The 57,671-nt window shown below is 66.6% G+C and carries 45 protein-coding genes (2 of these 45 cut by a window edge); 14 read left to right on the top strand and 31 right to left on the bottom strand.

Features of this window, described 5'->3' with window-relative positions:
- The 4 genes from xylG to xylA all read right to left on the bottom strand — a co-directional run.
- Window positions 1–1,356 carry the 5' portion of a D-xylose ABC transporter ATP-binding protein gene (xylG, locus tag DIE06_RS23275; RefSeq protein WP_124663362.1) on the bottom strand. The gene continues 204 nt to the left of window position 1, outside the view, so the window shows 1,356 of its 1,560 coding nt (coding positions 1–1,356); the start codon lies at window positions 1,354–1,356; its stop codon lies beyond the left edge, outside the window.
- 70 nt (window positions 1,357–1,426) lie between these two features.
- Complete coding sequence (gene xylF / locus DIE06_RS23270) at window positions 1,427–2,455, bottom strand: D-xylose ABC transporter substrate-binding protein (RefSeq protein ID WP_124663361.1); 1,029 nt, start codon at window positions 2,453–2,455, stop codon at window positions 1,427–1,429.
- A gap of 109 nt (window positions 2,456–2,564) precedes the next feature.
- Complete coding sequence (xylB, locus tag DIE06_RS23265) at window positions 2,565–4,043, bottom strand: xylulokinase (RefSeq protein ID WP_124663360.1); 1,479 nt, start codon at window positions 4,041–4,043, stop codon at window positions 2,565–2,567.
- Between the two features lie 4 nt (window positions 4,044–4,047).
- A complete protein-coding gene (gene xylA, locus DIE06_RS23260) occupies window positions 4,048–5,370 on the bottom strand; it encodes a xylose isomerase (protein ID WP_124663359.1) in 1,323 nt (440 codons plus the stop codon).
- 264 nt (window positions 5,371–5,634) lie between these two features.
- On the opposite strand from xylA, the gene DIE06_RS23250 reads away from it, so the two are divergent.
- From DIE06_RS23250 to DIE06_RS23240, 3 genes are all read left to right on the top strand, one after another.
- Complete coding sequence (locus DIE06_RS23250; protein ID WP_124663358.1) at window positions 5,635–6,828, top strand: DNA-binding transcriptional regulator; 1,194 nt, start codon at window positions 5,635–5,637, stop codon at window positions 6,826–6,828.
- A 27-nt stretch (window positions 6,829–6,855) separates the two neighbouring features.
- Window positions 6,856–7,944 (top strand): aldose epimerase family protein, encoded by a 1,089-nt coding sequence (locus DIE06_RS23245; protein ID WP_124663357.1) that lies wholly within the window; start codon window positions 6,856–6,858, stop codon window positions 7,942–7,944.
- A gap of 158 nt (window positions 7,945–8,102) precedes the next feature.
- A complete protein-coding gene (locus tag DIE06_RS23240) occupies window positions 8,103–9,263 on the top strand; it encodes an arabinogalactan endo-1,4-beta-galactosidase (RefSeq protein WP_124663356.1) in 1,161 nt (386 codons plus the stop codon).
- Window positions 9,264–9,307: 44 nt separating this feature from the next.
- Here the strand turns inward: DIE06_RS23240 and DIE06_RS23235 are convergent, their stop codons facing one another.
- From DIE06_RS23235 to DIE06_RS23210, 6 genes are all read right to left on the bottom strand, one after another.
- Entirely contained in the window at window positions 9,308–10,603 is a 1,296-nt protein-coding gene (locus DIE06_RS23235) for a sugar efflux transporter (protein ID WP_124663355.1), read from the bottom strand.
- A gap of 4 nt (window positions 10,604–10,607) precedes the next feature.
- Window positions 10,608–12,578 carry a beta-galactosidase gene (locus tag DIE06_RS23230; protein WP_124663383.1) on the bottom strand — a complete coding sequence of 657 codons (1,971 nt, stop codon included), beginning with the start codon at window positions 12,576–12,578 and terminating at the stop codon, window positions 10,608–10,610.
- 36 nt (window positions 12,579–12,614) lie between these two features.
- Window positions 12,615–13,466: a carbohydrate ABC transporter permease gene (locus DIE06_RS23225; protein ID WP_124663354.1), complete on the bottom strand. Its 852-nt coding sequence runs from the start codon at window positions 13,464–13,466 to the stop codon at window positions 12,615–12,617.
- A gap of 10 nt (window positions 13,467–13,476) precedes the next feature.
- A complete protein-coding gene (locus tag DIE06_RS23220; protein WP_124663353.1) occupies window positions 13,477–14,394 on the bottom strand; it encodes a carbohydrate ABC transporter permease in 918 nt (305 codons plus the stop codon).
- Window positions 14,395–14,481: 87 nt separating this feature from the next.
- The gene (locus tag DIE06_RS23215; protein WP_124663352.1) at window positions 14,482–15,720 is read right to left on the bottom strand and encodes an ABC transporter substrate-binding protein; all 1,239 of its coding nucleotides are present in this window, start codon (window positions 15,718–15,720) and stop codon (window positions 14,482–14,484) included.
- Window positions 15,721–15,783: 63 nt separating this feature from the next.
- On the bottom strand, window positions 15,784–16,938 hold the full coding sequence (locus tag DIE06_RS23210; RefSeq protein WP_124663351.1) for an ABC transporter ATP-binding protein: 1,155 nt from the start codon (window positions 16,936–16,938) through the stop codon (window positions 15,784–15,786).
- 234 nt (window positions 16,939–17,172) lie between these two features.
- On the opposite strand from DIE06_RS23210, the gene DIE06_RS23205 reads away from it, so the two are divergent.
- On the top strand, window positions 17,173–18,186 hold the full coding sequence (locus DIE06_RS23205; RefSeq protein ID WP_124663350.1) for a LacI family DNA-binding transcriptional regulator: 1,014 nt from the start codon (window positions 17,173–17,175) through the stop codon (window positions 18,184–18,186).
- Between the two features lie 124 nt (window positions 18,187–18,310).
- Here DIE06_RS23205 and DIE06_RS23200 read toward each other — a convergent pair whose 3' ends face one another.
- The 6 genes from DIE06_RS23200 to DIE06_RS23175 form a co-directional block, all read right to left on the bottom strand.
- Window positions 18,311–20,047 (bottom strand): ShlB/FhaC/HecB family hemolysin secretion/activation protein, encoded by a 1,737-nt coding sequence (locus DIE06_RS23200; RefSeq protein WP_124663349.1) that lies wholly within the window; start codon window positions 20,045–20,047, stop codon window positions 18,311–18,313.
- Between the two features lie 117 nt (window positions 20,048–20,164).
- Window positions 20,165–20,425, bottom strand: coding sequence for a hypothetical protein (locus DIE06_RS23195; RefSeq protein ID WP_124663348.1), 261 nt, complete (start codon window positions 20,423–20,425; stop codon window positions 20,165–20,167).
- Window positions 20,422–29,523, bottom strand: a complete 9,102-nt coding sequence (locus DIE06_RS23190) for a hemagglutinin repeat-containing protein (protein WP_185733455.1) — start codon at window positions 29,521–29,523, stop codon at window positions 20,422–20,424. Before DIE06_RS23190 ends, DIE06_RS23195 begins: the two co-directional genes overlap by 4 nt.
- 328 nt (window positions 29,524–29,851) lie before the next feature.
- Entirely contained in the window at window positions 29,852–31,036 is a 1,185-nt protein-coding gene (locus DIE06_RS23185) for a porin (RefSeq protein ID WP_124663347.1), read from the bottom strand.
- A 55-nt stretch (window positions 31,037–31,091) separates the two neighbouring features.
- Window positions 31,092–31,886, bottom strand: coding sequence for an ABC transporter substrate-binding protein (locus DIE06_RS23180; RefSeq protein ID WP_124663346.1), 795 nt, complete (start codon window positions 31,884–31,886; stop codon window positions 31,092–31,094).
- 53 nt (window positions 31,887–31,939) lie between these two features.
- Window positions 31,940–33,109, bottom strand: a complete 1,170-nt coding sequence (locus DIE06_RS23175) for a M20 aminoacylase family protein (protein ID WP_124663345.1) — start codon at window positions 33,107–33,109, stop codon at window positions 31,940–31,942.
- Between the two features lie 146 nt (window positions 33,110–33,255).
- On the opposite strand from DIE06_RS23175, the gene DIE06_RS23170 reads away from it, so the two are divergent.
- The 3 genes from DIE06_RS23170 (at window position 33,256) to DIE06_RS23160 (ending at window position 35,845) form a co-directional block, all read left to right on the top strand.
- Window positions 33,256–34,218 carry a LysR substrate-binding domain-containing protein gene (locus tag DIE06_RS23170; RefSeq protein WP_124663344.1) on the top strand — a complete coding sequence of 321 codons (963 nt, stop codon included), beginning with the start codon at window positions 33,256–33,258 and terminating at the stop codon, window positions 34,216–34,218.
- Between the two features lie 184 nt (window positions 34,219–34,402).
- Window positions 34,403–34,678: a formaldehyde-responsive transcriptional repressor FrmR gene (gene frmR / locus DIE06_RS23165; RefSeq protein WP_006753040.1), complete on the top strand. Its 276-nt coding sequence runs from the start codon at window positions 34,403–34,405 to the stop codon at window positions 34,676–34,678.
- Window positions 34,679–34,735: 57 nt separating this feature from the next.
- Complete coding sequence (locus DIE06_RS23160; RefSeq protein ID WP_124663343.1) at window positions 34,736–35,845, top strand: S-(hydroxymethyl)glutathione dehydrogenase/class III alcohol dehydrogenase; 1,110 nt, start codon at window positions 34,736–34,738, stop codon at window positions 35,843–35,845.
- Between the two features lie 249 nt (window positions 35,846–36,094).
- Here DIE06_RS23160 and DIE06_RS23155 read toward each other — a convergent pair whose 3' ends face one another.
- Window positions 36,095–37,120, bottom strand: coding sequence for an AraC family transcriptional regulator (locus DIE06_RS23155; RefSeq protein ID WP_124663342.1), 1,026 nt, complete (start codon window positions 37,118–37,120; stop codon window positions 36,095–36,097).
- 354 nt (window positions 37,121–37,474) lie between these two features.
- On the opposite strand from DIE06_RS23155, the gene DIE06_RS23150 reads away from it, so the two are divergent.
- From DIE06_RS23150 to DIE06_RS23130, 5 genes are all read left to right on the top strand, one after another.
- On the top strand, window positions 37,475–38,704 hold the full coding sequence (locus DIE06_RS23150) for a dienelactone hydrolase family protein (RefSeq protein ID WP_124663341.1): 1,230 nt from the start codon (window positions 37,475–37,477) through the stop codon (window positions 38,702–38,704).
- A gap of 70 nt (window positions 38,705–38,774) precedes the next feature.
- Window positions 38,775–39,563 (top strand): SDR family oxidoreductase, encoded by a 789-nt coding sequence (locus DIE06_RS23145; protein ID WP_124663340.1) that lies wholly within the window; start codon window positions 38,775–38,777, stop codon window positions 39,561–39,563.
- Between the two features lie 64 nt (window positions 39,564–39,627).
- Entirely contained in the window at window positions 39,628–40,866 is a 1,239-nt protein-coding gene (locus DIE06_RS23140) for a styrene monooxygenase/indole monooxygenase family protein (RefSeq protein ID WP_124663339.1), read from the top strand.
- Window positions 40,867–40,871: 5 nt separating this feature from the next.
- Window positions 40,872–41,399, top strand: a complete 528-nt coding sequence (locus DIE06_RS23135) for a flavin reductase family protein (RefSeq protein ID WP_124663338.1) — start codon at window positions 40,872–40,874, stop codon at window positions 41,397–41,399.
- A gap of 33 nt (window positions 41,400–41,432) precedes the next feature.
- Complete coding sequence (locus DIE06_RS23130) at window positions 41,433–42,392, top strand: transporter (protein WP_124663337.1); 960 nt, start codon at window positions 41,433–41,435, stop codon at window positions 42,390–42,392.
- A 144-nt stretch (window positions 42,393–42,536) separates the two neighbouring features.
- Here the strand turns inward: DIE06_RS23130 and DIE06_RS23125 are convergent, their stop codons facing one another.
- From DIE06_RS23125 to DIE06_RS38405, 3 genes are all read right to left on the bottom strand, one after another.
- A complete protein-coding gene (locus DIE06_RS23125; protein ID WP_124663382.1) occupies window positions 42,537–44,171 on the bottom strand; it encodes an ATP-binding domain-containing protein in 1,635 nt (544 codons plus the stop codon).
- Window positions 44,172–44,181: 10 nt separating this feature from the next.
- Complete coding sequence (locus DIE06_RS23120) at window positions 44,182–45,201, bottom strand: YafY family protein (RefSeq protein WP_124663336.1); 1,020 nt, start codon at window positions 45,199–45,201, stop codon at window positions 44,182–44,184.
- 209 nt (window positions 45,202–45,410) lie between these two features.
- On the bottom strand, window positions 45,411–45,554 hold the full coding sequence (locus DIE06_RS38405) for a hypothetical protein (protein WP_185733454.1): 144 nt from the start codon (window positions 45,552–45,554) through the stop codon (window positions 45,411–45,413).
- A gap of 253 nt (window positions 45,555–45,807) precedes the next feature.
- Between DIE06_RS38405 and DIE06_RS23115 the strand changes: the two genes are divergently transcribed.
- Window positions 45,808–46,347, top strand: coding sequence for a hypothetical protein (locus tag DIE06_RS23115; RefSeq protein WP_124663335.1), 540 nt, complete (start codon window positions 45,808–45,810; stop codon window positions 46,345–46,347).
- Window positions 46,348–46,401: 54 nt separating this feature from the next.
- Complete coding sequence (locus DIE06_RS39585) at window positions 46,402–47,130, top strand: helix-turn-helix domain-containing protein (RefSeq protein ID WP_124663334.1); 729 nt, start codon at window positions 46,402–46,404, stop codon at window positions 47,128–47,130.
- Here the strand turns inward: DIE06_RS39585 and DIE06_RS23105 are convergent.
- From DIE06_RS23105 to DIE06_RS23055, 11 genes are all read right to left on the bottom strand, one after another.
- Complete coding sequence (locus DIE06_RS23105; RefSeq protein ID WP_124663333.1) at window positions 47,111–48,082, bottom strand: type II secretion system F family protein; 972 nt, start codon at window positions 48,080–48,082, stop codon at window positions 47,111–47,113. The genes DIE06_RS39585 and DIE06_RS23105 overlap by 20 nt on opposite strands.
- Before the next feature lie 38 nt (window positions 48,083–48,120).
- A complete protein-coding gene (locus tag DIE06_RS23100; RefSeq protein WP_124663332.1) occupies window positions 48,121–49,098 on the bottom strand; it encodes a type II secretion system F family protein in 978 nt (325 codons plus the stop codon).
- A 32-nt stretch (window positions 49,099–49,130) separates the two neighbouring features.
- Window positions 49,131–50,498 carry a CpaF family protein gene (locus tag DIE06_RS23095; RefSeq protein ID WP_124663331.1) on the bottom strand — a complete coding sequence of 456 codons (1,368 nt, stop codon included), beginning with the start codon at window positions 50,496–50,498 and terminating at the stop codon, window positions 49,131–49,133.
- Between the two features lie 19 nt (window positions 50,499–50,517).
- A complete protein-coding gene (locus tag DIE06_RS23090; RefSeq protein ID WP_124663330.1) occupies window positions 50,518–51,726 on the bottom strand; it encodes an AAA family ATPase in 1,209 nt (402 codons plus the stop codon).
- 21 nt (window positions 51,727–51,747) lie between these two features.
- Window positions 51,748–52,191: a TadE/TadG family type IV pilus assembly protein gene (locus DIE06_RS23085; protein WP_124663329.1), complete on the bottom strand. Its 444-nt coding sequence runs from the start codon at window positions 52,189–52,191 to the stop codon at window positions 51,748–51,750.
- Window positions 52,188–52,721, bottom strand: coding sequence for a TadE/TadG family type IV pilus assembly protein (locus tag DIE06_RS23080; RefSeq protein ID WP_124663328.1), 534 nt, complete (start codon window positions 52,719–52,721; stop codon window positions 52,188–52,190). The genes DIE06_RS23085 and DIE06_RS23080 overlap by 4 nt, the downstream gene beginning before the upstream one ends.
- Before the next feature lie 13 nt (window positions 52,722–52,734).
- The gene (locus tag DIE06_RS23075; protein WP_124663327.1) at window positions 52,735–54,006 is read right to left on the bottom strand and encodes a pilus assembly protein TadG-related protein; all 1,272 of its coding nucleotides are present in this window, start codon (window positions 54,004–54,006) and stop codon (window positions 52,735–52,737) included.
- A gap of 25 nt (window positions 54,007–54,031) precedes the next feature.
- Window positions 54,032–54,328, bottom strand: coding sequence for a hypothetical protein (locus DIE06_RS23070; protein WP_124663326.1), 297 nt, complete (start codon window positions 54,326–54,328; stop codon window positions 54,032–54,034).
- 20 nt (window positions 54,329–54,348) lie between these two features.
- Window positions 54,349–56,310, bottom strand: coding sequence for a type II and III secretion system protein family protein (locus tag DIE06_RS23065; protein ID WP_124663325.1), 1,962 nt, complete (start codon window positions 56,308–56,310; stop codon window positions 54,349–54,351).
- Between the two features lie 115 nt (window positions 56,311–56,425).
- Window positions 56,426–57,268, bottom strand: a complete 843-nt coding sequence (gene cpaB, locus DIE06_RS23060; RefSeq protein WP_124663324.1) for a Flp pilus assembly protein CpaB — start codon at window positions 57,266–57,268, stop codon at window positions 56,426–56,428.
- A gap of 35 nt (window positions 57,269–57,303) precedes the next feature.
- Window positions 57,304–57,671: the 3' end of an ATP-binding protein gene (locus tag DIE06_RS23055; RefSeq protein WP_124663323.1), read on the bottom strand. The gene runs 1,033 nt beyond the window's last position; only the last 368 of its 1,401 coding nucleotides appear in the window; its start codon lies beyond the right edge, outside the window; it ends in the stop codon at window positions 57,304–57,306.

Genomic DNA, 57,671 nt, shown 5'->3' with positions numbered 1-57,671 from the left:
CGCGAAGATCAGCCGGTAGATTTCCGCCTTCGCGCCGACGTCGACGCCGCGCGTCGGCTCGTCGAGGATCAGCACCTGCGGGTCGGCCAGCAGCATCCGGGCGAGCACCGCCTTCTGCTGGTTGCCGCCGGACAGGCTCGCGATCGGCAGGAACGGATGCGCGGCGCGCACCGACAGCCGCTGCATCTCGGTGCGGATCGCGTCGAGTTCGGCGGCCGCGTCGATCCGCCCGCGCGCGGCGAACCGGCGCAGCACCGACAGCGTGATGTTGTGGCCGACGCCGAGCTGCGGCACGATCCCGTGGCGCTTGCGATCCTCGGGCACCATCGCGATGCCCGCGCGGATCGCATCGGCCGGCGAGCGGATCGCGAGCGGCCGGCCGTTGATCCGCACGGTCGCCGTGCTCGCGCCCGGATACGCGCCGAAGATCGCCTGCATCAGCTCGGTGCGGCCCGCGCCGACGAGCCCGGCGACGCCGAGGATCTCGCCGCGCCGCACGCTGAACGACACGTCGTCGACGCGCTTGCGGCGCGGGTTCGCCACGTCGTGACAGGTCACGTTGCGCGCCTCCAGCACGACGTCGCCGATCTCGTGCGGCTCGCGCGGATACAGGTTGCGGATCTCGCGGCCCACCATCATCGCGATGATCCGGTCGGTGGTCAGCGCGCGCATCGGCTCGGTCGCGACATGGCGGCCGTCGCGGATCACGGTCACGGTGTCGCACACGGCGTCGACTTCGTCGAGCTTGTGCGAGATGTACACGCATGCGACGCCGCGCCGCTTCAGGTCGCGCACGATGTCGAGCAGGATGCGCGTCTCGGCGGCACTCAGCGACGACGACGGCTCGTCGAGAATCAGCAGCTTCGCGCGCTTGTTCAGCGCCTTCGCGATCTCGATCAGCTGCTGATGGCCGCCGCCGTAGTTCATCACCGGCTGCGCGACGTTGATCGCGTCGATCCGCAGCTCGCGCAGCAGCGCCTCGGAGCGCCGCACCATCTCCGCGTAGTGCATGCGGCCGCCGGGCAGCGTGATCTCGTTGCCGAGGAAGATGTTCTCGGCGACCGACAGCTCGGGCACCAGCATCAGTTCCTGGTGGATGATCACGATGCCCGCGCGCTCGGTGTCGCGCACGCCGGACGCGACGAGCGGCGCGCCTTCCCAGCGGATCTCGCCATCCCAGGTGCCGTGCGGGTAGACGCCCGACAGCACCTTCATCAGCGTCGACTTGCCGGCACCGTTCTCGCCGCACAGGCCGACGCACTCGCCGGGGCGCACGGTCAGGTCGATGCCGTCGAGCGCCTTCACGCCGTCGAATGCCTTGACGATGCCGCGCATCGTCAGCAAGGGTTCGGTCATACGTTCATTGCCTCGCAATGCGCACGCGGCCGCCCGTCTGGCCGCCGCGTGCATCTCGCCTGCCGTGCCATTACTGGCTGGCGAGCTGGGCCTGGGTATAGAAGCCGTCCTTCACGACGACGTCGACGTTGCGCTTGGTCAGCAGCGTCGGCTGCAACAGCACCGTGTCGACCTTCTTCTTCCCGTTGTCGTATTGCGCATTGAACGCGGGCTTCGCGCCCTTCGCGAGATCGACCGCGAGCTTCGCGGCTTCGCTCGCGATCAGCTTCAGCGGCTTGTAGACCGTCATCGTCTGCGTGCCGGCGATCACGCGCTTGACCGCCGCGAGGTCCGCATCCTGCCCGGACACCGGCACCTTGCCGGCCAGCTGCTGCGCGGCGAGCGCCTGGATCGCGCCGCCCGCGGTGCCGTCGTTCGATGCGACGATCGCGTCGATCTTGTTGTTGTTCGCGGTCAGCGCATCCTCGACGATCCGCAGCGCGGTCGACGCGCTCCACTCGGGCACCCATTGCTGGCCGACGACCTTGATGTCGCCGCGGTCGATCGCCGGCTTCAGCACCTTCAGCTGGCCCTCGCGCAGCATCTTCGCGTTGTTGTCGGTCGGCGCGCCGCCGAGCAGGAAGTAGTTGCCCTTCGGCTTCGCGTCGAACACGCCCTGCGCCTGCAGCTCGCCGACCTTCTGGTTGTCGAACGAGATGTACGCGTCGACGTCGGCGTCGAGGATCAGACGGTCGTACGACACGACCTTGATGCCGGCCTTCCTCGCCTCGGCGACGACGTTGCCGAGCGTCTTCGAATTGAACGGCACGATCACGATCACGTCGACGCCGCGCGAGATCAGGTTCTCGATCTGGGAAATCTGCCGCTCCTCGCTCGCGTCGGCCGACTGCACCGACACCTTCGCGCCGAGCTTGGTCGCGGCCGCGACGAAATAGTCGCGGTCGCGCGACCAGCGCTCGACGCGCAGGTCGTCGATGCAGAAGCCGATCTCGGGCTTGTCCTTGCTCGCATGCGCGAGCGGTGCGCCGAGCGTGAACAGCGCCAGCGCGGCGGCGCCGGCAAGCGAACTCAATACGGTACGACGCGTCACGGATTTCATGTCTCCACTCCTTGTTATGGAACCACCTCACGAACGCCGGGCGGCCGCCGGAATGGGCCGCCCGCATCGGGTCACTGCAAAGCACGGGATCGCGCCGGCGCACCGCCGGTCATGCGCCCGTCGCAAACACCGGTTCGAGCGCGCGGTAAAGCGCGCGAAACGTCGGCCGCCGCGCATCGCGATACCACGCGTGCCGCGCGAAGTCGGGCTCGCGCACCGCGACGATCGGCGGTTGCGGGCACACGTCGTCGAGCGACGCCCCCGGTTCGAGCGCGAGATGTGCGAGCCGCGCGGCACCGAGCGCCGGACCGACCTCGCCGCCCGCGCGCAGCGTCAGCGCGCGGCCGCTCAGGTCGGCGAGCATCTGCGTCCAGTACGCGCTGCGCGAGCCGCCGCCGATCACCGTGATGCTGTCGGGCGCGAGCCCGGCCGCATGCAGTGCGTCGATCCCGTCGAGCAGCGCGAAGCCGACACCTTCGAGCGTCGCGTTCGCCAGATCCGCGCGCTGCGTGTCGGGCGTGAGCCCGTAGAACACGCCTTTCGCATTCACGTCGTTGTGCGGCGTGCGCTCGCCGCTCAGGTAAGGCAGGAACCACGGCCGGGTCGTGCGCGCGTTCGCCTCCGCATCGGCGAGCAGCGCCGCGACGCCGTCGTAACCGGTCAGTTGCGCGGTGAAGTCGATGCAGCCGGCCGCGTTCAGCATCACCGACATCAGGTGCCACGTATCGGGCAACGCGTGACAGAAGCTGTGCACCGCCGATTCGGGGTTGGCGCGAAACCCGTCCGACACCGCGAAATACACGCCCGACGTGCCGAGCGACAGCAGGGCATCGCCGGGCCGCACGATCCCCACGCCCACCGCGCCGGCCGCGTTGTCGCCGCCGCCGGCCACCACCGGGATCTCGCGCAGCCCGAGCGCGCGCGCGACGGCCGGCAGCAGCGTGCCCGTCACGCGATTGCCCTCGAACACCGCCGGCATCTGTGCGCGCGACAGCCCGCACGCGCCGAGCAGCGTGTCGTCGTAGTCGCGCTTCGCGACGTCGAGCCACAGCGTGCCGGCGGCATCCGACGGATCGGTTGCGAACGCGCCCGTCAGCCGGTAGCGCAGATAGTCCTTCGGCAGCAGCACGTGCGCGATGCGCGCAAACACGTCGGGCTCGTGACGGCGCACCCACAGCAGCTTCGGCGCCGTGAAGCCCGGCATCGCGACGTTGCCGGCCACCGCGCGCAGCGCGGGCGCGAGCTGCTCGAGTTCCGCGCACTCCGCGTCCGCGCGGCCGTCGTTCCACAGGATCGCCGGGCGCAGCACGTCGCCATGCGCGTCGAGCAGCGTCGCACCGTGCATCTGTCCGGTCAGCCCGAGCGCGTCGATGTCGCGCGGATCGATGCCGGCCGCACGGGCTTCGCCGACGACCGCGGCGAGCGCGCCGCATGCGGCGTCCCACCAGTCATGCGGCGCCTGTTCGGACCAGCGCGGCCGCGGCCGGCTCACCGTCAACGGGCAGCTCGCGCTCGCCCGCACCGCGCCGTCGCGGTCGAGCAGCACCGCCTTCACGCCCGACGTGCCGAGATCGAGTCCGAGATACATGATGTCAGCGCAGCCCGTAGATCGCCTGGTTCACGATGTTCTCGAGCCGCTCCTGCGCGCCGCTCGCATGCCGCGGGTCCACGCCGCGCGCGAGCGCATCGTCCGCGAGCGCCTGCAGCGTGTAGCCGCCCGACAGGATCTTGCGGCCGAACGCATCGTCCCATTGCGCGTAGCGCTGCCGGCGCAACGCATCGAGCCGGTCGTTCTCGACCAGCACCGCCGCGCGTTCGAGCGCGAGCGCGAGCACGTCGATCGCGCCGACGTGGCCATAGAACAGGTCTTCCGGATCGACGCTCTGGCGCCGCACCTTCGCGTCGAAGTTCATCCCGCCGGTCGTGAAGCCGCCGTGGCGCAGGATCTCGTAGAACGCGAGCGTCAGCTCCTCGACGCTGTTCGGGAACTGGTCGGTGTCCCAGCCGTTCTGCGGGTCGCCGCGGTTCGCGTCGACGCTGCCGAACACGCCGAGCGCGAATGCGTTCGCGATCTCGTGATGGAACGAATGGCCGGCGAGCGTCGCGTGGTTCGCCTCGATGTTCACGCGGATCTCGTTCTGCAGTCCGTACTGCACGAGAAAGCCGTGCACGGTCGCGACGTCGTAGTCGTACTGGTGCTTGGTCGGCTCCTGCGGCTTCGGCTCGATCAGCAGCGCGCCGTCGAAGCCGATCCGGTGCTTGTGCTCGACGACCATCGACAGGAAGCGCGCGAACTGATCGCGCTCGCGCTTCAGGTCGGTATTGAGCAGCGTCTCGTACCCTTCCCGGCCGCCCCACAGCACGTAGTTCTCGCCACCGAGCCGGTGCGTCGCGTCGAGCGCATGGCACACCTGGGTCGCGGCCCACGCGAATACGTCGGGATTCGGGTTCGTCGCGGCGCCGGCCGCGAAGCGCGGGTGCGAGAACAGGTTCGCGGTGCCCCACAGCAGCCGCACGCCGCTCGCCTGCTGGCGCTCGCCGAGATAGTCGACCATCCGCGCGAAATTGGCCGCGTACTCGCGCAGGCTGTCGCCCTCCGGCGCGACGTCGGTGTCGTGGAACGTATAGAACGGCGTGCCGAGCTTCGTGAAGAATTCGAATGCCGCATCCGCCTTCATCCGCGCCCGCTCGAGCGCGTCGCCCGGCTGCTGCCACGGCCGCCGGAACGCGCCCTGCCCGAAGATGTCGTGGCCCGGCCAGACGAACGTGTGCCAGTAGCAGACCGCGATCCGCAGATGCTCGGCGAGCGTCTTGCCGAGCACGCGTTTCGCGGGGTCGTAGTGGTGGTAAGCCAGCGGGTTGTCCGACAGCGGACCTTCGTAGCGAATCGCGGGAATGTGTTCGAAATACGACATGGTGTCTCCGTGCAGGGTCTTGTTGCAGCGCAACGCGCATCGCGACGATGCACGCGGCCGAATCCGGTTGGCTGGATCGTGCCCGCGCGCCTGCCGGCCGGCAATTGCGAAATTGCGCAGCACGCTTAACGTTTCTTGCCAGCCGCGCTCGCGCGGCCCGCGTTCCGTCCTACAATCGCCGGACACCAGAGAACCGCGCGGCACCGCCCGCGCGCCACGGAGACAACGGCACGGCGCCCGAGCGGCGCCCGCCCCGAGACTGACATGACCCGCGCCCCTTCCGCCCAGACACCGCACCGCATCGCGCTGCTGTTCAACGCGAACAAGGTCTACGACCGCGAGATCATCAGCGGCATCGGCCAGTACCTGCACACGACGCGTGTCGTGTGGGACCTGTTCCTCGAAGACGACTTCCGCTGCCGGCTCGCCGGCATCGAGCGCTTCGACGGCGACGGCATCATCGCGGACTTCGACGATCCGGCCGTCGCCGACGCGCTCGCCGGCTCGCCGCTGCCGATCGTCGCGGTCGGTTCGTCGTACGAGGATCCGGCGCAGTACCCGGACGGCGTCCCATATATTGCGACCGACAACCCCAAGCTCGTGTCGCTCGCGTACACCCATCTGATCGGCGCGGGGCTCGCGCATTTCGCGATGTACAGCCTGCCGGTCGCGCAGGAGAACCGCTGGGCGCAGCAGCGCGAGCTTGCGTTCGACCGGCTCGCGCGCGCGGACGGGCTCGACGCGCCGATCTACCGGGGCTTGTCGACGAGTGCGTCGGGCTGGAATCACGCGATCGAGCAGTTGATCGACTGGCTGCATGCGCTGCCGAAGCCCGTCGGCGTGATCGCCGTCACCGATGCGCGCGCGCGGCACCTGCTGCAGGCGTGCCTGCTCGCCGGCATCGCGGTGCCGGAACAGGTCGCGATCATCGGCATCGACAACGATCCGCTCACGCGCACGCTGACGCGCATTCCGTTGTCGTCGGTGATCCAGGGCACCGAGGAAATGGGCCGCACCGCCGCGCACCTGCTGCACCGGATGCTGCGCGGCGCGCGTTTTCCCGGACAGCGCATCCTCGTGCCGCCGGTCGGCATCAACGTGCTTGAATCGACGCGCCACCAGCCGCTCGCGAGCCCGCACGTGATGCGCGCACGGCATTTCATCCGGCAGTACGCGTGCCAGGGGATCAAGACCGAACAGGTCGCGGACTATGTCGGCGTGTCGCGCTCGCTGCTCGAAGAGCACTTCCGGCGCGAACTGCAGCGCACCGTGCACCAGGAAATCCTGCGTCACAAGCTCGAGGCCGCGCAGGCGCTGCTCGCGAGCCGCAATGCGTCGAGCGCGGAAGTCGCGATCCGTTGCGGCTTCACGTCGTTGCAATACATGTACGCGGTGTTCCGCCGCGAACTCGGCTGCACCCCGCGCGAATACCAGGAACGCGCGGCATCGGCTCACTGAATTCACCGCCCACGAGCGAACTCATTCATGCATATCGATACCGACTCCCCCCGCCCGTCAGCCGATGTCGGCCGCATCCCGTCCGAGCCGTGGGGCACGCTGCCCGGCGGCGATCCGGTGCGGCGCTACACGCTGCGCAACGCGCACGGCATGCGCGTCGTCGTCAGCGATCTCGGCGCGACCGTCGTATCGTGGCTTGCCCCCGACCGCACCGGGCGCTTCGCCGATATCGTGCTGGCCCACGACACGCCGGCCGACTACCTCGAAGCGGGTGCGTACCTCGGCGCGACGGTCGGCCGCTGGGCGAACCGGATCGCGAATGCGCGCTTCACGCTCGACGGCATCGACTACACGCTCGACCGCAACGAGAACGGCAACCTGCTGCACGGCGGCGCGAGCGGCTTTCACCGCGCGCGCTGGGACGTGATCGACGACCGCGGCGGGCTGACGCTGCGGCTCGATTCGCCGGAAGGCGATGCGGGCTTCCCCGGCAACGTGAGCGTGCAGGTGCGCTACATGCTCGACGACGACGGCACGCTGACGATCGACTATGCGGGCGTGACCGATGCGCCGACGCCGCTGAACCTGACGAATCACAGCTACTTCAACCTGAGCGGACGCGCGGGCAGCGACGTGCGCGGCCACCTGCTGCGGATCGACGCCGATGCGTTCGTCGAAGTGGACGATGCGCTGATCCCGACCGGCACCGCCGACGTGACGGGCAGCGCGTTCGATTTCCGGCAGAGCGCGCCGATCGGCGCCCGCCTCGACTGGCCGCATGCGCAGCTCACGCGCGGGCGCGGGTTCGATCACTGCTACGTGCTGCGCGACCATGGGGGCAACGTGCGGCCCGTCGCATCGATCTACGATCCGGAAAGCGGCCGGGAGCTTGCCGTGTCGACGGATCAGCGCGGGTTGCAGCTCTATACGGGCAACTATCTGGATGGTGTGCGTGTGAACGGCGGTGTCGCGTGCCGACGGCACGCGGCGCTGTGCGTCGAAGCCGGGTTCTTTCCGAACCAGGTCAACATGGACGCGCTGGGCGACGAAACCATCCTGCATCCGGGCGACACCTATCGGCAGACGACGCGGTATCGGGTCGGGGTGCGCGCATAGCGCCAGATAGTAGGTAACGCACGCGTTCTTTGCGTAGGCATCGCCGGCTGCGCTACGCTCGATCCGGCCTCACATCGAGGCCAAAATTTAAGCGCTTAAACCGACCAGGCCCGCGATCCTGCGATCGATCGACCGGGCCGAAAAACTGGAGGATGACAATGAACCGACGATCGATGTTGCGCTGGAGTGTCTCGACCGCTGCGCTCGCATGTGTCGACCTGGCCGGCGCGCTGCCGGCCGCCGCGCAAGGCATCGCGCGTGGCGCGGCCACCGCACCGTTCGCGATGGGCGCCGACGTGTCGACGCTGCCGGAGCTCGAGGCGCACGGCGCGCGGTACTTCGACCGCGGCCATCCGCGCGACTGCCTGAAGATCCTGCACGCGCACGGCGTCGATTCGATCCGCATCAAGGTATGGAACGATCCCGGCAACCCGGATTTCTTCCCGGCGAACCAGAGCGATGCGGCCGGCTACAACGATGCGGCCCATGTCGTCGCACTCGCGAAGCGTGCGGCTGCGCTCGGCATGCGCATCCTGATCGATTTCCACTACAGCGACTGGTGGGCCGACCCCGGCAAGCAATACCCGCCGCATGCGTGGGCCGGCAAGAATCTCGCCGAAACGTGCGCGCTGCTGTCAGCCTACACGACCGATGTGCTGCGCCAGCTTCAGCGCGCCGGCGTGCGGCCCGAGTGGGTGCAGATCGGCAACGAGATCACGGGCGGCATGCTGTGGCCGCTCGGCCGCTACGACCAGTGGGACAACCTCGCGCAGCTGCTGAAGACGGGCCGCGATGCGGTAAAGGCCGTCGATCCGCGCATCAAGGTGATGCTGCACATCGACAGCGGCGGCGACAACGCGAAAAGCCGCTGGTGGTTCGACAGCGCGACGCAGCGCGGCGTCATGTTCGACGTGATCGGCCTGTCGTATTACCCGCAGTGGCAAGGCGCGCTCGACGACCTGCGCAACAACGCGAACGACCTCGCGGTGCGATACGACAAGGAACTGATCGTCGTCGAGACCGCGTATCCGTGGACCACCAGCGACGGCGACTCGGAACCGAACGCGATGACGAACACCGGCTCGACCGCGTTCCCGCCGTCGCCGGCCGGCCAGGCGCAGTTCCTCGCGGCGGTCGTCGATATCGTGAAGGGCGTGCCGGGCAATCGCGGCAAGGGCGTGTTCTGGTGGGAGCCGGAATGGATCCCGACGCCGGGGGTCGGCTGGAAGCTCGGCGCGGGTGACCAGTGGGACAACAACACGTTGTTCGACTTCCACGGCAATGCGCTGTCGTCGCGCGACGCGTACCGCCGGCGCTGACGCATTCGCGGCATCACGGCATCACCGCACCGGCGCATCCCGCGTCAGTGCGGTGCGTCGAAGCGGCGTCGGGCAGACGCCGTCGTGCCGCTTGCACCACGCGCACCGCCCCGCTCGCCGCGCGCGTCCCGGGCGAGCAGCGCGAATGCGACGAGCGCGAGTCCGCAGCATCCCGCGAACGTCGCGCGATAGCCGAACAGGTCGACGCACGCGCCCGACAGCACGCCCGACGCGATCGAGCCGACACGCGCGGTACTGAAGAACATCGCGGTCGCGGTGCCGGGGCGCGTGGGCATCAGGTCGCAGACGCGCGTCATCCCGAGGCACGACGTGATCGCGACCACGCAGGCGCTCAGCAGTTGCAGCGGCAGGATCATGCCCACCTGCGTCACCGCCGCGAGCCCGATGAAATACGCGGCATGCACGGCCGCGCACGCCGTCAGCCAGCGCCCCTTGTCGAGCCGCGTCGACCGGATGCCGAGCCACAGCATCATCGGGATCTCGAGCAACGCGGCAAGACCCAGCGCGGCCGAGACATTCGTCGGTGTGCCGCCGAGTCCGCGCACGATGAACAGCGGCAGCACGATCATCGTCGCGTTCGCCGCGAGCCCCATCAGCGTCAGCGCGACGAGGGTTCGCCGCACGCTCGCGCGCGGCGCGACGACGACAGCCGCCGCATCGTCCGGCGGCGCAGCAGCGCGCTCGACCGCACTTACATGAACCGCCGCTGGCCCTCGCGCAGGCTCCGGAATCCGCACGACGATCGCCGCGCACCCGACAAAACCCGCGGAAGCCGCGAGAAAAAGCCCGGTAAACCCCGTCTGCGCGAGGATCAGCGCGCCGAGCGCGGGACCGAACACCCACGCAATCGACAGCATCGTGCGCAGCGCGGCCGACGCGAGCTCGCGCTGCGCGTCGTCGGCGACCGGCAGCACCGCGCGCGCGAACGCGAAGATCTGCGACAGCGACGCGGCGCCCGCGCCGAGCAGGATCGTGCCGGCCGCGATCACGGGCCCGTGCGCGCGTAGCACGCACAGCAGCGCGAAACCGAGCGCAGCGGCCGCGAGCGATACGACGAGCAATGGCCGGTGCCGGTCGCGGCGATCCGACCAGCGTCCGGCCCACGTGCTCGCGACGACACCGCTTGCCGCGATCAGCGTCATGAAGATGCCGGCGAGAAACGGCGACATCCCCGCCGCCTCCACGCCAAACAGCGACAGGTACGGCGCCGTAAACGACATCGCGACGCCGAGCAGCAGCGCCGCGGCAGAGAGCGGCACGAAATGCGCGATCCCGGCGAGGCGCGCGAAATGTGAGCGCAGCGACTGCAACGACTGCATCGCGTCAGTCCGGCTCGACCCATGCGGCGACGTCGACCGCGCCCAGTTCGGGGCCGCCGAGCACGAAGCGCGCACCGTCCGGCGCGGGCAGCGCGCACGGTGCGTCGCCGTAGTTGAACGCGAACACGACGCGCCCGCGCCGGCGCAAGCGCACGCCGTCCGGCAGCGCGCGCACCGGCAATCCGGCGTCGCGCGCGCAGCGACCGACGATCGCACGCAACAGCGTGCGATCGAAGCAGGCGGTCGCCATCGTCACGTGGCCGCGCCGCACGAGTGCCGGCACGCCGTCGTCGCACGCCGCGAGCACGTCGATGCCGGTGACCGATTCCAGATCGACGTGATCGCGCCATTTCAGCGCATGGCCGTCGACGCCGTCGAACGCGACGCGTGGCGCGAGCGACGGCCGCAGCGACTCGACCTGTGCGATCCGCATCGGCAGCACGTCTCGCAGCTTGCCGGGCGCAAGGCCCGGCGCGATGGCGAATTCCGCCGTGCGCGAACCCGTGCGCGGCCCGAACAGCCAGTGCGTGTTCCCGCACGCGACCTGCTCGACGATGCGATCCGTGACGACCGGCAGCGTCGGCGCGACGACGAGCGCGTAGTGCGACACGTCCGCACCGGCCGCGACGATGTCGACGTCGAGCCCCAGTTCGCGCAGCGCGCGATACCAGTCGAACGCCTGCTGCTGATAGTCGAAGTCGGCGCCATGCGGCTGGATCCGGATCATCCAGTCGGCCTCGTAGTCGAACAGCAGCGCGACGCGGGCCGGCTGGCCCGTACTCGTGAAGCGCCCGTGATCCAGCGCGGCCAGTTCGCGCGCGACGCGCGCCACTTCGTGGCCGCCCGGCGACAGCCGGTCATCCGGCGCGTTGAGCCCCGAGTGCAGTTGCTCCTGCGCATGCGGATACTGCCGCCAGCGGAAATACGACACGAGCTCCGCGCCATGCGCGAACGCTTCCCACGTCCACAGCCGCACCGCGCCGGCGTGCGGCACCGGGTTGTACGGCCCCCAGTTGACGGGCCCCGCCTGCTGCTCCATCACCCACATCCGGCCGTTGCCGACGCCGCGATACAGGTCGTGCGAGAACGCCGACACGTCGGGATGCCCCGTGCACGTCCAGCGCCGCTTGTCGGATTCGTCGAGCGGCAGCACTTCGGTGCGCGGCACCGGGTAGCTGTCCCACGCGGCGACATCGAGGCCGCCGCGCGCGAACGCGTAGTGATCGAACTCGGTGAAAAAGCCCATGAAGTTGTGCAGCACGTCGCGGCCCGGCGCGTGCGGGCGAATCGCCTCGACCTGCACCGCATGGAACCGCGCGACCTCGTCCGACTGATAGCGGCGGAAGTCGAGCAGATGGGCGGGATTCGCATCGGTCGGCGTATGGCGCGGCAGCTCGATCTCGTCGAAGCCGCGATATTCCATGCTCCAGAACACGTTGCCCCACGCGCGGTTCAGCGCGCCGATGTCGCCGTAGCGCACCGCGAGCCACGCGCGAAAGCCGTCGAGCGCCGCACGCGTGTAGCTCGGCAGCGTGTTGTGGCAGCCGATCTCGTTGTCGGTCTGCCAGGCGATCACCGCCGGATGCGCGCCGTAGCGCCGCGCCATCGCGTCCGCGATGCGCACGCAGTGCTCGCGATACACGGGGCTCGCGATGTCGTAATGGCGGCGCGAGCCGAATTGCCACACGGCGCCGTCCGCGCCGACCGGCAGGATCTCCGGGTGCCGATCGACGAGCCATTTCGGCGGCGCGGCGGTCGGCGTGCCGAGCACGATCTTCAACTGCCGGCGCGCGAGCGTGTCGATCGCTTCGTCGAGCCACGCCCAGTCGTAACGGCCCGGTTCCGGCTCCATCCGGCTCCATGCGAATTCGGCGATCCGCACGCGGGTGAGGCCCAGTTCGGCCATCCGACGCGCATCGCGGTCCCATTGTTCGCGCGGCCAGTGTTCGGGGTAGTAGCAAACGCCGAGGTGCATCATGGATTCCTTGCAGAAGAAAGAGGATGGGATGGATCAGCCTTTCGTCGCGCCGAACGTGAGCCCGGCGACGAAGTGCTTCTGCATCGCGAAGAACATCAGCACCGACGGCAGCGCGGCGATCACCGAGCCGGCCGACACGATGTTCCAGGCGGTCGTCCACTGCCCCTTGAGCGCGGCGACGCCGACGGTGATCGGCGCCGCGTCGTCGCCTTGCGTGAGGCACAGCGCCCAGAAGTAGTCGTTCCACACGAACGTGAACACGAGGATCGCGAGTGCCGCGAGCGCCGGCCGCACGAGCGGCAGCACGACGCGCCAGTAGATCGCCCACTCCGACGCGCCCTCGACGCGCGCGGCCTCGATCAGCTCGAACGGCAGCTCGCGGATGAAGTTGCGCAGGAACAGCGTGCAGAAGCCGGTCTGGAACGCGGTATGGAACAGCACGAGCGCCCACACGGTGTTGTAGAGGCCGACGCCGAGCATGATCTGCCGCACCGGGATCATCAGGATCTGGATCGGCACGAAGTTGCCGGCGACGAACAGCCCGAGCAGCACGAGATTGCCGCGGAACCGGTAGTTCGCGAGCGCGTGCCCGGCGAGCGACGCGAGCAGGATCGACGCGGCGACCGACGGCACCGTGATCAGGATGCTATTCCCGAAGTAGTGGAGCATCGGCGTCTGCGTGAGCGCGGTGCCGTAGTTGTCGAGCAGCGCGAACTGCTTCGGCCAGTTCCAGTACTGACCTGCCATGATCTCGTCGGTCGAGCGGACCGACGTGACGAGCACCGCGAGCAGCGGCACGAGCCACAGCGCGAGCGCGCACGGGAGCGACAGCCGGTACAGCCAGCGGGCAGGACGTCCCCAGCGGGACACGGGCATCGGGTACATGTTGGTGATCCTAAGATTCGACGCGCACCAGCTTGCGCAGTTGCCACACGATATAGACGAGCATGATCGCGAACAGCACGACCGCGATCGCGGCTGAATACCCTTCGCGGTAGTACTTGATCGCCTGGTCGACCATGAAGTACGCGAGCACGGTCGAGCTGTCGAACGGGCCACCGCCCGTCATCACCGAGATCAGGTCGAAGCTGCGCAGCGCGCCGATCACGGTCAGCACCACCGCCATGAAGGTCGCGGGCCGCAGCTGCGGCAGGATCACGTGCCACAGCAGCGTGAAGCCGCGTGCGCCTTCCATCCGCGCCGCCTCGACGATCTCGCCGTTGATGCCGGTGAGCCCGGTCAGGTACAGGATCATGCAGAACGGAATCTGCGGCCACAGCGCTGCGACGATCACGCCGTAGGTCGCATGACGCGGATCGCCGAGCACCGGAATCCCGTGCCCGACGATCAGCTTCAGCAGCCCGAACGTCGGGTCGTAGAACCACGAGAACACCAGGCCGACGACGACGCCCGGCAATACGAACGGCGCGAAGAACAGCGACTTCACGAGCCGGATCCCGAACACGTTCTGGTTCAGGTACAGCGCAAGCGCAAGGCCGAGCGGCGGCGCGGCGAGGAACAGCGCGAGCCACAGCACGTTGTTCTTCAGCGCGACGTAGAACGTATCGGACTGCAGCAGCTCGCGGTAGTTGTCGAGCCCGGCATACGTCATCGGCGTCATCCCGTCCCAGTGATGGAAGCTCAGCCAGATGCTGCTGACGATCGGATACAGCACGAACACGGTAAAGAGCGCGAAACCCGGCAGCACGAACCACAGGGCCGCGCGGTTGCGCCGGCGCGCGAGCGACGCGCGCGCATGCCGCTGCGGGCCGGCGTCGCGGCGCACGGCGCTTTCGGACAGGCTGGTTGACATGAAGTGACCTTCGACTTGACGGACGAAACGGGCGTGACGGTGACAGCGCGGCACCGGCCGGCATGGCCGGCCCGGCCGCGCGGCGCGTCACTTCCGGTAGATGCGCTTGCGGGTCTGCTCGAGGCGCTGAAGGATCGCATCGAGCTGCGTCGGGTCGGACAGGAACTGCTGCATCGCCTTCATCCCCTCGTCCGCCATTTCCTTCGTCATGTCGCGGTCGTAGAACTGCGCGATGCCGCCGGGCGTCGTCGCGAGCGTGCGGAAGCCGATCTTCGAGATCGGGTCCTGCGGCTCGGGCGCCTTGTTGTTCGACGGCAGCTGCCCCATCCCCTTCGCGAACTCGCCGTTGACCGCCGGTTGCCCCATGAACGCGAGCAGGCGACGCGCATCCGTCTTGTTGTGCGCCTTCGCCGGGACGATCATCACGTTGACCGGGCCGTCTTCGGCAAGCGGCACCGACGCATCGATCACCGGGAAGCGGAAGAAGCTGATCGGATTGCGCGACGCGCTCAGCAGGCCCGCCGAATACCAGGTGCCCATCAGCGTCATCGCGGCCTGGCCGTTGACGATCAGCGGGCTCAGCGAATCGACGTCGTAGGACAGCGCGTTGTCGATGAAAACCTTGTCGTCGATCAGCTTCTTCCAGGCCGCATACACGGCCCGCACACGCGGGTCGGTATACGCGACGTCGCCGGCCATCAGCTTCTGGTGGAACGCGTAGCCGTTGATGCGCAAGTCGAGGTAGTCGAACCACGCGGCCAGCGTCCACGCATCGCGCGCGGCCACCGCGATCGGCGCGATGCCGGCCGCCTTCAGCTTGCGGCACGCATCGAGAAACTGCGTCCAGTCCGCCGGCTCGCCGTGAATGCCGGCCTTCTCGAACAGGTCCTTGCGGTAGAACAACCCATACGCGTCATAACCGAGCGGCAGACTGTAGAGCTTGCCGCCATAGGTCGACGACTGCTTCACCGCCGCGTACGTGTCGTTCCAGCCGTTCTTCTGCCAGTCCGCGCTCAGGTCCTCGATCAGCCCGCGCTTCGCGAAGTAGGCAAGCCGCTCGCCGTTGTTCCAGCTCAGCACGTCGGGCGGATCGGTCGCGAGCCAGCCGGACATCTGCACCTTGTACGCCTCCTCGCCGACGTAGCTGACCTTCAGGTCGACGTCGGGATTCGCCTTGTGGAACTGGTCGAACACCGCTTGCCACGTCGCGCGCTGGTTGCCGCGCGCGGCGACGTTCACCTTCAGCGTGCCCGCGTCGGCCGTCCCCGCGGCGAACGCCGCGGCAGTCGTCAGGGCAAGCAGCAGTCGGCTCGCACGAAGTCTCATCGTTGTCTCCTGGTATTGGTGTGATGGGTGCCGCGTCGCGCGCGGCGGGTCGGCATTGCGCCGCTATGCGAACGCCGCTTCGGCGTGAATGGCCGGCAACGCGATGCCGGCTTCGTCGAACAGGTGACAGCACGAAGGCGGCACGCGGAATGCCTGCCGCTCGCCGCGCCGCAACGCGGCCTGGCCCGGCAGTTTCGCGAGCAGCGGCACGCCGCCGGGCTGGTCGAGATGCACGTAGGCGGCTTCGCCGAGCTGCTCGACGAGCGCGACGTCGCGCACGATCGCGGGCAGGCCGGCATCGCCCGACGCGGCGACCGTCAGATGCTCGGGACGAATCCCGAGCGTCACGCGCGCACCGCTGCCGACGTGGCGCGGCAACGGACGATCGCGCAGCGTCAGCGTTTCGCCGGTCCCGTCCAGACGGAGCCGGCAGCCGTGCGCATCGCCCGCTTCGACGACCGCCGGCAGGAAGTTCATCCGCGGCGAGCCGATGAAGCCCGCGACGAAGCGGTTGGCCGGCCGGTGATACAGCTCGAGCGGCGCGCCGGCCTGCGCGATGCTGCCGAAGCGCGCGACGTCGTCGCCCGCGTGCAGCAATACGATCCGGTCGGCCAGCGTCATCGCCTCGATCTGGTCGTGCGTCACATAGACGGAGCTCGATTGCGTGAAGCGTGCGTGCAGGCGGGCGATCTCGACGCGCGTCTGGCCGCGCAGCGTCGCGTCGAGATTCGACAGCGGCTCGTCGAACAGGAACACGCGCGGCTCGCGCACGATCGCGCGGCCGATCGCGACGCGCTGCCGCTGCCCGCCCGACAACGCCTTCGGCTTGCGATCGAGCAGCGCGTCGAGCTGCAGCACGCGCGCGGCCTCGGTCACGCGGCGCCGGATCTCGTCCTTCGGCGTGCCGGCGATGCGCAGCCCGAAACCGATGTTGTCGAACACGGTCATGTGCGGAAACAGCGCATAGCTCTGGAACACCATCGCGACGCCGCGCTCGGCGGGCGGCGTGTCGTTCATGCGCGCGCCGCCGATCCGCAGTTCGCCTTCGGTCACATCCTCGAGCCCGGCGATCATCCGCAACAGCGTGGACTTGCCGCAGCCCGACGGACCGAGAAACACGCAGAACTCGTGCGACGCGATCTCCAGGTTCACGTCGCGCAGCACCGGCGCATGGTCGCCGTAGCGCTTCGAGACGTCCTTCAATGAAATGGCGGTCATCGCGCTCTCCTCGCCTGGTCAGGCGCTTCGGGTCGAAAAATTTAATCGCTTAAATTTCGATGGCGCAGTTCGCCCGGTTCGCCGTACCATGTCGTCTCCTTGATCTGATGTGTCGAGAAATTAGCGTATCGCCTGTCCCTGCGCAACTTGTGGGACGCACTCCCAGAATATGAGCAGACACTCCCTCAGTTCACTTCCCTCGCGCCTCCTCGCCCGACCGGCCGGAGGCCGCGCATGGTGACGCTCGCGCAAGTCGCGCGGCGCGCGAACGTCACCGCGGCGACCGTCTCGAACGTGCTGCGCAATCCGCAGAAGGTGAAGCCCGCGACCGTCGAACGCGTGATGGCCGCGATCCGCGAACTCGGCTATCGGCCGAACCTGACCGCGCGGGCGCTGGCCGAGGGCCGCACGTCGACGCTCGCGCTGATGCTGTCGAACATCACCAACCCGTTCTATCCGGAGTTCGTGCTCGCCGCCGAGCGCGAAGCGCGCAAGCGCGGCCACTACCTGCTCGTGTCCAATACCGACGACGATCCGGCGATCACGCGCAACTACCTCGAGCGGATCGCGGGGACGCTCGCGGCCGGCGCGATCGTGATGAACACCGACCTCGCCGAAGCCGAACTCGCCGACATCGCGCGTCATGGCGCATCGATCGTGCTGTGCATGTGGGAACACGTGCATGCGTCGCGCACGCTGCCGTGCGTGACGGTCGACTTCGCGGCGGCGGGCGCGCTGGCGGCCGCGCACCTGTCCGGGTTGCGGCATCGCGCGTTTGGCGCGCTCGTCGGCAAGGGCTCGGGCGGCCCGCAGTCGGTGCGGCTGCGCGGCTTCGCCGACGAACTCGCGGCGCGCGGCCATCCGGCGAAGGCGCTGACGACCGTGTCGGCGCACGATTCGATCGAAGGCGGCTACGAAGCGGCTACCGCGCTGCTGCGCGCGAAGCCGGGCCTCACTGCGCTGTTCGCGACCAACGACCTGATGGCGATCGGCGCGATGCAGGCGGCCGCCGATCTCGGGCTACGCGTGCCGGCCGATCTGTCGGTGGTCGGCATGACCGATATCCAGCTCGCCCACCAGTTCCGCCCCGCGCTGACGACGGTGCGGTTTCCGACGTCGCAGATCGCCGCGCGCGCGATCGCGCTGACGCTCGACATGATCGACGGGATCGAGCCGGCTGCCGCCGTGCATACGATCGGGGCGCCGGAGTTGGTCGTGCGGGAGTCGACGGGGGTGGCAAGGGACTAACGGGTCGACGCTGAGACAACGAGCAAATTCTTGCGCCGGTCGATCGAAACACGCCGCCGTTCTGGTCGTTGGGTATCAGATGCTCCGACGACGCCAGACCGAGTACCGGATTACGCTTGATTCCTCAGAACTGTGCGGTGATCTGAAATCCAACCGTCACGCGTGCCGTAGGAAACCCGGACGGCTTGTAGATCGGCGTGCCGGCGAACAAGTCGTAGCCATAGCCGCCGAAGCGCGTCGCGACGCTGCCCTTGACGCCGATCACCGCGCCCGCGAGCTGCGTGCCGACCAGCGCAACCGGCTGCGGGCCCCACACGCGTCCGTAGTCGATGCCCGCATACACCGCTTGCCCGGTTTGGCCGATCGGTGCCTGCAGTTCGTTGCGCCAGTAGAAGCCACGGGAGGCGGCCAGCATCGTCTCCCCATCGAATCCGCGTACGGTGTAACGACTGCCGATCGTCAGGTCGTCGATGTAGTACAGCGTGTTGCCCGTGTACTGTCCGTGGAACGTCGTGACGTACCGGAACGGCTGCTGCGCGATTGCGAACGGCACCGACAGATTCGCGTCGAGCACGGCCATCTTGTAGCGGTAGGTTGGCCCGCCGTCTGCTGCGAGGCTGTCGTCCTGCGCGCCGAACGCGCCGATACCCTGCCGGTATGCGAGCGTGCCGTCGAACTGCGCATTGCCGAAATAGTGGCGGTCGGTCAGGCCGAACTCGACGAACGTATTGTTGCGACGTTGCTGCGGAATTTCAGTGTCTTCGATGAAGCTCTGCCCGAACCGGCGCGACAAGCGGAACTGCGCGCCGAACACGTCGTTTTGGCTACGCGACAGCACACGGTTCAGCTTGAAATCGACTGTCTTCGAATTGCCGCTCGCGATGAACGTCTGATTCACGCCGGCGATTTGCTGGTAGTACGTGTTGGTGTACGCCGATAGTGTCGCGGTCCAGTAGCCCCACGGGATCGAATAGAAACCGTTCCAGCCGTGCGAGCCGAGCCGCTTGTCGCCAAACTCCAGATCCTGGCTCACGCCGATGTTGAAGATATCGTTCAAGCCAAGGGGATTGTCGATACCGAAAGACAAATTTCCCTGAAGGCGGCCCGTCGCGCGTGTGCCCGAGTTGTCGATCGACGCGACGACCGTCCACGGTTTGCTGCGCTTCACGTCGAGCACGACATCGCTTTCGCCGGGTACGTCAGCCGGCACGATCTGCATCGATACGTCCTGGCTCGTCACACGCTTCATCTGCTCGAGGCCTTGTTCGAGATCGCGCAGGTTCAGCAGTTCACCGTCGCGGGTTGGGAAGGCGGTTTTCCACGTGCCGCGCAGCTTCTCGTCGGCGAAGCGCACGTGGCGAATCACGCCGGGGATCAGCGACAACTTCAGGGTGCCGGTCGACAGATCCTGTTCAGGCAGCAGCACGCGCGTCGTGACGTAGCCGCGCGCGAGGATCGCCTGCGACAGGCCCTTGACGAGGACGTCGAGGCCCTGTTTGCCGACGCACTGGCCAACGTAGTGGTCAAGCCATTCGCGCGCGAAGGCGAAGCGGTCCATCGGCAATGCCGATGTGCCTTGCGATTTCAGGGAAGCGGGCAGCGCATTGGGTACTTCCAGTACGAAACGATTGATGCGAAAGCAGGGCGTTTCCGACGGCAGCCTTGTATACGCAGCACTCGCCGTCACGCTCGAACGCACTCCGGGCGCGGAGACTGCCCGTTCACGCTCGCGCGCCTCTTCCTGCTGCCGTGTTTGCTGGTCGTTGCCTGGAATGATCAGGCGCGGAGCTTCTTGCGCCGACACACTGGTCGCGATAAACAGCAGTGCAGCAGCAGAATTCCCCCGGCGAATGGTTCTCATGTATTTTTATAAACTTGATTGTGAATGTCGACTACGTCACGCGCTTATTGGAATTTCAGGGTGTTACTGCCGGTTGACCTGATCTACACGCAGAACCCATCACCTCCGTTCTCCGTGCTACAACATTGCAAGAAGGTATGATCTCCCGAAGGTGAAGGCAGCAGCAAGGCCGACGCTCACTAACGCTCCAATCGTACTGAGTGCAGCCGGTTCGTTGTAAGCGAACCATGCAAACAGAAGTGGTGCCATGACCATCGTTGATTTTAACCAGTATAAAAATTTCGCTCTAAACGAATCCTCCAGATTTCTTCCAAAAAGAAAAAATGTAATTAGCAAGACTGCGAGAGCAATTATTACCGCGCCAACTTCCATCGTCATTTCTTCGGCCCCTTAATTTGATCCCAGGTATTTCTTATCCCCCACCAAGGGTTGGTGGATGGATCGAAAAATGGGTCCACCGATTGCGATAGTCCAGTCGCATTACCCAACGGAACACCAATTTGTTTTCCAGCGGCAATCGTTCCCGTCTTGGTCACGAAAAGAACGGCAGACTGCATTAGCGAATTTGTGCCGCCCGCCCATGTACCCAAAGCTTGCCCGTATATTCCGCCCAGTGCTCCCCCATAAAATCCACCGATAGTTTCAGCGGTTGTCAAGGGCTTCCCTGACAAAAAACTCAACCCGAGCGTTGTTGCCAATCCAGAAGCTGCCGCTTTACAAGCAGCGCCTCCCGATACCAAACAGGCAGTGACAGCAATCGCCGCCTTTCCGGTGCGCTCGTAAGCGAGATTCTGATTACGCAATTCTGCATCGGTCAGTCCGGTTCCGAGCTGCTGCTGTCCGGCATTATACGTGTCCTGATTTTGCTTGATGTACTGGCTGTTGTAATCGTGATTTGTATACTGGGAATCGTTCTTGTAGCCGTCGCAATTCAGGTTCTGGCATCCTACGATGCTTCGAATTTCCCAATCGTGCTTGCCTCCGGATGCCTCTGCCGTTTGTTGATCGGAATTGCGCAGGATTTCTGCAACTATCCGCCCCTCGGCTTCCTGCACGCTTATCCCGAGCTTCTCCGCTACGATCTTCGCATCCTTCTTTGCTCTCGTGTACTCGTCCGGGTGAAGTTGCCGATTAAACCTATCCACGTTGTACCCCGAAAACGCCCCCGATTCACCTCCCACCGCAGCACCGGCCCCCGTCGCAAGCGCGTTCGCCACGATGTTACCCAGCGCCTGATTCATATTGGCGTTGCCTGTCGGATCGCTGCCTGCGATCGCGCTGCTCAGTTCGTTCAGCTTGCCCGACGCAATCGATGCAATCGCTGCACCAGCTGCGCCACCTACCGCATTGCCGCCCGCCAACCCCGTTACCAACGCCGCACCGGCACCTTGCATCAGTGCGCGGTTTGCTCCGCCTTCCTTCCACGCGTCGACGCCGGCCTGGTCACCATTCGCGGCGGCGTCTTTCATCATCTTGTCCGCGTAGTCCCCAATCCGGCGCGACACCGCTTCGCCAGCCGCGCTGGTCGCGGCCATCATGTCCGCTTGATTGCTCAAGAGATTCTGCATGTCGGGGAGTTTGGCGACCGTACCGTTGGTGTTCGTCGTATCGCGATTCAAGCTCGCCACATCCTGCTTCTGGTTCGCCGAATCCGTGATCGTGACCGTTCCGGCGCTGACGCCGCTCTTCGTTTTCGCGCTGTCGCTACCGCTTTCATCCTGGCCAAGCATCGGCGCGGCACCACCCGCATTCTTGCCCGACGTGCCGCCGTGCGTGCTGTAGTTCATCCCGCCGTCGCCGGTCGTCACACCCGCGCTGAAACCGCTCGAGCTCGCATCGTAGTGCGACTGGTTCTGGATGTCCGAGAAGGACAGCGAACCCGTCGTCAGCGTGTTCTTCGACGCATCCGCTTCACTCGCGATCAGTGCCCCCTTCAGGTCGGTATTGCCGGTGACGTTGATATTGAAGCCACCATCGCCTGCGTGAATTCCGGCTTGCTCGTTGACGCCCGCATAACTGCCCGTGGCATTGCCCTTGCTCTGGCTGAAGCTCGCACTGGCGCCGCCTTGACTGATGCTAAAGCCACCGCCCGAACTCGACTGATGCGCCGCGCTCGACAACGTGTCCTGCACACTCTCGATATTCAGGTTCCCGCCCACATCGGCATTCACTAGCTTGCCGTTGACGTTCGAGCCGATGACGTTCGTATCGCCGCCCGAGATGATCGTCACGCCGTTTGCCGCGTTCACATGGCTGTTGTTCCGTGCGGCCAGATCGCTGTTGCCATCGCCATTGGCCTTCGACATCGCCGCCGAAATACCAAAGCCACCCGTGCCGACCGATACGCCCACGCTCGCGCTCTTCGACTCGTTCGTGCTGCGCGTCGAATCGGTGTCTGTCGTATAAATGATATTGACCTGGTTCTTCGCTGCCAAAATCACATCGTTTGCGTTTACGTTCGAGCCGGCGATCGTGACATTGCCGCTACCTGGCTGCCCGTTCCCCGTTGCCGCAAACGCCACCGTCCCGCCCGCATTCACGTTCGAGCCGCGATTCGTTACTCTGTCTTCGGAGAACGCGCTCTTGCTATGGCTGCTGCCAACACTGAGTTCGACCTTGAATTCAGGCGTTTTGCCTGCTCCCAGCGCGTTGACCACGTCGCCTGCAGCCACGTTAGCATCCCACGCCGCGCTGGCCGCCGCCATCCCGTGCAGGGCCGAGGCTCGACCATCCTGACTACTACTGGACGCACGCGATTGACCGACCGCATTCGACACCGCGTCGATCACCGGCGCCTTCAGCGCCAGCGTCAAGCCGCTCTTCGACACTTCCTGCGTCTCGCCGCGGTGACGCGTGTCCTGCGCCGCATCGATCGTCACGTTCGCACCTGTGCCGCTGAGGTTCTGCGCGGCAATCAGGTCACTGCCGGTCACGTGCAGGTCGTTCCCCGCCGTAATGCTCAGGTTGCCGTTCAACGAACCGATCGTGCTGCCGTTGTTCGACACCTCGGTCGTCTGGCTGGTCGTTTTCAGCGAGCTGCTGCCAACCGACACCGACAGACCACCACCCGACATCAGGCCTGAATCCTTCTTTTGGTAGTAGTTCGACGACTGCAAGGTATCCTGCGAAGTCGTAACCGTCACGTTGCGCGCCGCAGTGAGTGCAACGTCATTCGTTCCGACGATGGTACTACCCTGAACATTGACGTCCTTTCCGGAGACGACATTCACGCCGTCCGCGGAAATCAGACTGCCATGATTCAATGTCATCGTCTGGTCAATCCCGCTCGCCACCTTCGAACCGCTCACGACGTTGCTGTGGCTGTGCGTTTCGTGAGAGTTCAGCTCATGCGTTTCGGTCGCCGCGCCGATATTCACGTCGCCGGCCGCTAGCAGATTCGCGTTGCCCTTGTCGAGACTGATCGCGCTGCCGGAGAGCGTGATGTCCTTACCCGACACCAAATTGATCGTGTTCCCGCCGTTGAGCGTCGTCCCGGTGAGCGCCTGATCCGACGTATGCAGCGTTTCCGCATAGCTGCGGCTACCGTCGTCGCCCGAGCTGTTGCTGTTCACGGTCGACGTTGCGCTCGCGGCGCCGAGCGCAACGTTACCCTGCGCCGCGATTGTGCCACCCTGGCCGAGATCGATCCGCGCGCCCTTGGCGGTAATATCTCCGCCGACGCCTATCAGTGATGCGCCGCCAACCTGCACCGAGCTGCCGGTGACCTTGTTGATGTCGGTATTCGACACCCCATTCGCGCGCTGCACGATCTTGTGCTCGCCCGTCTGAACCGCACCAAGATCCCAGTTGCCGCCGACATTCATCCCGAGGTTACCGCCAACCGACAGATTGCCCGCGTTCTGCTGGAAGTTGCCGCCGGTGACGATCGATGCGTCGCCCACGACATCCAGCTTCGCAGTCGGCCCGAGCGTCGTCACCACGCTCGTGGCACCATCGCGGCTCACCCGTGTGTTCGTCTTCGTCGCAGTGTCGAGAATCAGGTTCTTGCCGGCATCAAGCTGCAGGCTGCCAGCCTTCACATTCGAGGACATCAGATCGATGTTGTTCTCGGTCTTCAGCGACATGAGCCCGCCACTCTGCAACGCGCCGAACGCGTTGTCGATCTGCTTGCCCTGAATCGCCAGCGTGTTGTCCGCCTTGATCGTTCCGCTGTTCGTGAATGACTGTGCGTTCTGGAAATCGATGTCCGTCGCGCTGATCAACGGGCCATCGATATTCTGCTGGCTGGCCTTGGCGAGATACACGACCGGCACGAGTACCGACTGACCGTCGACCACGCGCGTTTCCATCATGATCACGTTACTGGTCAGCTTCGACACCTGATCGGCCGACAGACTCGCGCCTACGGCCAAATCGAGCGACTTCGACAGATCCGCGCCGGCTGCCATCAGCGACTGATACATCGTCTGCAGGTCCGCATACGGTCCGAGCACCGCCTTGCCGGTCAGCGCGGTGACTTCGTTGCGCACGAGCTGCTGTTCGTAGAAGCCGTCACCGAGTCGCTTCGGGATGTGCGTGAGGTCGACGCCGAGCTGGCCGAAGAAGTAGTCGCTCGAAATGAAATTCTTCTGGTTTGTGAACGCCGGGTTCGTCTCGATCACGTAGTTCGCATTCGGCGCCGTGGTCGGCTTGAACAGCCCGCCCTGCGGAATCGTTAGGTTGTTGAGCACGTTCAGCGCCGTCGCACTCGCGATGATCGGATCGACCGGTGCCGGCGGACCACCGTGAACGGACGATGCGCCCGATTTCGCTCCGCTCGCGTTACCGGACAGGTTGGTGGGCGTGAGGCCCGGAACCGACTGGCCGGGGAGCAAGCCAAGCGAGGGGATCGACGCGTTGCCCGCCGTGTTGTTGACGCTGACACCCGTGCCAGAAATCGTGCCGTTCGAACTCATCGTCGAAAAGTAGCCCGGCAGCGTGTAGTCCTTGATCGACGCCGGTGCCGCCTGCGTATAGCCACCCGGGCGACTACCGACGAACGGTGCGTTGCCGAACGGCAACTTCCAGTCGTATTCGCTGTTGTCGTAGTTGTTGTAGTGATATTGCCCCGAGTAGGAAACCGACACGCCCGGCAGTTTCTGGCCGGACGCCGCCCAACCGTCGGCGTCGTAGTTCCCCGGCATCTTGATGTCGCCGACCGCCGCGATGTTGCTCCAGTAGTTTTGCAAGGTGCCGACCGACGATGCATCGATCTTGCCGCCCGACACGATCCGAGCGGCCGGGCTGATGTCCGTCACGGTCGTCGCCGTCGCGCTGTCCGCATAGTAGGTCGTGAACTGATACGTGCTGTTCCACTGACCGCCATGAGGCGGCTCGGTGTAGACACCGCCGATGCTATCCGGATCCTTCACGCCGACCTGGCCCGTGCGGCCGCTGATCGGAATACCGAACTGCCCGAGCAGCGATGGGTCGATCGAGCTGGTCGAGGTCCTCATCGCGCGCCGCGTGCTCGTCACCTTGTCCGCGTGCAACTCCATGTCGCCGCCGGACTGGATCAGGGCCGATACGTTGTTGACGAGCGCCGCGTTCGTGTAGTTGCCGCTCGCGTCCTTGCCGCCTGCCAGCACGACCTTGCCCATGCCGAAGATGGCCGTCGTCGCCATCGAGTCGGTCGCGGTCGTGTCGTCGCGGTTCTCGATGACGTGCGCGAGGATTTCGAGCGTGCCGTTGCTGTCTGAACCGCCAATCAGCGCGGTCGGGCCGAGGTTCGAGATCGTATTCGTCGCGTTGAGCGAGACGCTGGCGCCCACGAGCGCGCCCGTGTTCGTCAGGTTGGTCGATTGCGTGTGCAGCAAGCCGCCAGCCGTCAAGGCGCCCACGTTGACGATGTTGCCCGCGTTCACGCTCAGATTGTTGACCGACTGCAGGTTCGCGTTGTTCGTGAAGGTACCGGGCAACGTGAAGGCAAGATCGTGGCCGACATTGAACTGGGTGTCGGCCGCCGCCGTGTAGTCGCCCTGCAGGTTCACGTTGGCGTCATGTGTCGCACTATAGGTACCGCCGCCTTGCAACGTGACCGCCGCGACCGACAGGTCGTGTGTCGAGCTGATCTGGCCGTTCGTGTTCGTGATTGCACCGGTCGTCGTGACGTTCACGTCACCGTTCGAATTCGTGACGTTGCCAATGCGGCCGCCGCTGTTGTCGACAGCGTTTGCGTTGACGTGCAGCGAGCCGCCGCTGAGCTGGCCGCCTTGTGTGTTGCTGATGGACGCTGCGCCGATTATCACGTCGCCGTTGCCGGTGATCGCACCCATGCCGGTCACGCCACCGGCATGGCTGTTCGCGATCTGGCTGCCACCTTGCACAGTCATCTTGCCCGCACCAAGGTCGACAATGGCGCCATCCGCGTTGTCGATCGACGCGGATTGAATATCCAGCGTACTGATGTCGCCTGTTGCCGACTGCCCGGCCTGAACGTGACCGCCACGGTTCGACAGCGCACCGCCGGTCTTCAAGGACAGCGACGCGTCCGATCGCAGCAAACCCTGTGCGTTGTTCACGTCGCCCGCGATCGTGGCGTTGATGCCGCGCTGCGCGGCGAGAATACCGCTCGCGTTGTTCCATGTCGCCGCGTTGACGTTGGCTTGCCCCTTCGTCACGATGGTGCCCGACGCGTTGTTCAGCGCGCTGGCTCCATTGCCCGGTGCGATCGTCAGCGTGCCCGTGCCCGCATGCGTAATGGTGCCGCCCGCGTTGTCCAGCTCGGCCGGCGTGAGCGTCAGGTCCGTACTGTTGGTCTGAATCACGCCGCCCGCGGAGTTGTCGAGCGTGCCGCCGACGTTGATACCCATCGCCGACGAGCCGTACTGCGTGATCGTGCCGCCATGGTTGACGAGGTTGGCGGCCGTCAGCGCAAGCTGATTGGCCTCGAGCTTGCCGCCGCTGTTGTCGAGCGTCGAATCGGCAGTGACCGACAGGTTCGGCGCGACGATCGAGCCGCCCTGGTTCGTCATCGAACCGGTATGGATCGTCGCGTTCGTGCTGGCGCCAATCTGGCCGCCGTCGTTCGTCAGCATGCCGCTGGTAATGCCCAGGTCCGTATTCGACAACAGCTTGCCGTTCGCATTGTTCAGCGTGCTGGCGACGATTGCCGTCAATCCGGTCTGTGCGTTGATCGAGCCCGACGTGTTGTTCAGCGTGCCGGTTTGCGCGACGATGCGCCCGTTGCTCGCGATCGAACCACCCACGTTCGACACCGAGCCGGTCCCACTTCCGAGCGTCAGTGTGCCGGTGCCGGCATGGGTAATCGTACCGCCGTCGTTCTTCAGCGCAGCCGGCGCGAGCGTCAGGTCGGCGCTGTTGGTCTGCAGCGTGCCGCCGGTGGAATTGTCGAGCGTACCCGACACGTTCACGCTCATCGCGCCAGCGCCTGTCTGCGTGATCGTGCCGCCATGGTTCACGACGTCGGTTGCATTCAACGCGACCTGATCGGCCTGCACGGTGCCGGCGCTGTTGTCGAGCGTCGTGGCGCTGACAGTCGCAGTCTGGCCGACAATCGAGCCGCCGCTGTTGGTCAGGTGCGTGCCGGCATCGACCGCAACGTTCTGCGCCGCTTGCAGGGTACCGCTGTCGTTGTCGACCGACTGGCCCGCGATACGCAAATTCGTGTTGGACGTGATCGCACCGCGGTTGACAACGTTTGCGCCGATGACCGAAACATCACCGTTTCCGCCGATGACACCGCCTTGCGCGCCGTTCGCGGTGATGCCCGCAGCGTTGATCAATTGGCCGCTGGTCGTCACTGACAAGCCATCGCCGTTGAGCGACGTGATCCGGCCCGCCGTGTTATCGAGTGACGCACCGCCCACCACCATGCCGGCTGCGCTTTGGATGGTGCCCTGGTTGTTGGCGATAACGCCGCCATGTACGTCCGCCGTGCTTTCGGAGACCAGTTCTCCGGACTGGTTGGCGATCTGGCCGGCCACGTTGACCGACAGCGAGCCTTGCGACGATACCTTGCCGCTCTGGTTCGAGAGCGCACCTCCGGTCAACGTCGTGCTGCCGCCACTCGACAGGCTGCCGTGGTCGTTGATCACCGTGCCCGTCGCGTTCGCTTGAATAGCGCCTTGCGCGCTCGTCGTCGCGTTCGACAAGTTCACGTCGCCAGCCGTCGCGTTCAGCGAGAGATTGCCGTTCGCCGCCGTCAGGCTGCCGGCAAGATTCACGCTGGCGCCGGTCAGTGATGCATTGCCGCCCGCTATGTTCTGCCCCGTTGTGGTCAACTGTCCCGACGCGGTCAGATTCAGGTCACCGCTGTGCGCGACGGAACTGTCGAGGTTCACGCCCGCGCCGATCGTGCCGGTCGAGTTGACGCTACCGGCATTCACCGTCGTATTCTGCTGCGCCGCGAGCGTCCCGGTGTTCGCAAGATCGGCGCTTGTGCTGGCCGACAGCGACTGCTGCGCATATGTCGTGCCGCTGTTCTGGATGCCGCCTGCGGCGGACAGCGCGAGGTTGCCGCTCGCGGTCGTTTTGCCCGTGAGTATGAGCCGGCCGTTCGACTGCAGCGTCAGGTCACCGGCCTGTGCGGCAATCGTACCGGCGTTGGCCACGCCCACACCGAACTCGTTCGATGCGAGGAAGATCCGATTGCTGTACATGCCACCCAATTGACTCACGTCGATCGCAACCGACGGAGCGGGACCGTCGCCGCCGATCGGCGTCGTGGCGAGCGTGTCGTGGTTGACCTGCGCCGCGCCGGCGATCACGTTCAGATTCTTCGCGTAGACCGCCGCGTTCACCTGCACCGCGCGTGCGATCAAATCAACCTGATCGATATTGGCTGCATTCAGGCCCGCGCCAGCGACAGTCACGAGGCCGCGGTTAACGTTGTAGCCGGCAAGCGACCCATCGGCACCATAGAACGGCACGCCGGTTGTCAGGGTCGCGCGACTGGTATTCAGAAATCCGCCGCCGTCGACAAAAATCCCGGACGGATTGGCCAGCACGAGTTCCGCACGAGCGCCTGCGATCTCGACTGTGCCGCGAATTTGGGACGGGTTCGGACTGTTGACCTGGTTGACGATGATCCGCGCGGCCTGCCCGGCTCCGTAGTTCGGGTTGCCGTTGATCCAGCCCGCCTGCTGCGTCTGAACCATCGTGGCCGAATTGTTCAGGATCGCGCCGGCTTTTTGTACGTCGAACTGGTTGTAGGTGTTGACTGATACGCCCGCACTCGACGGACGCGCCACGTTGACTTGCGGCAAACCGTTCGGTGTCTGGATCACTTGCGTGGTGGTGCCCGGCGTCGGGACGATCTGCGCACCGGACAAGGTCGGTAGCATGCCGAGCAGGGCGACGCCCGCCGCAACGGCGCACGTGCCGGACGCCGATGAACGCCGCCGCGCGCGCGCCTCGCCCGTTGCCGATTTCCCCTCGGCCGTCGCCGTCTCCGCGACGGCCACTACCATACCCCGAAGCCTGGAATACACCAGGCGATGCGTATTCTTGTTCATTCTCGTCGGCGCGGCCCGCGCCCAATCGTTCGTTATTGAGCGCGAGATTACCGAAACATTGAAAAATGACTGTCAAAAATTGCCAAGCCGTTGAAGTAAAACCACAAAACTTGAATTTCAGATACGTCTGATTGACATGCACTCGGATATATCTCGTCGAGCTCCCAAAGCGTGCTGTCGGCAAGACGTGCTGAAGAAGGGAACGGTGACGTAAGCACCGAGACGGACCTGTTGTCCCCTGCGCACGCGAAGCGCGGCAGGTCCGTATGCGGTTCGTCGGTGTCGCAGGCGGGCGGCCCGGGTCCGCCGCCCTTCCCGCCCGCCTCCGTCAGAACTTGTGCCGAATCCCCGCATGCACCATCAACTGCTTCGACGTCGACGACAGATCGGCCGCCCCCGGAATAACCGCCTGATCGAGCGACGAGCCGGTCGCATCACCCGCCACCCGCTGGTACGCGCCCATCAGGTAGACGTCGGTGCGCTTCGACAGGTTGTAGTCGGCCATCAGCCCGATCGAATGGATCTTCGGTTTCGCGCTGCCCGTGGTCGCGTCATAGCGCACGGTCGTATACACATACTGCGCGCCGACGAAGAACGCCGGCGTGAACTGGTACTTGCCGTTCACTTCGAAGTTCTGGTATTTGATCGCCGTGACCGTGCCGCCCGCGAGCGGCCCCGAGACGGGTTCGATCGTCTCGTCGCCGACCAGGTAGCCAACGTTCGCGGTCGGCCGCGTGACGTTGCTGTTCGTATAGGCGAACCCGACCGTCGCGGGCCCGGCCGTGTAGTTGACGCCCGCCCCGAAGATCCGCAGCCGCGCCGATGCGAAGTTCGCATCCGCGCCGACGGACCCCGAGCCCGCGATCGCGCCGCCGGCCGTCGCCCCCGGGTTGTCCGCATTCAGGAACGCCGCGCCGACGAGCAGGCCGCCCTGCTCGAACTGCGCGCCGACGCTCCACTGCCGGTTGTTCGCGAACCCGGTGTCGTTGCTGAAGCTGTACGTGCCGCCGAACGAGAAGCCGGCAAAATCCGGGCTCGCGTACTTGACCGTGTTGTTCACGCGAAACGTGTTGCCGGTGTTGTCGTTGTCGAGCGGATGCGAGAACGGATAGACGCCCCAGCTGCCGTTCGCGGTCGTCGGCGCGAGATAGTCGACGATCGCGTCATATTGCCGGCCGAGTGTCAGCGTGCCGAAGCGCGTGCTGCCGAGCCCGACGTAAGCCTGCCGCCCGAACATGCGGCCGCCCTGCGCGAGCGTGCCGCTGTTCACGTTGAAGCCGTTCTCGATCTGGAACAGCGCGCTGTAACCGCCGCCAAGATCCTCGGCGCCCTTCAGCCCCCAGCGGCTACCCTGCGCGAAGCCGCTCGCCATCTGCCACGCACCGTGGCCGCCGACGTTGTTCGTATAGTCGATACCCGCATCGACCAGCCCGTACAGCGTGACGCTGCCTTGCGCGAAGGCCGGTGCCGCACAGAGCGCCGGCATCGCGACGAGAAACAATCTCCAGTTCATTCGTTTTCCTTATTGATATGTCGAGCGCTACCCACCTGCCACGATGCGGCGCGGCTTACTTCGCGCCGTAGATGTCGAAGTCGAAGTACTTGCGGTTGATCCGCTGATACGTGCCGTTCGCGAGGATCGTCGCCAGCGCGCGGTTGAATGCATCGCGCAGCTCGGTATCCTGCTTGCGCAGCCCGAGTCCGTCGCCCTGCCCGAAATACTTCGCGTCGTCGATCGCCGCGCCGACGAACATGAAATCCTTGCCCTGCGGCTTCTTCAGGAAACCGTCGCTGGCCGCGATCGATGCCTGGAACGCGGCGTCGAGCCGCCCGGTCACGAGATCGGCATAGACCTGATCCTGGTTCTGGTACGACTCGACCTGCACGCCGGCCGGCTGCCAGTTCGCGATCGCATAGTCGGCCTGCGCGGAGCCCTGCTCGACGCCGACCCGCTTGCCCTTCAGCGACGCGGCCGTCGGCAGCAGCGGCGAACCCTTGCGCGCGATCAGCCGCGCCGGCGCATTCGAGATCCGGTTCGTGAACGCGATCTGCTGCATCCGCTTCGGCGTGATCGTCATCGACGACGCGATCACGTCGAACTTGCGCGCGAGCAACCCCGGAATCATCCCGTCGAAACTCGATTCGACCCACACGCAGCGCGCATGCAGCTCCGCGCACAACGCGTTCGTGATGTCGATCCCGAAACCGGTCAGCGTGCCGTCGGGCTGCTTGTATTCGAGCGGCGGGTACGTGGGATCGACCGCGAGGCGAATCTCCTTGCCCGTCCAGTCGCCGGCATGCGCGCCCGCTGCGACGGTCGTTGCCGTCAGCGCCACCGCGAGCGCCGCCATCCATTGTTTCATTGCCAGTCTCCTTGTTTCCATCGTTGAGGGTAAATCGAATCCATCCGCCAGCCTCACGCGAGGTAGCGCTCGGCGAGCGCGATCCAGTAACTCGCGCCCGTCGCGAGGCACGCGTCGTTGAAGTCGTAGCCGGGGTGGTGCAGCCCGCAGCCGGCCGCGCCGTCGCCATTGCCGATCGACAGGTAGCTGCCCGGGCAGGCGTCGAGCATGAACGCGAAATCCTCGCTCGCCGCGATCGGCCGCAAATGCGGAATCAGCGCGTCGTCGCCGCCCCATTCGCGCGCCACATCGCGGGCAAATGCCGTTTCCGCCGCATGATTGACGAGCACCGGATAGCCGTAGCGATATTCGATCTCGGCCGTCGCGCCATAGCTGTCGACCTGGCCGTGCACGATCGCGCGGATGCGCCGCTCGAGCAGCGCGCGCACGTCCGGCGACAGCGCACGCACGCTCAGTTCGAGATCCGCATGCGGCGGAATCACGTTCGATGCGGTGCCCGCGTGGATCGAGCCGGTCGTGACGATCGCCAGTTCCTGTGGATTCACGTTGCGCGACACGACCGTCTGCAGCGCCATCACGATCGACGCACACACGACCACCGGATCGACCGTCGTGTGCGGCGCCGCGCCATGGCCGCCGCGCCCGGTCACGCGCACGCGTACCTCGTCGGCCGACGCCATCGCCGGGCCGTCGCAAAAGCCGAGCACGCCCGCCGGCAGGCCCGGCACGTTGTGCATCGCGAACACGGCATCGCACGGGAACTGCGTGAACAGCCCGTCGTCGAGCATCCGCTTCGCGCCGCCGAGCCCTTCCTCCGCCGGCTGGAAAATCAGGTTCAGCGTGCCGCTGAAGCGCCCGCGCTCGGCCAGGCAGCGGGCCGCCGCGAGCAGCATCGCCGTATGACCGTCGTGGCCGCACGCATGCATCACGCCGTCGTGCCGGCTCGCATGCAGCAGTCCGGTCGTCTCGCGGATCGGCAGCGCATCCATGTCCGCACGCAGCCCGAGCCGCTTCCCGGTGCCGCGCGTGAGCGTGCCGACCACGCCGGTGCCGCCGAGGCCGCGCGTCACCCGATAACCCCATGTTGTCAGGCAATCGGCGACGAGCCCGCTCGTCGCGTGTTCCTCGAAACCGAGCTCCGGATGCGCGTGCAGCCGGTGGCGCAGCGCGATCATCTCCGTCTCGATGGCCGCCATTTCAGGCGGAATGCGTGATCGATCCAACCCCGATACTCCTCTCTAGGTGCCGCATGGCGCTTGCCGGAATGGCAGGTCGTTGGCGAGATCGTAGGCAGCGAAAAAGCCGGCGAACAGCCGCAGTTTCGTTATGATGACAACCTTTCGTTGTCGGGTATCGCACCATCAGCACCATGAGCACGATCAAGCTGCATCAGTTGCAGGCGCTCGTCGCGAGCGCGGAGGCCGGAAGCATCCGCGGCGCGGCGCGCACGCTCGGGCTGTCGCAGGCGGCCGTCACGCGCGCGCTGCGCGAGCTGGAGGCCAGCGAGCGCCTGCCGCTGCTGGTGCGCGCGCCGGAAGGCATCGGCTTCACCGAATACGGGAAGACCCTGCTCACGCACGCGAAGCTCGTGCTCAAGCAGCTCGAGCATGCGCAAAGCGATCTCGAACGGATGCGCGGGCGCGTCGAGGGGCGGCTGAGCGTCGGCGTCACGCCGTGGCTGACGATGACGTTCCTCGCGGAAACCGTGCTGCAGTTTCGCGAGCGGATGCCCGACGTGCGGCTCGAGCTCTACGAAGCGCTGATGGCCGTCGCGCAACCGCTGCTGCGCGACGGCAGCATGGATTTCGCGCTCGGCCACGTTCAGGCCGGCAGCGGCGCGCAGGAGTTCGCGTTCGAGCCGCTGCTGCGCTACGACACGTCGGTGATGGTGCGCGCCGGGCATCCGCGCGAACGCGCGAAGTCCGTGCACGACCTGCTCGATTGCGACTGGGTGCTGAATTCGTCGGCCGACGGCCAGGCCGCGCTCGTCGACCATCTGTTCACGCGGCACGGCGCGCGGATCGACGAACGGCGCATCGTGCGCGCGCAGTCGGTCGCGATGCTGCAGACGATGCTCGAACAGGCCGGCATGTGCACGTGGTGCCCGACGATCCTCGCGGCGGTGCCGCCGTTCGGCGAGCGGATGCGCGTGCTGTCGCTGAAGGAGCGCTTCGAGCCGAGCGAACTCGGCATCGTCACGCGTCGCAGCAGCACGCTGAGCGACGCCGCGCGCTGCTTCATCGACTGCCTGCTGCAGACGATCCGGCGGCATGCGCGGTCGGCGCGGAAGGAGGATCTTGCATTGTTCCGCACGCTGACGCTGCTGATCTGACCTGACGGCGAATGGTGCCGGCGGGAATCGCGAGGACGTCACCGAAACCGTCACGCATTTTTCCGGCTGAATATCCTTCCCGTTCCCGGGGGCGGCCCGCCGTGCCACCCCCGGGATTCATCCCGTATACCTCCGCGCCACATTGTTCTATACTGCCCCCCAGTATCCGGAAACCACCTGTCCCATGCCGCATTCCCCCGAAGAAAAGAAACGCGTCCTGACCCGCGTGCGCCGTGTTCGCGGGCAACTGAACGCGCTCGAGCAGGCGCTCGAGGAGGGAGCGGACTGTGGTCCGATACTTCAGCAACTGGCTGCCATCCGCGGCGCGATCAACGGCGTGATGGCCGGCGTGCTCGAAAGCCATTTGCGCGAGGAATTCACCCAGCTCGCGGACGCCCCGCGGCCCTCGTCCGGATCGATCGACGATATCGTGACCCTCGTTCGGTCCTACTTGCGCTGACCGGCGCGGGATCGTCGACGTACCGCTCCATTCGATGATTTTTTTACCAGGAATGCCATGAAATCACGTGCCGCAGTTGCGTTCGAGGCGGGTAAGCCGCTGCAGATCGTCGAAATCGACGTCGAACCGCCCCGCAAGGGCGAAGTGCTCGTCAAGATCACCCATACCGGCGTCTGCCACACCGACGCCTTCACGCTGTCGGGCGACGATCCCGAAGGCCTCTTCCCCGCCGTGCTGGGCCATGAAGGCGCCGGCATCGTGGTGGAAGTCGGCGAAGGCGTGACGAGCGTGAAACCCGGCGACCACGTCATTCCGCTCTACACCGCCGAATGCGGCGAGTGCCTGTTCTGCAAGAGCGGCAAGACCAATCTGTGCGTGTCGGTGCGCGCCACCCAGGGCAAGGGCGTGATGCCCGACGGCACCACGCGTTTCAGCTACAACGGCCAGCCGATCTATCACTACATGGGCTGCTCGACGTTCAGCGAATACACGGTCGTCGCCGAAGTGTCGCTCGCGAAGATCAACCCGGACGCGAACCCGGAGCAGGTCTGCCTGCTGGGCTGCGGCGTCACGACCGGCCTCGGCGCGGTGAAGAACACGGCCAAGGTGCAGGAAGGCGACACCGTCGCCGTGTTCGGCCTCGGCGGCATCGGTCTCGCGGTGATCCAGGGTGCCAAGCTCGCGAAGGCCGGCCGCATCATCGCGATCGACACCAACCCCGGCAAGTTCGACCTCGCGCGCGTATTCGGCGCCACCGACTGCGTGAATCCGAAGGATCACGAAAAACCGATCCAGCAGGTGATCGTCGAAATGACCGGCTGGGGCGTCGACCACAGCTTCGAGTGCATCGGCAACGTCAACGTGATGCGCGCCGCGCTCGAATGCGCGCACCGCGGCTGGGGCCAGTCCGTCATCATCGGCGTCGCGGGCGCCGGCCAGGAAATCTCGACGCGCCCGTTCCAGCTCGTCACCGGTCGCCGCTGGCTGGGCACGGCATTCGGCGGCGTCAAGGGCCGCTCCGAACTGCCGGGCATGGTCGAGGACGCGATGGCCGGCGCGATCCAGCTCGCACCGTTCGTCACGCACACGAAGCCGCTCACCGGCATCAACGAAGCGTTCGACCTGATGCACGAAGGCAAGTCCATCCGGACCGTCGTGCATTTCTGAACCACGCGCAACGAGACCGGCTGCCGCAACCGGTCTCGTTGCGTGAAGTCGCGGCCGGCAAGCAGCGATGCTTGCCGGCCGCGGCGCATGCGCCGAAAACATCCTCAGTCGGACCGGCAACGGTCGCCGCCACGCGCGCAATGCGCATCTGCCGCTGCGTCCTGCGCTCCTGCTACCGATCCGCCGACGCGCCAGCATCAATCCTGTCGACCGTCCGCACGCCGGCGAGCCTGCGTTGCGACTGCCCCGTCAGCACCGCACGCGCCGCATCCGGAGCGTGGCCGACGGCGATTCCCCGAACGCGCGCTTGTAGTCGATCGCGAACCGCCCGAGATGCGCGAAGCCCCATTTCAGCGCGATGTCCGTCACCGACGCGAGCCCCGGTGTCGCATCGTCGCGCAGTTCGTCGCGCACATGTTGCAGCCGCAACTGGCGCACGAATGCCATCGGCGTGATGCCATGGCGATTGCGGAATCCGGCGAACAGCGTGCTCGGGCTGACGCCGGCGAGTTCGGCGAGCCGTTCGATCGTCAGCGGCTCGTCGAGATGCGCGCGCACGTATTCCTCGACGCGCCGCACATAGAACGGCGCGAGCGGCGCCGGCGCGGGCCGTGTGCCGTTGCGGGCGCTGTTCGGCTGGCCGTACAGCAACAGGTTGAACAGCGTCGATTCGAGCTGCTCGAACGCGAGCGGATGGCGCAGCGGATGCCCGTCGGTCGCGATCGCGTCGGCCAGCATCGGCAGCATTTGCGCGAGGCACGCGCCCTGCTGCGACGACAGGCTGAATTCCGGCTCGAACTCCACCGGCACACGCCGCTCGCCGCCGAAATGCCGCTGCGCATGCCGCTCCATCACCTCGCGCTCGATGCGCAGGATCACCTGCGGGCACGCCTCGCCCCACCGCATCCGGAGCGGCAGCGTCGGCGACAGCAGCGACGCGGTGTCGGGCGACGACACGAAACGCGTCGCGCCGCATTCGATCTCGGCGTCGCCGCGCAGCGGAATCTGCAACAGATAGAAATGCTCGAGCGGCCCCGGTTCGATCGACACCTCGCCGCCGTAGTCGAGCAGATTCAGCGACAGGTTGCCCCAGCGCGCATGGTGCATGCGGCTGTGCAGTGCGTGCGAAGCGCCGGTCAGCGTGAGCCGATGCGGCTTGAACACGTCCGCCACCCGCGCGCGCACCTCGTCGACGTCGTTCGACTGCAGCAGCAGCGTGTCGTGATTGAAACAGGCGGCGTCGCCGAGCCAGCCCGTTCCGGAAAATTGCCCCATCGAAGTTCTCCCGTCGTGCTTGATCGCACCTGCGCTGTGCACGCGTTCCCGATTCCGGGGAAGCCCGTCGCACGATCCGGATAGCGCCCGGAGTATCCGGACAGTCCGCCTCGTTACACTACGCAAGCCCTGCGCACCTCACGCAAGAAGCGGACCTTTCGCGCATCGTAGAAAACTGTGCGGGCCTTCCGCATCCGCAGATACCCGCAGTGCGCCGCGTGCCGGCCCCGGCGCGGCGGGCCGAACCGCAGGTTTCCGGAATTCGCGGATACCGGCCGAAGAAAGCGGATAGAAACGCGCGTTTCGTCCGCCAATACTGGGCCCATGCCAGTCACGAACAGTATGGAGGGACACATGCAAGGACGACACATCGAGATCCCGTCGCCGGACGGCGGCGCGTTTCGCGCATACCTGAGCACACCGGCCGGCGGCACGGGGCCGGGCATCGTGCTATGTCACGAAATCTTCGGCGCGAACGCGACGATGCGCGACGTGGCCGATTATTACGCCGAGGAAGGCTACACGGTGCTCGTGCCCGACCTGTTCTGGCGCCAGTCGCCCGGCATCGAACTCGGTGACTCGGCGGCCGACTTCGAGCGCGCGATGGCGCTGTACCGCGAGTACGACGAAAACAAGGGCGTCGACGACATCGCCGCCGCGCTGGCCGTGCTGGCGCAACGGCCGGAATGCACCGGCCAGGCCGGCGTGCTCGGCTACTGCCTCGGCGGCAAGCTCGCCTATCTCGCCGCGTGCCGGCTGCCGGACGTGGCCGCCGCCGTCAGCTATTACGGCGTGGGAATCGAGCACGCGCTCGACGAGGCCGCGCATCTGCGCGGCCGGCTCGTGCTGCAGATCGCCGCGCAGGACCGCTTCTGCCCGCCCGACGCGCAGCAGCGCATCACCGCGGCGCTCGCGGGGCGCGACGGTGTCGAGGTGTACGTGTACCCGGGCGTCGATCATGCGTTCGCGCGCGCCGGCGGCGATCACTTCGACAAGGCGGCCGCGATGATGGCGCACCAGCGCGCGATCGCCGCGTACCGCGCGGCGCTCGGCCCGCGCTACGACCTGTCCGCACTGTGGGAAGAACACCTGCGGCACGAATTCGACACGCGCAACGTCGACGCGACAATGGCCACGATGGTCGCGCAGCCGTACGTGAACCATATTCCGACGCTGACGGGCGGTGTCGGCTACGACGAGCTCAAGCGCTTCTACACGCATCACTTCGTGCATGCGAACCCGCCCGACACGACGATCACGCCGATCTCGCGCACGGTCGGCGCAAGCCAGATCGTCGACGAACTGCTGTTCTGCTTCACGCATACGACCGAGATCGACTGGATGCTGCCCGGCGTCGCGCCGACCGGCAAGCGTGTCGAGATTCCGCTCGTCGCGATCGTCAAGTTCCGCGGCGACAAGCTGTATCACGAACACATCTACTGGGACCAGGCGAGCGTGCTCGTGCAGATCGGCCTGCTCGACGCGGCCGGGCTGCCCGTCGCCGGTGTCGAGACGGCGCGCAAGCTGCTCGACGAAACCGTGCCGTCGAACGGGCTGATGCAGCGCTGGCACGACAGCGCGTGATGGCCGCCGGATCCGCAGGCGGCGCGTCGCACGCGCGCCGCCTTCACTCAATCATTCCAGGAGACACTCCATGACTGCCCTTGCTGGCAAAGTCGCGATCGTCACCGGCGGCGCCACGCTGATCGGCGCCGCCGTCGCGCAGGACCTGAGCCGCGCCGGTGCGTGCGTCGCGATCCTCGATCTCGATGCGGAAAACGGCGCGCGCGTCGCCGACACGCTCGGCGAACGCGGGATGTTCATCGCGACTGACATCACCGACGACCGTGCGGTCGAACGCGCGGTGTCGGCCGTCGCCGAACGCTTCGGCGCGATCGACCTGCTGATCAACCTGGCGTGCAGCTACGTCGACAACGGTATCCAGGCGTCGCGCCGCGACTGGCTCGCGGCAATGGACGTCAACGTCGTGTCGGCCGCGATGCTGGTCAAGGCCGTGCATCCGTACCTGACGCGGCGCGGCGGCGGCGCGATCGTGAACTTCAGTTCGATCTCCGCGCAATGCGCGCAGACCGGCCGCTGGCTCTACCCGACCTCCAAGGCCGCGATGCGCCAGCTCACGCGCAGCATGGCGATGGATCTCGCCGCCGACCGGATTCGCGTCAACTCGGTGTCGCCGGGATGGACCTGGTCGCGCGTGATGGACGAGCTGACGCACGGCGACCGCGCGAAGACCGATCGCGTGGCCGCGCCGTTTCATCTGCTCGGCCGCGTCGGCGATCCGTCGGAAGTCGCGCAGGTCGTCACGTTCCTGTGCAGCGACGCGGCGAGCTTCGTGACGGGCGCCGACTACGCGGTGGACGGCGGCTATTCCGCGATGGGCCCCGAGCAGGCGGTGCCGGCGATTCCGCGGCTGGCCGAGTAACCGAAAGTCGTTTCTCCCGGTTCATAGTCCGTCTCACATAATTCGTTATACGAAGGATTTCATCATGAAACGCATCGCCATCGTCGGTGCCGGCCAATCCGGCCTGCAACTCGCCTTCATGCTGCTCGACCAGGGTTATCACGTCACGCTCGCGACCAACCGCGACGCGGAACAGATCCGTTCCGGCAAGGTCATGTCGAGCCAGTGCATGTTCCATACCGCGCTGCAGATCGAGCGCGATCTCGGCCTGAACACCTGGGAAGAAGCGTGCCCGTCCGTCGAAGGCATCGGCGTCGCGGTGCCGCACCCCGAGGGCGGCGGCCGCAAGGCGATCGACTGGTCGTCGCGGCTGACGCGCTACGCACAATCGGTCGACCAGCGCGTGAAGATGGCCGACTGGCTCGACGCGATCCGGCGCCGCGGTGCGGACGTGCGCATCTGCGACGTCGGCGTGCCGGAGCTCGAGGACCTCGCGCGCGGCCACGATCTCGTGCTGCTGGCGGCCGGCAAGGGCGAAATCGTGAACCTGCTGGGCCGCGACGACGCACGCAGCGCGTTCGAGCGTCCGCAACGCGCGCTGGCCCTCACCTACGTGAAGGGGATGATGCCGAGCCAGCCATACTCGCGCGTGCGCTTCAACCTGCTGCCCGGCATCGGCGAATACTTCGTGTTTCCCGCGCTGGCCACGACGGGCCCATGCGAAATCATGGTGTTCGAAGGGATCCCCGGCGGCCCGCTCGACTGCGGGGCCGACGTGAAGACGCCCGAGCAGCATCTCGACCGCAGCCTGTCGTTCCTGCAGCAGTACGTGCCGTGGGAATTCGAGCGCTGCCGCGACGTGGCGCTCACCGATCCGAACGGCACGCTGTCCGGGCGCTTCACGCCGACCGTGCGCAAGCCGTTCTTCCGCCTGCCGTCGGGCCGCACCGTGTTCGGCATGGCCGATGCGGTGGTCGTCAACGATCCGATCACCGGCCAGGGTTCGAACAATGCGGCGAAATGCGCGAAGGTGTATGGCGACGCGATCCTCGCGCGCGAAGCCGAACCGTTCGACGAACGCTGGATGCACGACACGTTCGAACGCTACTGGGCGTATGCGCAGCACGTCGTGCGCTGGACCAACTCGCTGCTCACGCCACCGCCGCCGCACATCCTCGAGCTGCTCGGCGCCGCCGGCCAGCTGCCGTCGCTCGCCTCGCAGATCGTCAACGGTTTCGACGACCCGCGCGAATTCTCGCCGTGGTGGTTCGAGCCGTCGGCCTGCGCGGCGCTGATCCGCGAACACGCCGCACGTTCGGAGTAAACGACATGGACACCACCGCTTCCTGCCATCCGGCCCTCGACCCGCAGCAATTGCGCGCCGCGTTCGGGCAGTTCCCGACCGGCGTGACCGTGATCACCACGCGTTCGCCCGACGGGCGCAAGGTCGGCCTTACCGCCAATTCGTTCTCGTCGCTGTCGCTCGACCCGCCGCTCGTGCTGTGGAGCCTGCGCAAGGTCGCGCCGAGCCGTCCGGATTTCGTCGCGGCCACACACTTCGCGATCAATATCCTCGCGCACGACCAGATCGAGCTGTCGCGCCGTTTCGCGACGCCGAGCGCCGACAAGTTCGACGGCGTGCCGCACGTGGACGCCGATGCGGGCGGCGTGCCCTGCCTCGACGGCGCGAGCGCGCGTTTCGTGTGCCGCCATGTCGGCCATTACGAAGGCGGCGATCACCTGCTGTTCATCGGCCAGATCGAGGAATTCGCTGCGTTCGGCCATGCGCCGCTCGTGTTCCATGCGGGCCAGTACCGCGCGATCGCGGCGCACCCCGAACTTTCTCGTTCCGTTTGATTAGTTATACAAATAAATATTCAGGAGGTGGTGATGATGAAATGCGGCTCTCGCCTGCTTGCGATCGCAGGCCTCGTATTCGCCGGCCTGACCGGACATGTGCCGGCGCATGCGACCGACCTGCCGTCGGTCAACCTGGGGATGACCAGCTTCCTCGACGGGATGCCGCCGGCCGGCTCCGGCTGGTACGGCACGCAGTATCTCGAGTACTACACGGCCGGACGCATCAACGACAACGCCGGCAACAAGGTCGGGCTGCCGAAGCAGGACATCGACCTGTTCGCGGGGCTGAGCCAGCTCGTCTACCAGTCGCCGCTGACGTTCGGCGGCATGCATCCGGGGCTCGACGTGATCCTGCCGTGGGTGGCGTCCGTGCATACGAACGACGGGATCGGCAACGTCGCGCTGAATTCGCGTGCCGGGTTCGGCGACCTGCTGGTCGGCCCGTTCATCCAGTTCGATCCGGTGATGGGCGCGCAGGGGCCGCGCTTTGCGCAGCGGGTGGAATTCCAGTTCATCGCGCCGACCGGCGCATACGACCCGGCGCGCGCGATCAATCCGGGCAGCCATTTCTGGTCGTTCGATCCGTACTGGGCCGCGACATTCTGGGTCACGCCGAAGTGGACCGTGTCGTGGCGCCTGCACTATCTGTGGAACGCGACCAATCACGAGCCGGCCACCGCGCTCGGGCCCGACGTGACGTCGACGCAGGCCGGCCAGGCCGTTCATGCGAACTTCGCGACCGAGTATGAAGTGCGGCCCGGGCTGCGGCTGGGGCTCAACGGCTACTGGCTGCGCCAGACCACCGACATGAAGGCGAACGGGCAGGACGTGTCCGGCACGCGGGAAGCCGTGCTGGCGATCGGGCCGGGTGCGATGTATAGCTTCTCGCCGCAGGATCACCTGATGTTCAACGCGTACTTCGAGGTCCATGCGCGCAATCGGCCGCAGGGTTCGCGGATGGTGCTGCGGTACGTGCATCACTTTCAGTGATGCGCCAACCCGGCCGGCATCGCCGGCCGATCTCGACTCGGAGCGCCAGCCCGACTGTTTCCCGCCGGGCGTGGACCTCGGTGACTCGAACACGAATACCGCACTGATCGGCCTGACCGAGACCGATCACGATTCCGCCACCCCCTACCCGATCCGCTCCATCAACATCCGCGCCGCGCGATCGGACATGACGACGATCAGCTTGACCGTCGCGCGCGTCGCGCCGACGAACAGCCGCCGCAGCGCGATCTCGTCGAAGTGCTCGAAATCGACTTCGGTCAGGATCACGCACGGCGCGCTTTGCCCCTTGAACCTGAACACCGAATCGAATCGCAGTTCGCCGTCCCGGTAAACCGGCGCGCCGTGCGCGTCGTATGCACCGGTAAAGCTGCGCAACGCATGCCTGCCGAGCCGGTCCAGCACGGTAAACATCGACTTCTCCCGGCCGTGAAAGCTCAGCAGCGCGATGTCGGACAGCGCGAAACCGGCAGCCAGCGCGGCGTCGATCGCCTGGCGTGTCGTCTGCGCGGCATTCGCACCCGCATAGGTCATGAGGTCCACCTCCGAGCCGTCGAACGGGCTGGCGGCTTCGAATCCCATCGGCGCGCCGGCGAGCGCGCCGACGAAGCGCACGATGTCCCGCGGGCTGCGATAGTTCGACATCGACCGCACCTCGACCCAGCCCGGCAGATCGACGCCGTCGCGCAGATAGAGGTTCTGCATCGGATCCTCGAGCCACCACAGCTTGCCGTCGTCACGCAGCAGCCGCTCGATCGGCACGACCCATTCCTGCAGGAAGTCCTGCCCTTCGTCGACGACGATCGTGTCGAAACGCTCGGCTTCGTCCGGCTGCCAGCCGGCGAGCGCCCGTTCGAGCCGCTCGAACACGCCGCCATCGGCAAAATCGATCGCTTCGCCACATCGCGCCGCGGCCTGCTGACAGAGCTTGTGATAGGTGAGCACGGTCGCATCGGGCGGTGCGATCCGGCGCAGATGATCGGCCAGCGGCCGGTTGAAACACAGATAGAGTGCCCGGCGCCCGGCCTTCGACGCGTCCTCGAGCACGCGCAGCGCGCGCTGCGTCTTGCCGGAGCCGGCCGTGCCGATCACCCGCAGCCGAAACGGCCGGCACGTGATCGCACGCGCCCACGTCGCGAGGCCGCCCGAGATCCGCGTCACGACGCGCGCCACCTCGTCGATCGTCGCGCCGACGTCGGGTGTCAGCGACAGTTCGTCGCTCAGAAACGCGTGAAGGCGATCGGCACAGGGCAGCTGCGGCTCATCGGCGGGAAGGATGGACTGGATGATCGACGGCAGCGCGTCACGGCGTTCCGCGTCGACGATCCGTGCCGGGTTCACGCCGGCGATTTCCGGCTGCTTCACGCGGTAGTCGGGGCAATACAACAACGCCTCGAGCCGATAGCGCTTCGTCCCGAACGCCGTCGTGAAGCGGCCATGCATTCCGGCAATCGTCCTCGCCAGCTGGGACGGCACGCTCTTGCGCGTCGTCCCGTACACCTTGGCCAGCCCGTCGGGCGTTTCCTCGAGCAAGCCGGATTTCTGCTCGATCACGAGCACGCGGCCGGACGGCCCGACGACGACGAAATCGGCTTCGCCAAAGATGGCGAAGCCCTTGTCGAGCTGGGTCCAGTGCACGCCGTGGTAGACGGTGTAGCTGTCCGGCAAGTCGCGCCGCAGCGTCTCGAGCGTCTCGATCTCGCGTCGAGCCGCGCCGCTGACGGCCAGCACGTCCCAGCCATTCGGAAAGACCTGTGCCATGCGCCGCCCGTCACCCGCCGTAGATCTGCGCGAGCGTGGCCGCTTCGGCCGCCAGCTCGGCACGCAGGCTCGCCGGCCCCAGCACCTCGACGTTCGGCCCGAACGACCGGAGCCACCAGCGCAGCCGCTGGCTCAGCATCGCGGTGCCCTGCACGAACAGCGCATCGTCGGTGCGGCGCGTCGTCTGGTCGAGCGACAGCGGCGCCTCGAGCAGATGGTCGCCGGCCTGGTTGACGAACTTGAGCGACAGCTTCACTTCATTGTCGACCATGAAGTCGAAGCGGCGCTGCTGCTTCACGTAGACCTCGAGCGAGAACGACGCCGGATAGACGAACGATTCGAGCATCGCGTCGGCGCGCGAGAGCCGGTCCATCCGGTACAGCGTCGGTTCCGGCTTGCCTTCGGTGGCCCCGACCATGTAGACCAGCCCGCCGACTTCGACGAGGCCGAGCGGCAGCACGACCTTCGGCGTCTCGTTGTCCGCGTTGTGGCGCGGCCGGTAGACGATCTGCAATTTGCGCTCCTCGAACAGCGCACGCGAGACCGCCGCGAAGATCTTGCGGTCGATGGACGGATAGTGCAGCGAGAAGCCGCCGCTCTCGACCGCGACCTTGCCGGTCCAGCGCGCGTACTTGCGCTCCGACTCGCTGACGGGCCGTTCGAGCCGCGCGTCGGCGATCCTGAACAGCGCGGAAATCGAATCGGCGACGAGCCCCGGAATTTGCCGGGACGAAAAGCGCCGCAACGTCTGCAACGCGAGCGCCTCGTCGAAGCTCATGATCGAGCCGGCCTTCGCCGCCATGCCGCTCGCACCGTCCTTGCGGCGCCACACCGATGCCGTGCCGCGCCGGTCGGTCTCGACGAGGCCGCGTGCCTCCAGTTCGGCAAGACGGCGGAGCACGGTCTTGATCGACGGAAGGTCCGGCACGATCTCCTGCATGCGCTCATACAGGACCGGCGTGCTGACGTAGTCGGCCTGCGCGCCGGCGTCGGGCAGCAGGCGCATGATGTCGCGATCGAGGTCTGGCATGGGGGACATCCGGCACGTGGCAAAAGGGAACGTCACGGGTTAACGACAACTGACCCGATTTCTTGAGCATGACGTTCGGTCGAATGAACGTCCGTCCCGGCGCCCGCTGTCGAACCGGCGCGTCGCGCGCCCCGTGCCGCATGGTCGGCAGACGCTGCAGCGCGGCCCCGCGCTCATCGATGCCGCTGTCCGATCAAACGATCGACCGATCAAACAACTTCGACAGCCGTTCGCCGTGCGTCGGCACGCACCTTGTCGACGTATCTGGAAAGCACGGCCGTCGACAGTACGCCGGCGGCAAACGCAATGGCAAATGCAGCAAGACTTTCGAGCGGTGACGGATAGCCGTTCATGTCGGATCCTTGAAAAACGTTGTGGAGGCATCGATCCGCCCGACCGGCCAGCCCATCGCGTTCACCCCCGTTCGATCGCGAGTGACGCGCGCGGGCGTCGCCGGTCGTGCATGCCGCCACCTTAACCGCGCGTCGGGACAAACGGTGTCCCGAGATCCGCACGACACGCCATTCGCGTCCGGACGCGAAACGGGACACATTTTGTCCCGACGAAGGCACACCATCGGCCTCCCTTCACTCGTGCCTGCACCCCATGACCCGACCCATCGATCACCCGAACCTCGACCCTGCATCGAAAGCGCACGCCCTGCCCGGCCGCCGGCGCGCACTTCGTGTGGCGTTGCGGTTGTGGGGAATCGACGAACGCGACGCGCAGACCTGGCTCGCCGGGCTGCGATCGCGACATCCGCAACTGGCCTGGAAGATCGCGCGTGACCGTGCGGCCGCCGGTGCCGACATCGTCGTGCATGTCGTCAAGCCGGCCACGCGTCAGTCCGACGGATTCTGCTGGAACTGCACCGGCGCGAACGGCGCACTGACCCGGCCGCTCGATCGCACGCGCACCGAGATCGCCTTGTTCGCCGGCGACGCGCGTGCGTTGCCGCACCGCCGTGCGGGCCTCTGGGCCGTCGCCGGCACGCTCGACACCCGCACGGCGCTGGACGCCGTCGCGCGTTCGCTGCAGGCGTCGGCCGCATACGGACCCGACGGACGGATCACCGTGCGGCAGGACCTGCTTGCATGGATCGCGACGCGCCTCGACGCAATGGACGCGCCGCTCGACGCGAACTGATCGGCGGATGCCGGATCGCCGTTCCGGCACCGGCGCGCCCGACATGCCGACGCGATGTCGCAGGCGGCGGACCGCCGCGAACGGCGCGATCACGACGATGCCGCAGATGACGCAGCCCTTTTTTGCACTCTGGACAGCGGATGTCCGAACCGGCATCGACAATCTTCACTCGACCACGACAGGACACGCTTCTTGATGCCATTCATCCCGGACGCTCGACGCTCGACGTGCATTGCTTGCAACCGCCAACACAATCACGCCGGAGAGGGTGAATCGGTCCGATGCAACACCTCGATGTCACGTCACGCGCCGGATGACGGTGCCGCGCACCCTGGCGCCCGGATGGAATCCGCGGCGATCCGGATTCCGTTGAACGAGTGGCCGATGTCCGAAAAAATGCGCGATGTCGCCGAATGGCTCGCGGCCAACTTCGCGGCCCCCGTCCGGATGGGACAGGCTGCCGCCCGCGTCGCGATGAGCGAGCGTTCGCTGCTGCGCCACTTCACGCGCGAAATCGGCGTGACGCCCAGCGATTATCTGACGCAGGTTCGACTCGCCCGCGCGTGCACGATGCTGGAACGCACCGCGCTGCCGGTCGATTCGATCGCCCGGCGCTGCGGGCTCGGCAGCGGCGACTATCTCGCACACCTGTTTCGGCGTCACTTCGACAGGACGCCGACCGAACATCGCCGGGCACATGCGCGTGTCGGCATCCACGCGGGATGTCGACACGATGCATGTGACGTGCATGGCCAGTTGCCGCCTACTGCCCGAGCGCGGTGAAGGTCGGCAGCAGCACGCGATACACGTGAATCATCGCCGGCCCGAGCAGCACGCACATCAGCGCCGGGAAGATGCAGAAGATCAGCGGGAACAGCAGCTTCAGCGCGATCTTCGCGGCCCGCTCCTCGGCGCGCATCCGGCGCCGCGTGCGCAGCATGTCCGACAGCACGCGCAGCGATTCGGCGATGCTGGTCCCGAAGCGATCGGCCTGGATCAGCATCGCGCAGAACGATTCGATATCCTCGACGCCGGTTCGCAGCGCCAGATTGCGCAGCGCGGTTTCCTTCGTGAACCCGGAACGCATCTCGAGCAGCAGCAGATCGAGCTCGCCCGCGACCACTTCGCTGCGAAAGCGCAGCTCCTCGCTCACCTTCATCAGCCCCGCGTCGAGCCCGAGCCCAGCCTCGACGCAGACCGTCAGCAGGTCGAGCGCATCCGGAAATTCCTCGAAGATCAGCCGCTGACGCGTCGCGATCCGCCGCGACAGGATCACGTTCGGCACATAGTAGCCGATCCCGGCGAGTGCGACGAGGATGAACGACAGCAGCATGCGCTGATCGGCGAGCCGGGTCGTCGCGAGCGACAGCAGCGCCGCGCCCGGCAGCGCCAGCGCGAGCACCGTCTTCGCCGCGTAGTAGAGCGCACCCGCGTTCGGATCGCGCCAGCCGGCATTCATCATGCGGATCCGCAGCGGCGAATTCTCCCAGCCCTCCTGCGGCAAGGACAGCCGGGAGATCGGTTGCGACAGCTCGACCAGCTTCGCCATCCAGCGCGACGGCTGGCCGCCGTCGTCCGCGCCGGCGCCGATGCCCACGGTTGAGCCGCTCGCCTGCTGAATCCGGCGTTCCATGCCGCGCGGCGCAAACAGCAGCATCGCAACGAGCACGCCGCCGACGACGAAGACGAACAAGCCGGCCAGCATCACGACATGTACTACGTTAAGGTTTTGCATGACAGCCTCGAATCGGTTCGTGAAGATCGAGACACGCGTCAGACGCGAATCCGGATGATGCGGCGAATCCACAACATGCCGAATGCCATCGACGTCAGCATCGCGCCGACCATCTTGATGCCGGCCGGATCCTGCCAGAGCACCGACAGAAACTCCCGGTTCAGCACGGCCATCATGGCCGCCGTGCCGAACGGCAGCAGGCCGAGGATCCAGGCCGACAGCCGCCCTTCCGCCGACAGCACGCGCACCTTGTCGAACAGCTTGAAGCGTTCGCGCACCAGCGCCGAGATGCTGTCGAGCAGTTCGGCCAGGTTGCCGCCGGTCTCACGCTGGATCAGCACCGCGATCACGAAGTACCGCAGATCATCGACGGGCACGCGCGTCGCGAGGTTCACCAGCGCATCGTGCAGCGACACGCCGTAGTTGATTTCGTCGAACGTGATCCGGAATTCACCGCCCATCGGATCGGGAAACTCCTCGCCGACCATCCCGATCGCGCTCGTGAACGAGTGGCCGGAGCGCAGCGCCCGCGCGATCATGTCGCAGATGTCGGGCAGTTGCCGCTCCAGCTTCAGCATCCGCCGGTTGCGATGGCGCGCCACGCGCAATCCCGGCAGGCACGCGGTCAGCAGCGCAATCGGCGCCACGACGAACAGCGGCAGCGGCGTGAAGCTCAGGATGAGCGCCGTGGCCACCGGAAACGCGACGCTGAGCACCACCAGCTTCGCGACCGTCCAGTCGCGCCCCGATTGCTGCAGCAGCAGGTCCAGCGACTGCACGCGCGGCAGGCGCATCAACAGCCGGTCGAACGGTTTCGACTCGTCGAGCATCCGCTTCTTGAGAATCGACAGTCGCTCCTGCTGCACGTTGCCGCCGGCCGACATCGCGCGCAGGCGCGACTCGATCCGGCGTGCCGCGGCGCCGTGGCGCGCGTTCCACCATTGATAGACGCCCTCGATCGCGAGCACGACCGCGACGAAGGTGAGAATCACAAAACCGTAAAAGATCGAGTCCATGAGCCCTCCCCGGGATCAGACGCCGCGCGTCGTCACTTCGTCTCGTAGCGCTGCGCCGGGTCGTACAGCGAATCCGGCAGGTTGATGCCGAACGCTTGCAGCCTCTCGGCGAACTTCGGCCGCACGCCGGTCGCGCAGAAGTGTCCGCGCACGGTGCCGTCGCGATCCATGCCGGTTCGCTTGAAGGTGAAGATCTCCTGCATGTTGATGATGTCGCCTTCCATCCCGGTCAGCTCCTGGATACTGACGATCTTGCGCTTGCCGTCGGTGAGCCGCGTGGCCTGCACGACCACCGAGATCGCCGACGCGATCTGCTGGCGCATCGTCTTCGGCGGCAGCGTCAGGCCGCCGACGCTGATCATGTTCTCGAGTCGCGTGAGCGCATCGCGCGGCGTGTTCGCGTGGATCGTCGCGAGCGAGCCTTCGTGGCCAGTGTTCATCGCGTTGAGCATGTCGAGCGCTTCCGCGCCGCGCACTTCGCCGAGGATGATCCGGTCCGGCCGCATCCGCAGCGCGTTGCGCACGAGCGTGCGCTGCGTGATCTCGCCCTTGCCCTCGATGTTCGGCGGGCGCGTCTCGAGCCGCAGCACGTGCGGCTGCTGCAGTTGCAGCTCGGCGGCATCCTCGATCGTCACGATCCGCTCCGAGCGCGGAATGAAGCCCGACAGGATGTTGAGCAGCGTCGTCTTGCCGCTGCCCGTACCGCCCGACACCAGCACGTTCACCTTCGCCTGGGCCAGCGAATCGAGCAGTTCCGCCATCGGCGGCGTGAGGCTCTGGTAATTGACGAGGTCGTCCATCTTCAGCGGGTTCACCGCGAAGCGCCGGATCGACATCAGCGGCCCGTCGATCGCCGACGGCGGGATGATCGCGTTCACGCGCGAGCCGTCCGGCAGCCGCGCATCGACCATCGGCGTCGATTCGTCGATGCGGCGCCCGACGCGCGACACGATCTTCTCGATCACCTTCATCAGGTGCGCGTCGTCGTAGAACGTCACATCGGTCAGTTCGAGCTGGCCGCTACGCTCGACATACACCTGCCGATAGGTATTCACGAGGATGTCGGAAATGCCGGGGTCGCGCAGCAGCGCCTCCAGCGGACCGAAGCCGAACATCTCGTCGTACACGTCGACCGCGAGCTGACGCCGTTCGATGTCGTTTGCGGGCGTGCGCTCCTCGTCGAGAATGCGCGAGATCAACGCCGAGATTTCCTGCCGGACCTGTTCCTGCGGCAGGCGTGACAGACGCTCCAGCTCGACGCGTTCGAGCACCGCCAGGTGAATTTCACGGCGCAGCTTCTGGTATGCGTTGCGTACCGACGAATGCGTCGCACCTGCCGGTTCGGTGCTCGCCGCCTGCGGCTGCGTCCGGTACAAGGACATCTGTTCGCGCAATGACATGATGGTTTCCCCGAAAGATTCACATGGACTTGAGCTTCGGCGTGGCCTTGCGGCCGAACAGCCGGGACATCAACGGTTCGCTGCTGGACGCGTCGTGCTTGGTGCGCACGTCCCCTTCGACGATCTGCTTCGCACAGGCCTGCAACGCACGCGTCACCGCGGCGCCGCGTGCGACGCGCGAGGCCGGATGACCCTGGTCGAGCGCTTCGCGCACGGTGTCCGCATCGTCGGGTATCGTGGTGCTGGCGTGCAGGCCGAGCACTTCCTCGAGCGCGGCGCGGGACCGTTCGCTCGCGCGCGTCATCCGGTTCACCACCAGCCGCAACTGGTCGGTCGGGTAGCCGAGCGACACGAGAATCTCCAGCAGCCGGCGGCCCGCGCGCACGTGCGGCATCGCGGGCTGCAGCACGAGCTGGATCTGGTCGCTGCGATCCAGCGCGACCATCGACAGCGGATTGATGCTGACGCCGATGTCGAAGATCACGAAGTCGTAGCGCGGCGCCGCGACGCCGAGGATCCATTCGAGCGCGTCCTCGCGAATCTCGGCGGCCTTGACCGGGTCGCCCGCGCCCGCGAGCACGTGGAACGTCGACGTGACATGCGCGACGCTCGCGTCGAGAAACGCGCCGTCGAGCCGTTCGATCTGCGTGCACAGCTGCGGCAGCGTCGACGGCGGCGTCTCGTCGCTGACGAGGAACGCGGCATCCGCGAACTGCTGGTTCAGATCGACCAGCAGCACACGGCGCTTGTAGCCTTCGGCGATCTCGTACGCAACGTTGCTCGCGGCGAAGCTCGTGCCCGCGCCACCCTTGCACGACATGAACGACACGAAGCGCGTATCGTCGCCGTCGCGCCGGGTGCTTTGCGCGGCGGCGCGTTCGAGCGCACGGGCGAGCGCCGCGGGATCGATCGGCCACTGCAGCACGTCGCGCGCGCCGGCGCGCATCGCGTCCAGCAGCACGTTCGGCGCCGCATCGGCCGTCACCAGGATGCCGGTCAGGCCCGGGTGCAGCCGGCAGATCCGCTCGATCGCCGCCAGCTCGGCTGCATCGGTCGTCGCGCTGTCGATCAGCAGGATATCGAATGAATCGAGCCCGTCGGTGCGATGCTCGATCTGGGACGGCCGTCCATGCGCGCGCGTCACGCGATAGTGTCCGCTGTCCGTGACCAGGCGCGCGATCTGCGTGAGCCGGGCGGTATCGTCTGCAGCTACGAGGATATTGATCATGACTGTGCCTCGTCGGTTCGATTATTGACAGGCGCTGCCGCCCGTCGATGAATTCAGGCTTTCCCGCGACAGCGTCGTGGTGAACGGCGGCATCGTGATCGAGACGTTCGCGATCGGAATCATCGTCCTGACCGTCACGTTGGTGATGCTGACCGTCACGAACGAGCAGGAGCTCACGTCGCAGCCCGACGGCGTGTAGCTCACCGACACGTTCGAGTTCGCCAGGAGCGGCATCAGCGACTTCACCCGCTTCACGACGCCGGCGGCGTTCACGTCGCAGACGATCGCCGTGCGTGCGCCCAGCCGGAGGGCCTCGGTCGCGGTGTTCCAGTAAAACAGCACGCGCCCGAATTCGAAGATGCCGATCAGCAGCATGATCAGGATCGATGCGATCAGCGCGAACTCGACGATCGTCGCGCCACGTTGGACGCGGCGGCGCGACAGCGGAAAGGGGCGCGCGTTCATGACACTTGCCTCATCACGGTGACGATGTTGCCGAAGGTGATCGACGACAACCCCGGATAGGCCGGAATCGGCTGGTACTGGTAGCCCTTCACCTTCACCTCGACGACGTTGATGCTGCCGGTCGCCGTGCCGCTTGCCGCATTGTTGGTCGAGTCGTACGTCGGCAGATTCGCGAACTGCGGCGGGTCGGACGCGTCGGCGCAATCGGGCGAATGCGCGGCGTCGCAGACGACCACCATCGACGTCGTGAGCCCCGGCACCAGCTCGGTGCCGGCGGAGCCGCAGGTCGTGTTGCCGTAGACGACGAGGCACTGCGCCGCCGCGAGCGGATACGCGCTGTCGGTCGGCAGATAGACCGACAGGTAGCGCGCCGCGTCGCGCGTCGCCTTGGTGAGGATCTCGTACTGGTAGATCGCGCGGCCGAACTCGGCCACGCCGGTCGCGAGCACGATCATCGGCATCAGCACGAGCGCGAATTCGACCGCGGCGACACCGCGCATGCGTGACCGGCGAATCGGGAGCCTTTTCATGATCGCGTCTCCTCTATTGAACGAGCATCGGCACCTTGATGCCGGCCGAGCTGCCGCTGCCCGGCAAGCCGTGCGTCGCGCAGGGCGTCGTGCCGGAGGCCGTCGAGCCGAGGTATTCGAGATGTGCCACCACCCCGCCGCTACCCGGGCTGAACGGCAGCGGATCGAGCATCAGCACGCAGTCCCACTGCGTGACGTGCAGCTTGGCGCTTGCCCCGTTCAGCGTCGAGCAGTCGCCCTCGGGGGCAAGCGCGACCCGGCGGTCGCCGCCGAACGTCTGGTAGTTGCTGGCCGTGGCGGTCCCGTTGGTCGAGATGCCGCTGCCGGCGGGCGGTGCACCGTCGCCCTGGTAGGCCTTGAAGCTCGCGCGATCGAGCACGAACTGCGTGTATGCGTCGCCGACGATGCCCGCGGTTCCTGGCGGCCCGTAGTTGGGACCGACGTATGCGTAGCCGGTGAAGTCCGGCTGGCCGCTCGAGCCGTTGGCGCCATTCGTGTAGATGCCGAAGCGGGTATTCCAGGCACGCAGCGACGCCGACTTCAGACCGGTCGACCCGAGGTCGGGCGGCGACGTGATGTTGCAGGAATTGCCGGACAGTTCGCTGGCGATGGTCGGCTCGTTCGTCGAGCCGTCGAGCGCCGCCCAGCCGAAGTTGCCGGGCCCGTAGGTCGACGACGAGCCGGACGGCGACGAGATCCAGTCGCCGACCTTGTACGGCGCGGCGGCCGCCGCCCGGCACACGAACACCGGGATCGCGCAGGTGGTCTGCCCGGCGCCGACCGTCGCGATCGCGCTCGCCCCGACCTGCGCCGCGTTCGCGACCTGCACGCCCGGGATCGTGTTGAGTACCTCGATGAACCAGTGCGCGATGTTGCTCAACCGCGCCGTGCACTTCACGTACTTGATGTTCGCCGGCGTGGCGACCGCCGTCTTCGTCAGGAACGGATTGGTCAGCGAATCGCTGAACGTGACGTTCGAATCCGTCTGCATCTGTACCGCGTTCTTCTGAAAGAACGCGAAGTTCGAGTGGCCGGCGGCGATGCCGTCCGCTTCCGCGACCTGCAGGCTGATGGCCGACGTCAGGTCACGCGCGGCGGACAGCGCGCACGCATCGGCGCTGTTCTGCAGTTCGCTGCGCGTGACGTACAGCTTGCCGAGGTCCAGCGCGAGACCGACGAACCCGATCATCACCGCCAGTGCGAGACCGACGATGATCGCGACGGCACCTCGCTGGCGATGCAGACCGCGACGCGTGAGTTTCGGTTGACGAGCTGCGCTGGACATGGCGTTCTCCCTGAGCTTGCCTGTGTTATTGCGCCGACTTGCCGATCCCGATCACGAAGGCATTGGCTTTCGGCTCGGGCTGCTTGAACGACTTGTCGTAGCTGTCGAGCGCGGACGCGGCGGCGCTGCCGTCGACCCCCGGGCGCGATGCCGCGTGTTCGGCGGCATGCGGATCGATGATCTGGGCTTGCGTGACGGCGCGGACCGAGTCGCCGAAGCGGCTGTCCCACACCGGGGTCGACGACATGCAGCCGGCGAGCGCGAACGCGAGCGGGACGGCGAGCGCCGCGCGGCGTGCGAATACGAGGTAGGCGGATTTCATGAGCTTCCCCTTGGATGGCTTCAACGATCGGTGGACGCGGGTTCCGCATTCGCCCGCGCGATCTGCGCATGGGCGGCGGCCGGCAAGCTGTGCTTCGAACGCGGCTCGGGTTTGGCCGGCGTGGCGGAGCCAGCGGCCGCGAGACGCGCGGCAGCCGCTTCGATGCGCGCGATCCGCGCCGCACTGGCCGCATCGGCCTGCGGCTGCGGCTGCTGTTGCGGCTGCGGCTGGGCGGCAGGCGCCGGCTCGACGCTCACCGCTCCTGCCGCGTCGGCCGCCGCGGCCTTCTCCGGCTGTGCCGGCACCGGCGCCGGTGCATCGGCAGGCTGCGGCGCACGCGGTGCGGGCAGTGCGGCGGCCGGTACGGCCGGCGCAGCCGATTGCGGTGCGGGAGCAGGTGCCGGCGCCTGCGGTGCATCCATCGCGCCGCTCGCCGGTTGCGCGCCCGCCTTGCGGACACCCTTGCGGCCTTCCATGTTGCCGGTCGCATACACGTCGATTTCGTGCGGCTTCGAGAAGCTGTCGGTCGGCAGCGGCACGTCGGCGGTCTGCAGCGGCCTCACCAGGTGCGGCGTGATCACGAAGATCAGCTCGGTGCGGTCCTGCTGGAACGACGTGCTGCGGAACAGCGCGCCGAGCACCGGCACCTCGCCGACCCCGGGGATCGCCTTCAGCGCGCCGCTCGCGTTGTCCTTGATCAGCCCGCCGATCGCGAACGATTCGCCGTCGCTCATCTGGACCGTCGTGGACGCGCGCCGCGTCGTGATCAGCGGCAGGATCGACGTGCCGCCGATGTTGGATGCGCTCAGCGTGACGCCCGTCTGCGACAGTTCCGACACTTCCGGCGCGACCTTCAGGCTGATCCGGCCGTTCCCGAGCACCGTCGGCGTGAACTTCAGCGCGACGCCGAACTCCTCTTCCTGCAGCGTGATCGACGAGACGCCGTTGCTGCCGCTCTGCGGGATCGGGATGAAGATCTTGCCGCCGGCGAGGAACGTCGCCTCCTGCCCGCTGATCGTCACGAGATTCGGCTCCGCGAGGATCTTGACCAGGTTGTCGGTGTTCTGCACATCGGCCGCGATGCTGAATGGCTTGTTGTTCGCCTTGTTGAACACCGCGCCGCTTGCGACGCCCGCGAGCAGGTTGCTGACGAGCGCGCCGCTCCACGAGCCGAAGCCGCCCTGGATGTTGAACGCGCTGCCCATCTGGTTGATCAGCGTCTTCGACACTTCGGCGACCTTCACCTCGAGCATCACCTGCTGCGGCGACGTGACGGCCAGCATGTTCAGCACGCCGCCGCCCTTGCCGCCGCCTTCACTGGCGCTATCGCTGTACGCACGGGCGATCTGCACGGCCTGCTGCGCGGCCTGCGAGTTCGACACGTTGCCTGCCAGCACGATCGTGCCGGCGGCGGTCGACACGTGAATGTCGCGCTCGTTCGGCATCAGCTGCATCAGCGACGCCTGCAGGCCGCCGGCGTCGGCGCCGACCGCCACGTCGATCACGCGGCATGCGCCGCTTTTGCCCTGCACGATCATGTTGGTCGTGCCGACCGTCAGCCCGAGGATGTACAGCGTCTGCGGCGACACCATCGTCGCCTGCGCGACGGCCGGGTTGCCGATGGTCCGGTTGCGGACGGGCTCCGGCATCGGCACCAGCAGCGACTTGCCGAGCGGCACGCTGACGCTGGTCGACTCGCGTATCGCGCCCACGCAGTTCGGCCCGCGCAGCGGCCCTGCCGACGCGGCAGGCGCGGCGGCCACCGCCGGCGCCATGCTGATCGTCATCTGCATCGGCCCCTTGGCGACGGCAGCCGGCGCGGCGGCACCGCCCTTCATCAGCGCGGCCGATTCGGCGCCTTCCTGGGCCAGTGCGCTGTACACGGTCAGCGTTCCGATACAGAGGATCGCGACCATTATCGCGCCCCGTGCGATGCGCGCGCGCACCGGGCGGGTACCTGAATGTTGCGGATTGATCTTCATTTCGTCTGATCCCCCGAGTGACCGGCGAGATGCCGGTTGTCGACTTTCAAGGCCGCCGTGCCCTGACGGCGGCCGATCTGATTAATCTGTTTATCTGGATGTGTGTTCTACGGTTTCAGAAACATTCGACGCTGCCCCGCACCCCGGTCAGCACGCCGACGCAATCGCGGCGCGCTTCCGGTGCCGCGTGCGACGCGACGTGCACGCGCACGGTCTTCACGCGTACGGGTGCGGGTGCCGGCGCGTCCGGTACCGGCGCCTTGCCGAGCAGCGTGAGCTTGGTCGCGCCGTCGGTGGTCAGCGTCTTCTGGTCGACCTGGTTGCGCAGCACGAGCGACAGCGTGCCGACGCTGCGCGCGAGGTCGAGGCGTTCGGCCTGGTCGGGCGTGACTTCGAGCGTCACCGCGTTGACGACCTTCGGTGCGGTGTCGTCGCGGCTGACCTGCTGCGCGACAGCCAGCACGAGGATGTGCTCGAGCACGATCTTGGAGATGCTCTGTCCGTCGGTCTTGCCCTGCTGTTCCTGCGTGTTGACGATCACGTCGACGTAGTTGCCCGGCAGCGCGAAGCCCGCGACGCCGACCACGTCGTTCACGCGCACGGTGATCGCGCGGCTGCCGTCGGCGATCACCGCGGACAGCCCGCCCTTCGTGCCGACCGGCGCGAGCTTCGACTCGATCACCGGCTCGCCGCGGGCGAGGCTCGTGCGCACGACGCGCCCTTCGAGCTCCTTCGTGTCGGTGAACGCGCCGGTCGGCACGCTGCCCGACGGCCAGCTCACCATGCGGATCTGGTTCGGCCCCAGCGGCTCGCCCAGGTTCAGGTCGGTGGTCGCCACCGCGACCGTCGTGACCGAGCTGCTGGAGGTATTCATCAACCAGCGGGACGCGAACACGACCGCGGCAAGCCCCGCGACCATCGCGACGATCAGCATCATGACTGCGCGACTGTTTTTCATGGCAATGCTCCTCGACGAATCGTGAAAGAAACGGCTCAACCGGTTACGTGCGTGCGCTCGCCGTGCTCGGCCGGCGGCGGATACACACCGTCGCGCTCGGGCGCCGAGCCGAAATAGCTGGCCCATGCGTCGTGCAGCGCGTCGTGCGTCACTTCGGGCGGATCGCCGCGATACCGCGCGCCGGCGGCGACGAGGCGCAGCAGATCCATCGGGAAGCATGCGAGGTATGCCTTGCCGGTCGGCAAATGCAGCCGGTGCAGCAGATAGTCGAATGCGTCCTGCGTCGACACCAGGCCGAGCGACGCGCATGCGGCGTCGAACACCGCGCGGTAGCGGTCGATCGACAGCGCGCCGACGTGAAGCTTGGAGCCGAGCCGGCGCAGGAACGCGTCGTCGGCGAATT

The organism is Burkholderia sp. Bp8998, from assembly GCF_003854235.1.
In the GTDB taxonomy this organism is placed as follows: domain Bacteria; phylum Pseudomonadota; class Gammaproteobacteria; order Burkholderiales; family Burkholderiaceae; genus Burkholderia.
Note: the sequence above shows the minus strand (reverse complement) of the source record. Positions and strands in the feature narration are given on the sequence as shown.

What these genes read in the sequence shown, in the direction of transcription:
- DIE06_RS23070 (WP_124663326.1), bottom strand. Translation starts at nt 54,328, where the DNA reads ATGAAATCCGCCTACCTCGTATTCGCACGCCGCGCGGCGCTCGCCGTC.
- DIE06_RS23065 (WP_124663325.1), bottom strand. Translation starts at nt 56,310, where the DNA reads ATGAAGATCAATCCGCAACATTCAGGTACCCGCCCGGTGCGCGCGCGC.
- DIE06_RS23150 (WP_124663341.1), top strand. Translation starts at nt 37,475, where the DNA reads ATGCAAGGACGACACATCGAGATCCCGTCGCCGGACGGCGGCGCGTTT.
- DIE06_RS23235 (WP_124663355.1), bottom strand. Translation starts at nt 10,603, where the DNA reads ATGCAGTCGTTGCAGTCGCTGCGCTCACATTTCGCGCGCCTCGCCGGG.
- DIE06_RS23180 (WP_124663346.1), bottom strand. Translation starts at nt 31,886, where the DNA reads ATGAAACAATGGATGGCGGCGCTCGCGGTGGCGCTGACGGCAACGACC.
- DIE06_RS23225 (WP_124663354.1), bottom strand. Translation starts at nt 13,466, where the DNA reads ATGTACCCGATGCCCGTGTCCCGCTGGGGACGTCCTGCCCGCTGGCTG.
- DIE06_RS23145 (WP_124663340.1), top strand. Translation starts at nt 38,775, where the DNA reads ATGACTGCCCTTGCTGGCAAAGTCGCGATCGTCACCGGCGGCGCCACG.
- DIE06_RS23115 (WP_124663335.1), top strand. Translation starts at nt 45,808, where the DNA reads ATGACCCGACCCATCGATCACCCGAACCTCGACCCTGCATCGAAAGCG.
- DIE06_RS23230 (WP_124663383.1), bottom strand. Translation starts at nt 12,578, where the DNA reads ATGCACCTCGGCGTTTGCTACTACCCCGAACACTGGCCGCGCGAACAA.
- DIE06_RS23245 (WP_124663357.1), top strand. Translation starts at nt 6,856, where the DNA reads ATGCATATCGATACCGACTCCCCCCGCCCGTCAGCCGATGTCGGCCGC.
- DIE06_RS23095 (WP_124663331.1), bottom strand. Translation starts at nt 50,498, where the DNA reads ATGTCATTGCGCGAACAGATGTCCTTGTACCGGACGCAGCCGCAGGCG.
- DIE06_RS23220 (WP_124663353.1), bottom strand. Translation starts at nt 14,394, where the DNA reads ATGTCAACCAGCCTGTCCGAAAGCGCCGTGCGCCGCGACGCCGGCCCG.
- DIE06_RS23140 (WP_124663339.1), top strand. Translation starts at nt 39,628, where the DNA reads ATGAAACGCATCGCCATCGTCGGTGCCGGCCAATCCGGCCTGCAACTC.
- xylB (WP_124663360.1), bottom strand. Translation starts at nt 4,043, where the DNA reads ATGTATCTCGGACTCGATCTCGGCACGTCGGGCGTGAAGGCGGTGCTG.
- DIE06_RS23090 (WP_124663330.1), bottom strand. Translation starts at nt 51,726, where the DNA reads ATGATCAATATCCTCGTAGCTGCAGACGATACCGCCCGGCTCACGCAG.
- DIE06_RS23190 (WP_185733455.1), bottom strand. Translation starts at nt 29,523, where the DNA reads ATGAACAAGAATACGCATCGCCTGGTGTATTCCAGGCTTCGGGGTATG.
- DIE06_RS23170 (WP_124663344.1), top strand. Translation starts at nt 33,256, where the DNA reads ATGAGCACGATCAAGCTGCATCAGTTGCAGGCGCTCGTCGCGAGCGCG.
- DIE06_RS23085 (WP_124663329.1), bottom strand. Translation starts at nt 52,191, where the DNA reads ATGAACGCGCGCCCCTTTCCGCTGTCGCGCCGCCGCGTCCAACGTGGC.
- cpaB (WP_124663324.1), bottom strand. Translation starts at nt 57,268, where the DNA reads ATGAAAAACAGTCGCGCAGTCATGATGCTGATCGTCGCGATGGTCGCG.
- DIE06_RS23125 (WP_124663382.1), bottom strand. Translation starts at nt 44,171, where the DNA reads ATGGCACAGGTCTTTCCGAATGGCTGGGACGTGCTGGCCGTCAGCGGC.
- DIE06_RS23160 (WP_124663343.1), top strand. Translation starts at nt 34,736, where the DNA reads ATGAAATCACGTGCCGCAGTTGCGTTCGAGGCGGGTAAGCCGCTGCAG.
- frmR (WP_006753040.1), top strand. Translation starts at nt 34,403, where the DNA reads ATGCCGCATTCCCCCGAAGAAAAGAAACGCGTCCTGACCCGCGTGCGC.
- DIE06_RS23205 (WP_124663350.1), top strand. Translation starts at nt 17,173, where the DNA reads ATGGTGACGCTCGCGCAAGTCGCGCGGCGCGCGAACGTCACCGCGGCG.
- DIE06_RS23120 (WP_124663336.1), bottom strand. Translation starts at nt 45,201, where the DNA reads ATGCCAGACCTCGATCGCGACATCATGCGCCTGCTGCCCGACGCCGGC.
- DIE06_RS23185 (WP_124663347.1), bottom strand. Translation starts at nt 31,036, where the DNA reads ATGAACTGGAGATTGTTTCTCGTCGCGATGCCGGCGCTCTGTGCGGCA.
- DIE06_RS23105 (WP_124663333.1), bottom strand. Translation starts at nt 48,082, where the DNA reads ATGCAAAACCTTAACGTAGTACATGTCGTGATGCTGGCCGGCTTGTTC.
- DIE06_RS23250 (WP_124663358.1), top strand. Translation starts at nt 5,635, where the DNA reads ATGACCCGCGCCCCTTCCGCCCAGACACCGCACCGCATCGCGCTGCTG.
- DIE06_RS23135 (WP_124663338.1), top strand. Translation starts at nt 40,872, where the DNA reads ATGGACACCACCGCTTCCTGCCATCCGGCCCTCGACCCGCAGCAATTG.
- DIE06_RS23080 (WP_124663328.1), bottom strand. Translation starts at nt 52,721, where the DNA reads ATGAAAAGGCTCCCGATTCGCCGGTCACGCATGCGCGGTGTCGCCGCG.
- DIE06_RS23215 (WP_124663352.1), bottom strand. Translation starts at nt 15,720, where the DNA reads ATGAGACTTCGTGCGAGCCGACTGCTGCTTGCCCTGACGACTGCCGCG.
- xylA (WP_124663359.1), bottom strand. Translation starts at nt 5,370, where the DNA reads ATGTCGTATTTCGAACACATTCCCGCGATTCGCTACGAAGGTCCGCTG.
- DIE06_RS23130 (WP_124663337.1), top strand. Translation starts at nt 41,433, where the DNA reads ATGATGAAATGCGGCTCTCGCCTGCTTGCGATCGCAGGCCTCGTATTC.
- DIE06_RS38405 (WP_185733454.1), bottom strand. Translation starts at nt 45,554, where the DNA reads ATGAACGGCTATCCGTCACCGCTCGAAAGTCTTGCTGCATTTGCCATT.
- DIE06_RS23100 (WP_124663332.1), bottom strand. Translation starts at nt 49,098, where the DNA reads ATGGACTCGATCTTTTACGGTTTTGTGATTCTCACCTTCGTCGCGGTC.
- DIE06_RS23210 (WP_124663351.1), bottom strand. Translation starts at nt 16,938, where the DNA reads ATGACCGCCATTTCATTGAAGGACGTCTCGAAGCGCTACGGCGACCAT.
- DIE06_RS23155 (WP_124663342.1), bottom strand. Translation starts at nt 37,120, where the DNA reads ATGGGGCAATTTTCCGGAACGGGCTGGCTCGGCGACGCCGCCTGTTTC.
- DIE06_RS23195 (WP_124663348.1), bottom strand. Translation starts at nt 20,425, where the DNA reads ATGACGATGGAAGTTGGCGCGGTAATAATTGCTCTCGCAGTCTTGCTA.
- DIE06_RS23200 (WP_124663349.1), bottom strand. Translation starts at nt 20,047, where the DNA reads ATGAGAACCATTCGCCGGGGGAATTCTGCTGCTGCACTGCTGTTTATC.
- DIE06_RS23240 (WP_124663356.1), top strand. Translation starts at nt 8,103, where the DNA reads ATGAACCGACGATCGATGTTGCGCTGGAGTGTCTCGACCGCTGCGCTC.
- DIE06_RS39585 (WP_124663334.1), top strand. Translation starts at nt 46,402, where the DNA reads ATGTCGCAGGCGGCGGACCGCCGCGAACGGCGCGATCACGACGATGCC.
- xylF (WP_124663361.1), bottom strand. Translation starts at nt 2,455, where the DNA reads ATGAAATCCGTGACGCGTCGTACCGTATTGAGTTCGCTTGCCGGCGCC.
- DIE06_RS23075 (WP_124663327.1), bottom strand. Translation starts at nt 54,006, where the DNA reads ATGTCCAGCGCAGCTCGTCAACCGAAACTCACGCGTCGCGGTCTGCAT.